The organism is Streptomyces chrestomyceticus JCM 4735 (assembly GCF_003865135.1).
Lineage (GTDB): Bacteria > Actinomycetota > Actinomycetes > Streptomycetales > Streptomycetaceae > Streptomyces > Streptomyces chrestomyceticus.
In genome coordinates this window covers 4,235,027-4,291,255 of the sequence record NZ_BHZC01000001.1, presented here as the reverse complement: position 1 = coordinate 4,291,255, position 56,229 = coordinate 4,235,027, and the positions used below count along the sequence as shown (strand labels likewise).

General features: G+C 72.1%; 50 protein-coding genes and 4 pseudogenes (2 of these 54 only partly in view). 38 read left to right on the top strand and 16 right to left on the bottom strand.

All coding sequences use genetic code 11. The features are described from left to right. The 4 genes from tilS to folE form a co-directional block, all read left to right on the top strand. On the top strand, nt 1-922 hold the 3' portion of the coding sequence (tilS, locus tag EJG53_RS18180) for a tRNA lysidine(34) synthetase TilS (protein WP_125045734.1). Its footprint begins 167 nt before the window's first position; only the last 922 of its 1,089 coding nucleotides appear in the window; its start codon lies off the left edge, out of view; its stop codon occupies nt 920-922. An 88-nt stretch (nt 923-1,010) separates the two neighbouring features. Continuing rightward, the gene (gene hpt, locus EJG53_RS18175) at nt 1,011-1,550 is read left to right on the top strand and encodes a hypoxanthine phosphoribosyltransferase (protein ID WP_031005582.1); all 540 of its coding nucleotides are present in this window, start codon (nt 1,011-1,013) and stop codon (nt 1,548-1,550) included. A 283-nt stretch (nt 1,551-1,833) separates the two neighbouring features. After that, complete coding sequence (gene ftsH, locus EJG53_RS18170) at nt 1,834-3,852, top strand: ATP-dependent zinc metalloprotease FtsH (protein ID WP_030019222.1); 2,019 nt, start codon at nt 1,834-1,836, stop codon at nt 3,850-3,852. Nucleotides 3,853-4,087: 235 nt separating this feature from the next. Next, on the top strand, nt 4,088-4,693 hold the full coding sequence (gene folE / locus EJG53_RS18165) for a GTP cyclohydrolase I FolE (RefSeq protein WP_031005586.1): 606 nt from the start codon (nt 4,088-4,090) through the stop codon (nt 4,691-4,693). A gap of 149 nt (nt 4,694-4,842) precedes the next feature. On the opposite strand, the gene EJG53_RS18160 is transcribed toward folE, so the two are convergent. After that, nucleotides 4,843-5,958, bottom strand: coding sequence for an alpha/beta hydrolase-fold protein (locus tag EJG53_RS18160; protein ID WP_125045733.1), 1,116 nt, complete (start codon nt 5,956-5,958; stop codon nt 4,843-4,845). 138 nt (nt 5,959-6,096) lie between these two features. On the opposite strand from EJG53_RS18160, the gene EJG53_RS18155 reads away from it, so the two are divergent. The 6 genes and pseudogenes from EJG53_RS18155 to EJG53_RS18130 all read left to right on the top strand — a co-directional run bounded on the left by EJG53_RS18155 (nt 6,097) and on the right by EJG53_RS18130 (nt 11,429). After that, nucleotides 6,097-7,941, top strand: coding sequence for a phosphatidylglycerol lysyltransferase domain-containing protein (locus EJG53_RS18155; RefSeq protein WP_167515132.1), 1,845 nt, complete (start codon nt 6,097-6,099; stop codon nt 7,939-7,941). 79 nt (nt 7,942-8,020) lie between these two features. Then, nucleotides 8,021-8,941 (top strand): dihydropteroate synthase, encoded by a 921-nt coding sequence (gene folP / locus EJG53_RS18150; RefSeq protein ID WP_167515131.1) that lies wholly within the window; start codon nt 8,021-8,023, stop codon nt 8,939-8,941. Further along, nucleotides 8,938-9,432, top strand: a complete 495-nt coding sequence (locus EJG53_RS18145) for a nuclear transport factor 2 family protein (RefSeq protein ID WP_031005594.1) — start codon at nt 8,938-8,940, stop codon at nt 9,430-9,432. The genes folP and EJG53_RS18145 overlap by 4 nt, the downstream gene beginning before the upstream one ends. A 416-nt stretch (nt 9,433-9,848) precedes the next feature. Continuing rightward, nucleotides 9,849-10,207, top strand: a pseudogene (gene folB / locus EJG53_RS18140) (dihydroneopterin aldolase). Continuing rightward, nucleotides 10,204-10,797, top strand: a complete 594-nt coding sequence (folK, locus tag EJG53_RS18135; protein WP_125045731.1) for a 2-amino-4-hydroxy-6-hydroxymethyldihydropteridine diphosphokinase — start codon at nt 10,204-10,206, stop codon at nt 10,795-10,797. Before folB ends, folK begins: the two are co-directional and overlap by 4 nt. Nucleotides 10,798-10,946: 149 nt before the next feature. Continuing rightward, nucleotides 10,947-11,429 carry a DUF3180 domain-containing protein gene (locus EJG53_RS18130; RefSeq protein WP_031005598.1) on the top strand — a complete coding sequence of 161 codons (483 nt, stop codon included), beginning with the start codon at nt 10,947-10,949 and terminating at the stop codon, nt 11,427-11,429. A gap of 32 nt (nt 11,430-11,461) precedes the next feature. On the opposite strand, the gene EJG53_RS18125 is transcribed toward EJG53_RS18130, so the two are convergent. Beyond that, nucleotides 11,462-12,664, bottom strand: a complete 1,203-nt coding sequence (locus EJG53_RS18125; protein ID WP_125045730.1) for an ABC transporter ATP-binding protein — start codon at nt 12,662-12,664, stop codon at nt 11,462-11,464. Between the two features lie 196 nt (nt 12,665-12,860). Here EJG53_RS18125 and EJG53_RS18120 point away from each other — a divergent pair, with 196 nt between their 5' ends. From EJG53_RS18120 to EJG53_RS18105, 4 genes are all read left to right on the top strand, one after another. Next, a complete protein-coding gene (locus EJG53_RS18120) occupies nt 12,861-13,598 on the top strand; it encodes an ABC transporter permease (protein WP_125045729.1) in 738 nt (245 codons plus the stop codon). Between the two features lie 4 nt (nt 13,599-13,602). Then, the gene (locus EJG53_RS18115) at nt 13,603-14,331 is read left to right on the top strand and encodes an ABC transporter permease (protein ID WP_125045728.1); all 729 of its coding nucleotides are present in this window, start codon (nt 13,603-13,605) and stop codon (nt 14,329-14,331) included. 83 nt (nt 14,332-14,414) lie between these two features. Next, on the top strand, nt 14,415-15,428 hold the full coding sequence (locus tag EJG53_RS18110; protein ID WP_244955195.1) for an ABC transporter substrate-binding protein: 1,014 nt from the start codon (nt 14,415-14,417) through the stop codon (nt 15,426-15,428). A 118-nt stretch (nt 15,429-15,546) separates the two neighbouring features. Next, the gene (locus EJG53_RS18105; protein ID WP_244955194.1) at nt 15,547-17,004 is read left to right on the top strand and encodes a hypothetical protein; all 1,458 of its coding nucleotides are present in this window, start codon (nt 15,547-15,549) and stop codon (nt 17,002-17,004) included. A gap of 285 nt (nt 17,005-17,289) precedes the next feature. Here EJG53_RS18105 and EJG53_RS18095 read toward each other — a convergent pair whose 3' ends face one another. Then, the gene (locus EJG53_RS18095; RefSeq protein WP_125045727.1) at nt 17,290-17,796 is read right to left on the bottom strand and encodes a DUF1453 domain-containing protein; all 507 of its coding nucleotides are present in this window, start codon (nt 17,794-17,796) and stop codon (nt 17,290-17,292) included. Nucleotides 17,797-17,887: 91 nt separating this feature from the next. On the opposite strand from EJG53_RS18095, the gene EJG53_RS18090 reads away from it, so the two are divergent. From EJG53_RS18090 to EJG53_RS18080, 3 genes are all read left to right on the top strand, one after another. Beyond that, the gene (locus EJG53_RS18090; protein ID WP_125045726.1) at nt 17,888-18,502 is read left to right on the top strand and encodes a TetR/AcrR family transcriptional regulator; all 615 of its coding nucleotides are present in this window, start codon (nt 17,888-17,890) and stop codon (nt 18,500-18,502) included. Between the two features lie 52 nt (nt 18,503-18,554). Continuing rightward, the gene (locus tag EJG53_RS18085) at nt 18,555-19,211 is read left to right on the top strand and encodes a GNAT family N-acetyltransferase (protein WP_125045725.1); all 657 of its coding nucleotides are present in this window, start codon (nt 18,555-18,557) and stop codon (nt 19,209-19,211) included. 122 nt (nt 19,212-19,333) lie between these two features. After that, nucleotides 19,334-19,924 carry a DUF4232 domain-containing protein gene (locus EJG53_RS18080; protein WP_125045724.1) on the top strand — a complete coding sequence of 197 codons (591 nt, stop codon included), beginning with the start codon at nt 19,334-19,336 and terminating at the stop codon, nt 19,922-19,924. Between the two features lie 64 nt (nt 19,925-19,988). Here EJG53_RS18080 and EJG53_RS18075 read toward each other — a convergent pair whose 3' ends face one another. Together EJG53_RS18075 and EJG53_RS18070 are read right to left on the bottom strand one after the other, a co-directional pair. After that, nucleotides 19,989-21,131, bottom strand: a complete 1,143-nt coding sequence (locus EJG53_RS18075) for an NADH-quinone oxidoreductase subunit D (RefSeq protein WP_125045723.1) — start codon at nt 21,129-21,131, stop codon at nt 19,989-19,991. An 82-nt stretch (nt 21,132-21,213) separates the two neighbouring features. Beyond that, on the bottom strand, nt 21,214-22,215 hold the full coding sequence (locus EJG53_RS18070) for an SAM-dependent methyltransferase (protein WP_125045722.1): 1,002 nt from the start codon (nt 22,213-22,215) through the stop codon (nt 21,214-21,216). 149 nt (nt 22,216-22,364) lie between these two features. Here EJG53_RS18070 and EJG53_RS18065 point away from each other — a divergent pair, with 149 nt between their 5' ends. The 3 genes from EJG53_RS18065 to EJG53_RS18055 all read left to right on the top strand — a co-directional run bounded on the left by EJG53_RS18065 (nt 22,365) and on the right by EJG53_RS18055 (nt 25,331). Further along, nucleotides 22,365-23,576 (top strand): sensor histidine kinase, encoded by a 1,212-nt coding sequence (locus tag EJG53_RS18065; RefSeq protein WP_125045721.1) that lies wholly within the window; start codon nt 22,365-22,367, stop codon nt 23,574-23,576. Between the two features lie 213 nt (nt 23,577-23,789). Continuing rightward, nucleotides 23,790-24,476, top strand: coding sequence for a response regulator (locus EJG53_RS18060; protein ID WP_125045720.1), 687 nt, complete (start codon nt 23,790-23,792; stop codon nt 24,474-24,476). 132 nt (nt 24,477-24,608) lie between these two features. Continuing rightward, nucleotides 24,609-25,331: a glycoside hydrolase family 75 protein gene (locus EJG53_RS18055; RefSeq protein WP_125045719.1), complete on the top strand. Its 723-nt coding sequence runs from the start codon at nt 24,609-24,611 to the stop codon at nt 25,329-25,331. A gap of 33 nt (nt 25,332-25,364) precedes the next feature. Here the strand turns inward: EJG53_RS18055 and EJG53_RS18050 are convergent, their stop codons facing one another. Beyond that, nucleotides 25,365-26,477 carry a DUF5937 family protein gene (locus EJG53_RS18050; protein ID WP_125049429.1) on the bottom strand — a complete coding sequence of 371 codons (1,113 nt, stop codon included), beginning with the start codon at nt 26,475-26,477 and terminating at the stop codon, nt 25,365-25,367. Nucleotides 26,478-26,656: 179 nt separating this feature from the next. Here EJG53_RS18050 and EJG53_RS41525 point away from each other — a divergent pair, with 179 nt between their 5' ends. The 10 genes and pseudogenes from EJG53_RS41525 to EJG53_RS18000 all read left to right on the top strand — a co-directional run bounded on the left by EJG53_RS41525 (nt 26,657) and on the right by EJG53_RS18000 (nt 35,630). Continuing rightward, nucleotides 26,657-27,004 (top strand): hypothetical protein, encoded by a 348-nt coding sequence (locus tag EJG53_RS41525; protein WP_174856422.1) that lies wholly within the window; start codon nt 26,657-26,659, stop codon nt 27,002-27,004. 226 nt (nt 27,005-27,230) lie between these two features. Continuing rightward, entirely contained in the window at nt 27,231-28,211 is a 981-nt protein-coding gene (locus tag EJG53_RS18040) for a Rossmann-like and DUF2520 domain-containing protein (RefSeq protein ID WP_125045718.1), read from the top strand. Next, the gene (panC, locus tag EJG53_RS18035) at nt 28,208-29,233 is read left to right on the top strand and encodes a pantoate--beta-alanine ligase (RefSeq protein ID WP_125045717.1); all 1,026 of its coding nucleotides are present in this window, start codon (nt 28,208-28,210) and stop codon (nt 29,231-29,233) included. The genes EJG53_RS18040 and panC overlap by 4 nt, the downstream gene beginning before the upstream one ends. Continuing rightward, complete coding sequence (locus EJG53_RS18030) at nt 29,230-31,050, top strand: L-aspartate oxidase (RefSeq protein WP_125045716.1); 1,821 nt, start codon at nt 29,230-29,232, stop codon at nt 31,048-31,050. Before panC ends, EJG53_RS18030 begins: the two co-directional genes overlap by 4 nt. Then, entirely contained in the window at nt 31,047-32,069 is a 1,023-nt protein-coding gene (gene nadC / locus EJG53_RS18025) for a carboxylating nicotinate-nucleotide diphosphorylase (protein WP_125045715.1), read from the top strand. The genes EJG53_RS18030 and nadC overlap by 4 nt, the downstream gene beginning before the upstream one ends. 5 nt (nt 32,070-32,074) lie before the next feature. Next, nucleotides 32,075-32,872: a type III pantothenate kinase gene (locus EJG53_RS18020; protein ID WP_125045714.1), complete on the top strand. Its 798-nt coding sequence runs from the start codon at nt 32,075-32,077 to the stop codon at nt 32,870-32,872. A 257-nt stretch (nt 32,873-33,129) separates the two neighbouring features. Further along, nucleotides 33,130-33,726 (top strand): annotated as a pseudogene (locus tag EJG53_RS18015) (hypothetical protein); the annotation flags it as partial. Nucleotides 33,727-34,148: 422 nt separating this feature from the next. Next, nucleotides 34,149-34,613, top strand: a complete 465-nt coding sequence (locus EJG53_RS18010; RefSeq protein WP_241268600.1) for a BlaI/MecI/CopY family transcriptional regulator — start codon at nt 34,149-34,151, stop codon at nt 34,611-34,613. A 9-nt stretch (nt 34,614-34,622) separates the two neighbouring features. Then, nucleotides 34,623-35,141 carry an amino-acid N-acetyltransferase gene (locus tag EJG53_RS18005; RefSeq protein ID WP_031005651.1) on the top strand — a complete coding sequence of 173 codons (519 nt, stop codon included), beginning with the start codon at nt 34,623-34,625 and terminating at the stop codon, nt 35,139-35,141. Nucleotides 35,142-35,297: 156 nt separating this feature from the next. After that, the gene (locus EJG53_RS18000; protein ID WP_030025331.1) at nt 35,298-35,630 is read left to right on the top strand and encodes a histone-like nucleoid-structuring protein Lsr2; all 333 of its coding nucleotides are present in this window, start codon (nt 35,298-35,300) and stop codon (nt 35,628-35,630) included. On the opposite strand, the gene EJG53_RS17995 is transcribed toward EJG53_RS18000, so the two are convergent. After that, nucleotides 35,561-36,262 carry an SCO3374 family protein gene (locus tag EJG53_RS17995; protein WP_125045712.1) on the bottom strand — a complete coding sequence of 234 codons (702 nt, stop codon included), beginning with the start codon at nt 36,260-36,262 and terminating at the stop codon, nt 35,561-35,563. The genes EJG53_RS18000 and EJG53_RS17995 overlap by 70 nt on opposite strands. 509 nt (nt 36,263-36,771) lie before the next feature. On the opposite strand from EJG53_RS17995, the gene EJG53_RS17985 reads away from it, so the two are divergent. Beyond that, nucleotides 36,772-39,291: an ATP-dependent Clp protease ATP-binding subunit gene (locus EJG53_RS17985; RefSeq protein ID WP_125045711.1), complete on the top strand. Its 2,520-nt coding sequence runs from the start codon at nt 36,772-36,774 to the stop codon at nt 39,289-39,291. A 425-nt stretch (nt 39,292-39,716) separates the two neighbouring features. On the opposite strand, the gene EJG53_RS17980 is transcribed toward EJG53_RS17985, so the two are convergent. Then, nucleotides 39,717-42,386, bottom strand: a complete 2,670-nt coding sequence (locus tag EJG53_RS17980) for an NACHT domain-containing protein (RefSeq protein ID WP_244955193.1) — start codon at nt 42,384-42,386, stop codon at nt 39,717-39,719. 525 nt (nt 42,387-42,911) lie between these two features. Here EJG53_RS17980 and EJG53_RS17975 point away from each other — a divergent pair. Next, a complete protein-coding gene (locus EJG53_RS17975) occupies nt 42,912-43,601 on the top strand; it encodes a M23 family metallopeptidase (RefSeq protein WP_125045710.1) in 690 nt (229 codons plus the stop codon). A 27-nt stretch (nt 43,602-43,628) separates the two neighbouring features. Here EJG53_RS17975 and EJG53_RS17970 read toward each other — a convergent pair whose 3' ends face one another. Further along, on the bottom strand, nt 43,629-44,207 hold the full coding sequence (locus tag EJG53_RS17970) for a TetR/AcrR family transcriptional regulator (protein WP_125045709.1): 579 nt from the start codon (nt 44,205-44,207) through the stop codon (nt 43,629-43,631). Nucleotides 44,208-44,351: 144 nt separating this feature from the next. Here EJG53_RS17970 and EJG53_RS17965 point away from each other — a divergent pair, with 144 nt between their 5' ends. From EJG53_RS17965 to EJG53_RS17955, 3 genes and pseudogenes are all read left to right on the top strand, one after another. Beyond that, nucleotides 44,352-45,965: an MDR family MFS transporter gene (locus EJG53_RS17965; RefSeq protein ID WP_125045708.1), complete on the top strand. Its 1,614-nt coding sequence runs from the start codon at nt 44,352-44,354 to the stop codon at nt 45,963-45,965. Between the two features lie 308 nt (nt 45,966-46,273). Continuing rightward, nucleotides 46,274-46,678 (top strand): helix-turn-helix transcriptional regulator, encoded by a 405-nt coding sequence (locus EJG53_RS17960; RefSeq protein ID WP_125049426.1) that lies wholly within the window; start codon nt 46,274-46,276, stop codon nt 46,676-46,678. Nucleotides 46,679-46,733: 55 nt separating this feature from the next. Further along, nucleotides 46,734-47,174 (top strand): annotated as a pseudogene (locus EJG53_RS17955) (VOC family protein); the annotation flags it as partial. 95 nt (nt 47,175-47,269) lie between these two features. Here EJG53_RS17955 and cseC read toward each other — a convergent pair. The 5 genes and pseudogenes from cseC to EJG53_RS17930 all read right to left on the bottom strand — a co-directional run bounded on the left by cseC (nt 47,270) and on the right by EJG53_RS17930 (nt 51,828). Next, nucleotides 47,270-48,570: pseudogene (gene cseC, locus EJG53_RS17950) on the bottom strand (two-component system sensor histidine kinase CseC). 8 nt (nt 48,571-48,578) lie between these two features. Continuing rightward, on the bottom strand, nt 48,579-49,286 hold the full coding sequence (gene cseB, locus EJG53_RS17945; protein ID WP_125045707.1) for a two-component system response regulator CseB: 708 nt from the start codon (nt 49,284-49,286) through the stop codon (nt 48,579-48,581). A 9-nt stretch (nt 49,287-49,295) separates the two neighbouring features. Continuing rightward, complete coding sequence (locus EJG53_RS17940; protein WP_307721687.1) at nt 49,296-49,769, bottom strand: hypothetical protein; 474 nt, start codon at nt 49,767-49,769, stop codon at nt 49,296-49,298. 250 nt (nt 49,770-50,019) lie between these two features. Continuing rightward, nucleotides 50,020-50,625, bottom strand: a complete 606-nt coding sequence (locus tag EJG53_RS17935) for a SigE family RNA polymerase sigma factor (protein WP_371858801.1) — start codon at nt 50,623-50,625, stop codon at nt 50,020-50,022. Between the two features lie 255 nt (nt 50,626-50,880). After that, the gene (locus EJG53_RS17930; RefSeq protein ID WP_125045706.1) at nt 50,881-51,828 is read right to left on the bottom strand and encodes an HhH-GPD family protein; all 948 of its coding nucleotides are present in this window, start codon (nt 51,826-51,828) and stop codon (nt 50,881-50,883) included. A 180-nt stretch (nt 51,829-52,008) separates the two neighbouring features. Here EJG53_RS17930 and EJG53_RS17925 point away from each other — a divergent pair, with 180 nt between their 5' ends. Then, nucleotides 52,009-52,503, top strand: coding sequence for a pyridoxamine 5'-phosphate oxidase (locus tag EJG53_RS17925; protein WP_125045705.1), 495 nt, complete (start codon nt 52,009-52,011; stop codon nt 52,501-52,503). 74 nt (nt 52,504-52,577) lie between these two features. Here the strand turns inward: EJG53_RS17925 and EJG53_RS17920 are convergent, their stop codons facing one another. After that, a complete protein-coding gene (locus tag EJG53_RS17920; protein ID WP_031005680.1) occupies nt 52,578-53,162 on the bottom strand; it encodes a phosphatase PAP2 family protein in 585 nt (194 codons plus the stop codon). A gap of 229 nt (nt 53,163-53,391) precedes the next feature. Between EJG53_RS17920 and EJG53_RS40650 the strand changes: the two genes are divergently transcribed. Both EJG53_RS40650 and EJG53_RS17905 read left to right on the top strand, forming a co-directional pair. Continuing rightward, nucleotides 53,392-54,207, top strand: a complete 816-nt coding sequence (locus EJG53_RS40650; RefSeq protein ID WP_154806381.1) for a hypothetical protein — start codon at nt 53,392-53,394, stop codon at nt 54,205-54,207. Nucleotides 54,208-54,318: 111 nt separating this feature from the next. Next, complete coding sequence (locus tag EJG53_RS17905; protein WP_167515129.1) at nt 54,319-55,305, top strand: NAD-dependent epimerase/dehydratase family protein; 987 nt, start codon at nt 54,319-54,321, stop codon at nt 55,303-55,305. Nucleotides 55,306-55,426: 121 nt separating this feature from the next. On the opposite strand, the gene disA is transcribed toward EJG53_RS17905, so the two are convergent. Next, nucleotides 55,427-56,229, bottom strand: partial view of a DNA integrity scanning diadenylate cyclase DisA gene (gene disA, locus EJG53_RS17900; protein WP_031005685.1) — the 3' portion only. It continues 352 nt past the right edge of the window; 803 of the gene's 1,155 nt are visible here — the last part of the coding sequence; its start codon lies beyond the right edge, outside the window; its stop codon occupies nt 55,427-55,429.

Below are 56,229 nucleotides of genomic sequence, written 5' to 3'. Positions count from 1 at the left end.
GGCGGGCGGGCCCCCCTTGGTGCTCGTCGCGTGCTCCGGCGGCGCCGACTCCATGGCCCTCGCCTCCGCACTGGCCTTCGAAGCGCCCCGGCTGGGCGTACGGGCCGGCGGCATCACCGTCGACCACGGCCTCCAGGACGGCTCCGACGTCCGCGCCGCCGAGGTCGTCCTGCGGATGCGCTCCCTCGGACTGGACCCGGTCGACGCGGTGGCCGTCGAGGTGGGCCGCGAGGGCGGTCCCGAGGCCGCCGCCCGGGACGCCCGCTACGCCGCGCTGGACGCCGCCGCCGAGCGGCACGGCGCCGCCGCCGTCCTCCTCGGCCACACCCGCGACGACCAGGCAGAGACGGTCCTGCTGGGGCTCGCCAGGGGCTCCGGCACCCGCTCGCTGTCCGGGATGGCGGCGAAGACCGGCCGCGGCGGCCGCTACCGCCGACCGTTCCTGGAGGTCGACCGGCAGACCGCCCGCAAGGCGTGTCTGATCCAGTCGCTGCCCGTCTGGGAGGACCCGCACAACTCCGACCCGCTGTACACCCGCTCCCGGCTGCGCCACGAGGGCCTGCCCGCGCTGGAGAAGGCGCTCGGCAAGGGCGTCGTGGAGGCCCTGGCCCGTACGGCGCAGTTGTCCCGGGACGACGCCGACGCCCTGGACTCCTGGGCCGCCGACGCCGAGCGCACGGTCCTCGACGAGCGCGGCACGCTCGACGCCACCGCGCTGTACGCGCTGCCCGCGGCGGTCCGCCGCCGGGTGCTGCGCCGGGCCGCCATCGCGGCGGGCGCCCCGGCCGGCTCGCTGTTCGCCCGCCACATCGAGGAAGTGGACCGGCTGATCACCGGATGGCGGGGTCAGGGCACCGTCAACCTCCCCGGGCGGGTGGGTGTGCGACGGCAGGGTGGCAGACTGGTGATCCGGCAGGGCTGAGCCGCAGGACATCGAAAGGGCACCGCCCCGCCTCACGAGTCTCACGACACCGAACCGAGCGAGAGTGGCACGGGTGGACGACAAGGACATGGGTTCCGACCTTCAGTCGGTGCTCATCAGCAAGGAAGAGATCGACGCGAAGCTGGCGGAGCTGGCGGCGAAGATCGACGCGGAGTACGCGGGCAAGGAGCTGCTCATCGTCGGCGTCCTCAAGGGCGCCGTGATGGTCATGGCGGACCTGGCGCGCGCGCTGTCCAACCCCGTGACGATGGACTGGATGGCCGTGTCGTCGTACGGCGCGGGCACCCAGTCCTCCGGAGTGGTGCGCATCCTCAAGGACCTCGACACCGACATCAAGGGCAAGCACGTCCTGATCGTCGAGGACATCATCGACTCCGGCCTGACGCTGTCCTGGCTGCTGTCGAACCTGGGCTCGCGCGAGCCGGCCAGCCTGGAGGTCTGCACGCTGCTGCGCAAGCCGGACGCGGCGAAGGTCGCCATCGACGTGAAGTGGATCGGTTTCGACATCCCCAACGAGTTCGTCGTGGGCTACGGCCTGGACTTCGCGGAGAAGTACCGCAACCTGCCGTTCGTGGGCACCCTCGCGCCGCACGTCTACGGCGGCTGAGCGGGGCACACCCGTCCGGCCGCCCCCGATGCGGCCGGGGTCCGGGACCGACCGCGCCCGGCGGCGGGAACCCCTGAAGGGCCGCCGCCGTTGGAGCAGGGAGAACGGCATCCGAAGCTGCATTGTTAACCGTGGGCGGCGTCGTCGGGTGACAATGCTGGGGTACCGTCCGAAGGTCAGTCTTTTTTCGGGCCAGTAATACACCGTACGCACGACCAGCCCTCCACAGGGCTGTTGTGCCTCACTGTGGCAGGAGGGACGGGGCTCTGACGGCTCCGTATGGATGGACGTGAAGCGATACTTCCGTGGGCCGGTCATGTGGATCGTGCTGGCCGTCCTCGCCGTGGTCGTGTTGATGCAGGTCGTCGGCTCGTCCGGCGGCTACAAGACGGTGGACACCGGTCAGGTCGTCAAGGCGATCACTGACAACAAGGTGAAATCCGCCGAGCTGACGACCGGCGACGAGAACAAGATCAAGGTCGAGCTGTCGGGCGACAACAAGGTCGACGGCTCCAACAAGCTCCAGGCGAGCTACATCGGCGACCAGGGCGTCGATCTGGCCAAGACCCTGCAGGCCAGGTACCAGACCGGCGAGATCAAGGACGGTTACACCGTCTCCCCGTCGAAGCAGAACCCGTTCCTCAGCATGCTGGTGACGCTGCTTCCCTTCATCCTCATCCCGGTCGTCTTCCTGTTCCTGCTGAACCAGACGCAGGGCGGCGGCTCCCGGGTGATGAACTTCGGGAAGTCCAAGGCCAAGCTGATCACCAAGGACACGCCGAAGACGACGTTCTCGGACGTCGCGGGGTCCGACGAGGCCGTCGAGGAGCTCCAGGAGATCAAGGAGTTCCTCCAGGAGCCGTCGAAGTTCCAGGCGGTCGGCGCCAAGATTCCCAAGGGCGTGCTGCTGTACGGCCCGCCGGGTACGGGCAAGACGCTGCTCGCGCGCGCCGTGGCCGGCGAGGCGGGCGTCCCGTTCTACTCGATCTCCGGTTCCGACTTCGTCGAGATGTTCGTCGGTGTGGGTGCCTCCCGGGTCCGTGACCTGTTCGAGCAGGCCAAGGCGAACGCCCCGGCGATCGTCTTCGTCGACGAGATCGACGCCGTCGGCCGGCACCGCGGCGCGGGCCTCGGCGGCGGTCACGACGAGCGTGAGCAGACGCTGAACCAGCTCCTGGTCGAGATGGACGGCTTTGACGTCAAGGGCGGCGTGATCCTGATCGCCGCGACGAACCGCCCGGACATCCTGGACCCGGCACTGCTGCGCCCCGGCCGCTTCGACCGGCAGATCGCCGTCGACCGCCCGGACATGCAGGGCCGTCTGGAGATCCTCAAGGTCCACCAGAAGGGCAAGCCGGTCGCGCCGGACGTCGACCTGTCGGCCGTCGCCAAGCGCACCCCCGGCTTCACCGGTGCCGACCTGTCGAACGTGCTGAACGAGGCCGCCCTGCTGACGGCCCGCAGCGACGCCAAGCTGATCGACAACAAGTTCCTGGACGAGGCGATCGACCGCGTGGTGGCCGGACCGCAGAAGCGGACCCGCATCATGTCCGAGAAGGAGAAGAAGATCACCGCGTACCACGAGGGCGGACACGCCCTGGTCGCGGCGGCTTCCCCGAACTCCGACCCGGTGCACAAGATCACGATCCTGTCCCGCGGCCGGGCCCTGGGCTACACCATGGTCCTGCCGGACGAGGACAAGTACTCGACCACGCGCAACGAGATGCTCGACCAGTTGGCGTACATGCTCGGTGGCCGGGCGGCCGAGGAGCTGGTCTTCCACGACCCGACCACGGGCGCCGCGAACGACATCGAGAAGGCGACCGCGACGGCCCGTGCCATGGTCACCCAGTACGGCATGACCGAGCGGCTCGGCGCGATCAAGTTCGGCTCCGACAACTCCGAGCCGTTCCTGGGCCGTGAGATGGGTCACCAGCGCGACTACTCCGAAGAGGTCGCCGCGCTGGTCGACGAAGAGGTCAAGAAGCTCATCGAGACCGCGCACAACGAGGCGTGGGAGATCCTGGTCGAGAACCGCGACGTGCTCGACAACCTGGTGCTGCAGCTCCTGGAGAAGGAGACGCTGAACAAGGAAGAGGTCGCCGAGGTCTTCAAGCACATCGTGAAGCGCCCGGCCCGCCCGGCGTGGACCGGTTCCTCGCGGCGTACGCCCTCGACGCGCCCGCCGGTGCTGTCGCCGAAGGAGCTGGCGCCGGCCAACGGCTCCGCCCCCTCGGCCTCCTCGTCCGCCGTCTCGACGGACAAGGCCGAAGCCCCGGAGGACCAGACCCCCGAGGCATGACCGCCGGACCGCGCACCGAGCGGTGGTGAACACGGCGACCGGGTCCGCCCGGAAGCAGACCGGGCCCGTACGGAAGATTCCGTACGGGCCCGGTTTTCGTCGTCGGGCGTCCGTTATGCCGGGTTCGGTACGGGGGCCCACAGCGGCCCCGGAATGAATGTGGCGCCTCACGGGTTCTAGCCTGGACGTGTGGTACTCCGCGTGTGGAGCGGGCGCAACAGGAACGAGGCACGAGATGACCGATCCGGTGACGCTGGACGGCGACGGCAAGATCGGCGAGTTCGACGAGAAGCGCGCCGAGAACGCCGTACGTGAGCTGCTGATCGCTGTCGGCGAGGACCCGGACCGCGAGGGACTCCTGGAGACGCCGGCCCGGGTCGCACGGGCGTACAAGGAGATCCTGGCCGGGCTGCGGCAGGAGCCCGAGGACGTCCTGACGACCACCTTCGACCTCGGCCACGACGAGATGGTGCTGGTCAAGGACATCGAGATCGTCTCGCTGTGCGAGCACCACCTGCTGCCCTTCCACGGCGTCGCGCACGTCGGCTACATCCCGGCCGACAGCGGCAAGATCACCGGGCTGTCCAAGCTGGCCCGCCTGGTCGAGGTCTTCGCCCGCCGCCCGCAGGTGCAGGAGCGCCTCACCACACAGATCGCGGACTCCCTGATGCGCATCCTGGAGGCCCGCGGCGCCATCGTGGTGATCGAGGCCGAGCACATGTGCATGTCGGTGCGCGGCATACGCAAGCCGGGCGCCAAGACGACCACCTCGGCCGTACGCGGCCAGCTTCGGGACTCCACGACCCGCTCCGAGGCGATGAGCCTGATACTGGCGCGCTGAGCCCTGGGCGGCCGCTGAGAGCCGTACGGAGCCCCGGGCGTCCGTACGGGCCGGCGCGGCCCCGGGAAGCAGTACGCAGCGGGCGGGGCCCGGTGGACATCCACCGGGCCCCGCCCGCTGCGTACGCCCGCCCCTGGGGCGATGCTCCGCTACGCCTTGAGGTGGCCGCCCATCCACTCCAAGGCGGCGGGTATCTCTCGGCGCCAGGTGTTGAAGTTGTGGCCGCCGCTGTCGAGGATGATCGACGCGATCCGGCCGGGCGACTTGGTCTGCCGGATGAACTGCAGCGTTTCCTTGTAGTTGTCCTCGCCCTGCTTGCTGGAGGTGACGAGGAGGTTCACCGGCGGCGCGGGCAGGTTCTTCTGCCGCCACAGCAGGTTGTTCTCCCGCTCCAACTGCTTGTCGCCGCCGAAGAGCGCGCCGGTCGAGGCGTCCAGCGGGGCCTTGTACGCGCCGGAGAGGGCCACGCCGGTCGAGAACGCCTTCGGGTAGCGCATCGGCATCTTCAGGGCGCAGTAGCCGCCGGTGGAGTCCCCTATGACGCCCCAGTTCTTGGCGGCGGTGCCGACCCGGTAGTGGCTGGCTATGTCGTGCCGTACGTCATGGGTGAAGAAGGTCTCGGTCTGCGGACCGTTCGGGATGTCCACGCACTCGGTGTCCCGCGGCGGCGCGACGGTCGGGCGCATCATCACCAGTATCGTCGGCTGCATCTTGTTCTTGCGGACCAGGTCGTGCTGGGTCTGCGGGAAGTGCAGCTTCTTGTAGAGGGCCTGTGCGGTGCCCGGGTAGCCGGTCAGCACCACGGAGGCGGGGAAACGCTTCTTCGCGTACTTCGGCTGGAAGTACTGCGGCGGCAGGTACACGAACGCCGGGCTGTTGATCTTGGATTTCTCGCCCTGCAGCACGACCTGGTCTATCCGGCCGCCCACGTGCGGCTTGGACCCGCCGGGTACGCCGACGTGCTCGCTGCCGAGCAGCTTCAGCTTGGTGCCGTTCGGGCCGGTCTCGTGATTCACCACCACGCCCGGCTCCTGCTCCTGGCCGAACAGGTCCGCCCACGATGCGTAGAAACCGAACGAATTGTTCGCGAAGAGACCGATGGAGGCGAAGATCGAAAGCTGGGTCGCCAGCAGCAGGCCGATCCGGCCGAGGACCGAGCGCCAGTTCTGCCGGGACAGGCGCGGCCACAGCCAGATCGTGAGAACAAAGAGTGCTACAGCGAAAAGGACGGCCAAGAGCAGCACTTTTTTGCTGGTGAGACCCATGTGGTGCTTTCTTCCGGGCGGCCGCATCCGTGCCGCGGGTGGAACCCCGGGCCCTGAAACGCCGTCATACAGGGCGCAAAAGTCCAGATGCTGCGACTTAGACTCGCACGTTCTCTCGACCGGGGCGACGGGAAAGTAATGTCTGACAAGGTAGATGGCGAAAAGTCCGGGACGGTTGCGTGGCGTCCGCCACGCTGGCTGCGCGGCCCCCGCCCGGAAAAGGTGCCGCCATTGGTGGGGACGGCGGGCGCGGTCGTCGGGCTGCTCAACCTGGTCGCCGGGCTCTTTCCCCGCTTCCGGCACAGCAGGCTGCATGCCCTGGCGGAGGTCCTGCCGGGCACGGTGAGCGCCCTGGCGGCGGCCTCCTCCATCGTCGTCGGCATCCTGCTGCTGATGCTCGCCCACGGGCTCAAACGGCGTAAGCGCCGGGCCTGGGTGGCGGCCGTATCCCTGCTGCCGGTGGGGATCGCGGCGCAGCTCGTCTACCGTCACTCGATCGTGGGCGCGGCCCTCTCGCTGGCCCTGCTGGCCTTCCTGGTGTGGCACCGGCGCTCCTTCGAGGCGCTGCCGGACCCGCGCAGCCGGGTGAAGGCCCTGCTGAACTTCGTCGCGCTGGGCGGCATCAGTTTCGGCCTCGGCCTGGTGATCGTGAACTCCCACCCGCACAAGATCATCGGTGATCCGTCGGTGTGGGAGCGGTTCAAGCACGTCATGTGGGGTCTCTTCGGCTTCGAGGGCCCGGTCCGGTACGTGAACAACGTCGACTACACCGTCGGCTACTCGCTCGGCGCGCTCGGCCTGCTGACCGTCGCCACCACCGCCTACCTGGCCTTCCGCCCCGAGCACCCGGCCGCCCGGCTCACCGAGCAGGACGAGGAGCGACTGCGCGAACTCCTCGCCAAGCACGGCGGCCGCGACTCCCTGGGCTACTTCGCGCTCCGCCGCGACAAGGGCGTGGTCTTCTCGCCGACCGGCAAGGCCGCCGTCTGCTACCGGGTGATATCCGGCGTGATGCTGGCCAGCGGCGACCCGATCGGCGACGTGGAGGCCTGGCCGGGCGCCATCGAGCGCTTCATGGAGGAGGCGCGGGCGCACTCCTGGACCCCCGCCGTCACCGGCTGCAGCGAGACCGGCGGCCAGGTCTGGACCCGCGAGACCGGCATGGACGCGCTGGAACTGGGCGACGAGGCGATCGTCGACGTGGCGGACTTCACGCTCACCGGCCGCTCGATGCGCAACGTACGGCAGATGGTCAAGCGCATCGAGCGCAACGGCTACGAGACCCGGGTACGGCGCGTGCGCGACCTGGCGCCCGAGGAGCTGGCGCGCATCCAGCGGGCCGCCGACGCCTGGCGGGACACCGACACCGAGCGCGGCTTCTCCATGGCGCTGGGCCGCATCGACGCCGAGCGGGACGGTGACGCGGTGATCGCCACCGCGCACCTGGCGCCGGCCGAGGGCGAGCAGCCCGGCCCGTTCGGTGACCTGAAGGCCATGCAGCACTACGTACCGTGGGGCAAGGACGGCATCTCGCTGGAGCTGATGCGCCGCGACCGCTCCGCCGACCCCGGCATGAACGAGCTGCTGATCGTGGCCTCCCTCCAGGCCGCCCCGGACCTGAAGATCAAGCAGGTGTCGCTGAACTTCGCGGTCTTCCGCTCCTCCCTGGAGCGCGGCGAGAAGCTGGGCGCGGGGCCGGTCATCCGGATCTGGCGCGGCATGCTGATCTTCCTGTCGCGTTGGTACCAGATCGAGTCGCTGTACAAGTTCAACGACAAGTTCCGCCCGCGCTGGGAGCCGCGCTTCGTGGTCTTCCGCAACAGCCGGGACATCCCGCGCATCGGCCTGGCCGCCCTCCAGGCCGAGGGCTACCTGGAGCTGAGCCTGCCCCGCGCGCTGCGCCGCAAGAAGGCGCCCGAGCCGCGCCCGTGCGCGCACACCAAGGCGCCGATCAGCGCGGACGAGGTCGAGCCGGCGGCGTAGCGCCGTACCGCCCGGTGACGCCGCCCGTCCCCTCCCGGGGGTGGGCGGCGTCCTCGTTCCTGGCGCCTAGGCTGGTGCCATGAGTACCTTGCGCGGCCGGGTGGCCGGACTTCCGGACTGGGACCGCTGCGCGGTGATGGGCGTGGTGAACGTGACGCCCGATTCGTTCTCCGACGGCGGGCAGTGGTTCGACACCGAGCTGGCCGTCAAGCACGGCCTGGACCTGGTGGCGCAGGGCGCCGACCTGGTGGACGTGGGCGGCGAGTCGACGCGTCCGGGCGCCGCCCGGGTGGACGAGGCGGAGGAACTGCGCCGGGTCGTGCCCGTCGTACGGGAGCTGTGCGCCGCCGGGGTCACGGTGTCGGTGGACACCATGCGCGCCTCGGTGGCCGAGCAGGCCGTGGCGGCCGGCGCGCGGCTGGTCAACGACGTGAGCGCGGGCGCGGCCGATCCGGCGATGGTGCCGGTGGTCGCCGCCGCCGGGGTGCCGTTCGTGGTCATGCACTGGCGTGGCCGGTCCATCGACATGAACAACCGGGCCGTGTACGGGGACGTCGTCACCGAGGTGCTCGACGAGCTGCGGCAGAGCCTGGACCGGGCGGTCGACGGCGGTATCGATCCCGAGCGCATCGTCATCGACCCAGGGCTGGGCTTCGCCAAGGAGGCCGGGCACGACCTCGCGCTGATCGCGCAGCTCGCGCGGCTGCGGGAGCTGGGCCGTCCCCTGCTGGTGGCCGCTTCGCGCAAACGTTTCCTGGGCAGGGTGCTGGCAGGGGACGCACAGGCCGCTCCGCCGCCCGCCCGTGAGCGGGACGCGGCGACGGCCGCGGTGTCGGCGATGGTCGCGCGGGAGGGGGCCTGGGCGGTGCGGGTGCACGAGGTGCGCGCGAGCGCGGACGCGGTACGGGTGGCCCGTGCCGTGGAAGGCGCGGCGTCGGGGACGGACGGGACGAGTGTGACGGGCGCCGCTGGTGCGGCGGACGCGACGGGAGCGGTGTGAGTCCACGTACGGACATCGAGCTGGTCGAGCAGGCGAACACCGACCTGTACGAGGCCATGGAGCGCGGTGACCACGCGGCCATGTCCGAGATGTGGATGGACGGCCAGGTGAGCGTGGTGCACCCGGGCTGGCCGGTGCTGCGCGGGCGCGGCGAGGTGCTGCGCTCGTACGCCCTGATCATGGCGAACACCGAGTACATCCAGTTCTTCCTGACGGATGTGGAGATCGACGTCCTCGGCGACACCGCGCTGGTCACCTGCACCGAGAACATCCTCAGCGGCGGGCCCGCGGAGGAGGACGGCTCGGTCGGGCCGCTGATCGGCCAGTTGGTCGTCGCGACCAATGTCTTCCGGCGTACGGAGGAGGGCTGGCGGGTCTGGTCGCACCACGGCTCGCCCGTCCTGGCGGACCAGGACGACGACGGGGACGGCGACGGGGCCGGGCCCGGTGACGACGGGCCGGGTGCCGGGGGCGTGGGCGGCGGGGTCTGAACGTGAAACTCGCGTGAAGACTTCGCGCGTTTTCGCTGGGACCGGGTGACCGTTCTGTGGCCGTGCGGTGACCGCCCTCAGGTCGGCGGCCTGCGGCGACGACGCCGTGCGCGTCAGCGGGAAGCGTCAGCGAGGTCGACTCCGGCGCACCCGTTCGAGCCAAGTGCCGCACGGGTAGGGGTGGGACCGCGGGGCCACGGGTAGTGGCCGCGCTGACGACCGTCTGTACGCCCCGGCAGAGCCGCCCAGCAGTCGTACGGGGCCTTGTCCACGGCCCCCGTGGGCAAACACTGTCGGTGCTCGCAGGTAGATTCGATGATGGGGCGGCATGCCGGACGAGTCTCTGGTTCCCGCCCGCAATTCCGACGATCAGTGGTACCAGAGGTGCCAATGGGACCAGTGGGAGTGTGATTCGCGTGGATCGTGTCGCGCTGCGTGGGCTGAAGGCCCGAGGGCACCACGGGGTCTTCCCCCGGGAACGCGAAGAGGGCCAGACCTTCATCGTGGACCTGGTGCTGGGCCTGGACACCCGCCCGGCGGCGGCGACCGACGACCTCGCGAAGACCGTGCATTACGGCGTCGTGGCGGAGGAGGTCGTGGCCGTCGTCGAGGGCGAGCCCGTCGACCTCATCGAGACGCTCGCGGAGCGCATCGCCGGCCAGTGCCTCAAGCATGAGGGGGTGCAGGAGGTGGAGGTGGTCGTCCACAAGCCGGACGCCCCGATCACCGTCCCTTTGACGACGTGACCATCACCATCACCCGGAGCCGAGTATGACCAGCAGTGACCCGACCGTACAGCCGGTGCCCACGTCCGTGGTGGAGCGGGTGGACGCCGCGGACGTGACGCTCTCCAACCCGAAACGCGCCGTGATCTCCCTCGGCAGCAACCTCGGCAACCGCCTGGAGACCATCCAGGGCGCCGTCGACGCGCTGGAGGACACCCCCGGTGTCCGCGTCAAGGCCGTCTCGCCGGTGTACGAGACCGAGCCGTGGGGCGTCGACCCGGGCACGCAGCCGTCGTACTTCAACGCGGTGGTGCTCATCAAGACGACGCTGCCGCCCAGCTCCCTCCTGGAGCGCGGGCACGCGATCGAGGAGGCGTTCGAGCGCGTCCGCGACGAGCGCTGGGGGCCGCGCACGATCGACGTCGACATCCTGGCGTACCAGGACGTCGTCTCCGAGGACCCGCTGCTGACCCTGCCCCACCCGCGGGCCCACGAGCGCGCCTTCGTGCTGGTGCCGTGGCACGACGTCGACCCGGAGGCGGAGGTTCCGGGCCGCGGCGCGGTGGCCGAGCTGCTCTCGGAGGTCGGCCGCGAGGGCGTCGTACCGCGGGTGGACCTGGAACTGCGGCTGCCCGAGTAGACGTTGGGACGGTGGGTGCGGCGCCGGCGTCGCCGGCCGCCGGCGCCGTACACCGGACCTGCCATGACGCACGCATTCCGCACGACCACGCGCACATCCGCATTCCGCACCACACGTACGAGGACGAGGGCACAAGGGGCGAACGCTCGGTGAAGCAGCTACACATCAAGGTGCTGGGCGGGCTGTTCCTGGCAGCCGGGGTGCTGGCCTGGGCCGGCGCCCGGCTGTGGGACTCCTTCGGCACCCTTCCCGGCGTACCGCTGGCCGCCCCCGTCGTGCTGGCCCTGATCGCCGCCGTCCTGGCCGCCACCGCGGTGTCCCTGCGCTCCCGGCTGAAGGCCCAGCGCGAACGCCGCCCCGACGCCCGGGGCGTCGATCCGCTGGTGGCCGCCCGCGCCGTCGTCTTCGGCCAGGCGAGCGCCCTGGTGGCCTCCGTGGTGGCCGGTGTGTACGGCGGTGTCGGCGTCTTCCTGCTCACCACCGGACTTGAGGTCGAGCCCCGCCGTGACCAGGCCATCCACGCGGGCTTCTCGGTCCTGGCCGGTGCGGCGGTGGTCTGCGCCGCGCTCTTCCTGGAGCGCGTGTGCAAGCTTCCGGAGGACGATGACGAGGCGGGGGCGAGCGCGGCGTAGGGGGCGCTGAGGCCCCCGGGCGCGCCGCGCCGCTACGCGCCGGGAACGCTCTCCACCACGACCTCGTCGCGCGTCAGGCGGCCCGCGTCGGCCGCCGTGGACCGCCGCAGCGCCGCGTGCAGCGCCGCGGGCGTCAGCACGCCGAGGAATCGTTCCTCCTCCAGGACCGCGATCCATCCGGCGTCGTGCTGGAGCATCGTGCTGAACGCCTGCTTCAGCGGCGCCCCGAGCGGCAGCCACGCGTCCATGCGGCGCGCGTGGTCGCGCACCTCGCGTCCGGTAGCCGCCGTCGCCGCTCCGGCGCCCGTCGCCGTTCCGCCGCCCGCCGCCTTCAGGCCCGCCGCCGAGACCCACCCGTGGAGGCCGCCGTCGGCGTCCAGGACCACGGCCCACGCCGCGCCCTCCTCGTTGAGCCGGGCGGCCGCGCGCGCCGCGTCGTCGTCGAGCCGGACCACCGGCGGCTGCTCCAGGTCGCCGGTCTCGATCGGCGTCACGGAGAGCCGCTTGAGCCCGCGGTCGGCGCCGACGAACTCCGCGACGTACGGGGTGGCCGGCGCCCCCAGCACCGTGGCCGGGGTGTCGAACTGCTCGACGCGGCCCGTCCCGTAGACGGCGATGCGGTCGCCGAGCCGTACCGCTTCCTCGATGTCGTGGGTGACGAAGAGCACCGTCTTGTGAAGCGTGGACTGCAGCCGCAGGAACTCCGTCTGGAGGTGCTCGCGCACGACCGGGTCGACCGCGCCGAACGGCTCGTCCATCAGCAGGACGGGCGGGTCGGCGGCGAGCGCGCGGGCGACGCCGACGCGCTGGCGCTGCCCGCCGGAGAGCTGGTCCGGGTAGCGGTCCCCGTACTGCGCGGGATCCAGGCCGACCAGGTCGAGGAGTTCGGCGGCCCGGTCCCTGGCCTTCTTGCGCGGCCAGCCGAGCAGGTGCGGGACGGTCGCGGTGTTGTCCAGCACGGTCTTGTGCGGGAAGAGGCCGACCTGCTGGATGACGTAGCCGATACGGCGGCGCAGTTCGACGGGGTCGATGGTCGATATGTCCACGCCGTCCAGGTAGATGTGGCCGGCGGTCGGCTCGATGAGCCGGTTGACCATCTTCATCGTCGTGGTCTTGCCGCAGCCCGACGGCCCGACGAGGGTGACCAGCTCGCCCTCCGCGACCTCGAACGAGAGGTCGTCGACGGCGGTGGTGCCGTCGGCGTAGCCCTTGGTGACGTGCTCGAAACGGATCATGGTGGTTTCCCCAGTGTGGACGGCCGCCGGCCGGGTAGGCGCGCTGTGCTTCTCCGGCTCCTGCCCGCGGAATCCGCCCCGTCACGTGTGTCTTGTTACGACTGGATGGCGGGCCGGTCGGATTGTCAGTGGTGGGGGATAGGGTCGCAGACAGTCACCGGAAATGTGAGCGACAGGGCGGGGGAGGTGACCGCGGGTGAGTGCGCAGAGCTGCCTGGAGGCGAACGACTGGATCTGCGGTGAGTATGTCCGGACGCGCGGTCAGGAGTTGCTGGACGCCACCGTCCAGCACGTGGGCATCACGCTGGTGTCCGTCGTCATCGGCCTGCTGATCGCCTTTCCGCTGGCGCTGACAGCCCGCCGCTGGCGTGCCGCGGCGGGCCCGGTGCTCGGGCTGACGACGATTCTGTACACGGTCCCCTCACTGGCGATGTTCGCGCTGCTGACACCGGTCTTCGGCGTCTCGGCCGCCGTGGTCGTCACGGGCCTGGTGCTGTATTCGCTGACGATCCTGGTCCGGAACATCCTCGCCGGGCTGGAGTCGGTGCCGCGGGAGGTCCGCGAGGCGGCGCGCGGGATGGGCTACGGCCCCGTGAGGCTGCTGTTCGGTGTCGAACTCCCGCTGGCGCTGCCCGCGTTGACGGCCGGGCTGCGGATCGCGACGGTCTCGACGGTGGCGATGACGACGATCGGCGCCGTGGTCGGCTACGGCGGCCTCGGCAATCTCATATCCAGCGGCATGGAGGGCTTCTTCAAGGCGGAGGTGCTGACCGCCTCGGTGCTGTGCGTGCTGCTGGCGGTGGTCGCCGACGTCCTGCTGATCGGCCTTCAGCGGCTGCTGACGCCGTGGACCCGGGCGCAGGCGCGGGCGCGGTCCCGCGCTCGGCGCGAGCGGCGGGCGGCCGGCCGGACGGCGAAGAAGGCGGTGGCCTGAGGCGATGGACGCGATAACGGGCGCTTGGGACTGGCTGGCGGCCTCGGCCAACTGGGCCGGGGAGAAAGGGGTGTGGCACCGGCTCGGCGAGCATGTCTACCTCAGCGCGATGTGCCTGGCGATCTCCTGTCTGATCGCCCTGCCGGTCGCCCTGTACCTGGGCCACATCGGCAAGGGCGGGGCGCTGGCGGTCAACATCTCCAACGTGGGGCGCGCGGTGCCGACGTTCGCGGTCCTGGTCCTGCTGACGCTCAGTCCGCTGGGCACGGCGGGGGACTGGCCGACGATCACCGCGCTGGTGCTGTTCGCGGTGCCGCCGCTGCTCACCAACGCGTACGTGGGCATGCGGGAGGCCGACCGGGACGTGGTCGAGGCGGCGCGGGGGATGGGCATGTCCGGGCCGCAACTGCTGCTGCGGGTCGAGCTACCGCTCGCCTACCCGTTGATCATGACGGGTCTGCGGTCGGCCGGTGTCCAGGTCGTGGCCACGGCGACGCTGGCCGCGCTCGCGGGCGGCGGTGGCCTCGGCCGCATCATCACCGCCGGCTTCGGCAACTACAACACGCCGCAGGTCGTCGCGGGCGCGGTGCTGGTCGCCGTACTGGCACTGCTGGTCGAAGGGCTGCTGGTGCTGACGGACCGGGCCTTCGACCCGATGCGGCGGGGCCGGGGCCGGGTGCGGAAGTCCCGTACGGCGGCCGACGACGCGGCGCCGGCCGGGAGCCCCGCGTAGGCATGGACGTTCAGGGCCCGCACACGACCCTTCAGGGCCCGCACATGGACTTTTTCTCTCTTCTCCTTGGACGGTGAATCGGTATGAACCAGGACCCGAACAGTCAGCGCCCCGGCCATCACCCCCGCTCCGGCCGTAGACCGTCCCGTACGGCGCGAGCCGCGCTCGCCGCGGGGGCCGCGCTCGCGCTGGCGGGCGGGCTGGCCGCCTGCGGCGGAAAGAGCCTGGAGGAGAAGGGCGGCGCGTCGAGCGGTGGCGGGAAGGGGGACATCGTCATCGGCTCGGCGGGATTCACCGAGTCGAAGGTGCTCGCGGAGATCTATTCCAAGATCATTAGCGATGCGGGATACCGCACCACCGTCAAGACGCTCGCCAATCGCGAGCTGTACGAACCGGCGCTGGAGAAGGGCCAGATCGACGTCGTACCGGAATACGCCTCGACCCTCGCCGAATTCCTCAACGCCAAGAAGAACGGGCCGAACCCGAAGCCCGTCGCCTCCAGCGACATCGGCAAGACGGTCGCGGCGCTGAAGACCCTCGCGGAACCCCGCGGGCTGAAGGTGCTGCCGGCCGGGGAGGCGACGGACCAGAACGCGTTCGCGGTGACCAAGGAATACGCCGCCCGCCACCACCTCAAGACGCTCTCGGACCTCGGCCGGTCCAAGGAGAAGATCAAACTGGCGGCGGGCGAGGAGTGCGAGACACGGCCGTATTGCAAGCCGGGCCTGGAGAAGGTCTACGGCATAGCCGTGACGGGCATCGATCCGAAGGGTGTCGGCACCCCGCAGGCCAAGCAGGCCGTCAAGGACGGCACGGACCAACTGGTGCTGACCACGACCACGGACGCCACGCTCGACACCTTCGGCCTGGTGCTGCTGAAGGACGACAAGAAGCTGCAGAATGCCGACAATGTGCTGCCCGTGGTGAATGCGAAGAGCGCCGGCGACAAGGAGATCGAGGCGGCTCTGGGCAAGCTCACGGACAAGCTGACGACCGCCGATCTGATCGAGCTGAACCACAAGGTCGACGCGGAACGGCAGAAGCCCGAGGATGTCGCGCGCGCATATCTGGAGTCGAAGGGACTGGCGAAGAAGTAACCACCGGGAAACGAACCGGCGGGCGGGGCCCCATAGGTCCCGCACGCACGGTAAGTTTCAGGCCATGCCACGAGGACGCCACCGCCATTCGCCATCCCTGCACCGGCTTCTTCCTCCCGTGACGGTTGCCGGTGCGTCGCTAGCCTGCGCCTCGGGCGTCTGGTTCGTCGGCGACGACCTGGCACAGCGCGTGCTCGCCACGGGCGCGGCGGCCGCCGCGGTCACCGGTTCCGTACTGCTGCGCGCGTGGGACCGTACGGCAGGCAAGAGCATCGCCGAGCTGAAGAACGCCCGGGTGCGGGACGAGTGGAAGACCGACGAACGCATAGCCGAGCTCGAAACGGACCTGGAGGAGTCCCGCGGGATACGCGGCAAGCTGGACACCAAGCTGCGGGCCAAGCGGGCCGAGCTGGCCCGGCTGCGCAGTGAGCACGCCGAGCTGCTGCGCCGCTACGCCACCGCCGAGACCGAGCGGGCCAGCGCCCTGGAGGGCCGCCGGCTGCTCGCGATCGAGACCGGCACGCCCACCGGCGAGCCGGCGGCCAGGGCCGCGGGCGGCCCGGACGGGAACGTGCCGGGCGTGCTCACCGCGGGGATGTACCACCGGGCGGCGGAAGCGCTGCGGCAGCTTCCGCGCAACGCGGCCCGCCAGGCCGGGGACGCGCAGGACCGGGACGGTGCGGGCGGCCGGGGGAAGCCCGGGGCGGTCACGGAGCGTCCGGCCCCACAGCGCCCGGACGTGCAGGGCCCGGTCCGTACGGCCGCCGTCCCGGAGCCTGGTGGCCGGAAGGCGGGCGGGGCGAATCGGAGCGGGTCGAAGCCGGGCGGGTCGAATTCGGACGGTGCGAATCCGGACGGAACGAAGACGGGTGCGTCGGGCTCGGGCGCGTCGAAGCCGGGGGCGTCGGGGCGGGGTGGTCCGAAGCCGGGCGGTCCCAACCCGGGGGCGTCGATGCCCGCCGCCTCCGGGGCCGCTGACGCGCAGGCGGGTACGGCCGAGGGCGCCGGCCGGGGCTCTGCCGAGCTGCCGGACGCCGGTACCGGTGCCGCCGCGGATGCCGGTGTCGCCGCTGACACGGGTTCGGCGTCCGGTCTGCGTCCGGTTCCGGTCGCCGCGGCCGTCGTCGCGCCCGTACGGGCCGCGCGGCTGCCCGCCTCCCGTCTGCAGGGCGGTTTCGACTTCTTCGGTACGGCGACCGGCACCGGCGCCGTACGGGACGGAGCCCCGCAGGGCGGTCCGGGCACGGGCGCGCCGTCGACCGTGACGCGGCGGCCGAAGCCGGTCCGGCAGTTGGAGGAGGACCTCGCCGACGTGGTCGGTGACGAGGCGGTCGCCGAACAGTCGGCGCTCGGCCGGGCCCATGACGGGGCCTCGGAGCCGACGGCGGAGAAGCCGGAGCCGGGAAAGCCGGAGCAGGCGAAGGCGGCGGCGACGGAAAAGACGGCGAAGGCGGCCGAGAAGGCAGCGGAGGACGAGGCCGCGGAGGCCGCCAACGGTGAGGTCATCGACCTGACCGCGCACGACGAGACCGAGCAGATCGACTTGGCGGAACTGCGCAGCGCGGTTTCTTCCTGACCCGCGCACGGGCGCGCTTCCGCGGAGTTCCGTGACGATGCGCCCGGCGGTGGCGGCCCTGCCCAACGGCGGGCGGCCCACCGTCGGGCGCATCGTCACGTTCGGGCCGCGCCCGCCGTCCCCCTCCCCGGTCCGCCCGCGCCCGTTCCGCCCTCGGCCGGTGTACGGCCGTCAGCACAGTCCTGCTGATCGACGGAGCCCAGGTCACCGCCCTCCGGGAACGCTCGGCGGCGCCCGCCCACCGGGCCAAGGCGGTGGCGACCGCCCTCCTCTCGGCCGCGTGACTCACCGGGAGCGGCGGCCGAGGAAGGCGAGGGGGGACTCCTGCTCCGGCGCGAAGGGCGTCCCCGTCTTCCGCGCGCGGTAGTAGATCAGCAGGGACTCGCCCAGGAAGCTGACACCGATGGTGAGTTGGGTGGGCCGCGCGTACGGGTGCATGCCCATGTGCTCGGCGAAGACGCCGTAACCGGCCGAGACCAGCAGCGACGCGATGACGACGAGGAAGGTGCGGCCGGTGTAGCGCTGCCACAGGACGCCCTCCTTCTCGAAGAGGTGCACCAAGGTTCCGCGTGCGGCGCCGAGGCCGAGGCCGAGGAAGGCGCCGGGGACCAGCCAGGCGATGTCGGTGCCGGTCACGCCGTCGGCCTTGGCGATGAACAGGACGCCGAGGCCGGTGAGGACGGCCGGGCCCGCGAAGAGGTCGCGGACGGTGACCGGTTCGCCCTTCAGGCGCTTGACGACGACAAGGACGAGGACCGTGGCGACGATCGCCGCGAGCAGCCAGCCGTTCATGATTCCCCCTGACGGCGCCCGGACGGGGCGCCCATTGTTTTAGCTCAGTCGTGCCAAAAACAATTTAGCCCATGCGTGCCACAATGGCGACATGCCGAAGATCGTCGACCCTGAGGCCCGCCGCCAGGCCGTCGCCGACGCCGTACTGCGCGTCATCGCACGGGAGGGGGTGGAAGGCGCCTCGCTGCGCACCGTCGCCGACGAGGCGCGGCTGGCCGTCGGCTCGGTGCGGCACTACTTCCGTGACCACGACGAGGTGCTGCTCTTCACGATGCGCGAGCTGAGCGCGCGCATCGACCGGCGTGTACGGACCCATGTGGACGGCCTGCTCGACCCGGCCGCGCGGCGAGAACGGCCGGCGCGGGTGGAGGAGCTGATCGGTGAGTTCCTGGCCCTGGACGAGGAGCGGCGGCAGGAAGCCGTCCTGTGGGCGGCGTTCTGCGGCGCGGCCCGGCTCCGTCCGGAGCTGCGGGCGTGCGCGGTGGAGATGGAGACCGGCCTGCGGGCTCTGCTGGCACGGGTGCTGCGCGGCGCGCAGGAAGCCGGCGCGCTGCCCGCCGACCTGGACGTGGACCTGGAGTGCCTGCGCCTGTCCGCCTTGCTGGACGGCCTCAACCTGCGCGCGATGCTGGAACCGGAGTACGTCACCCCGGAAGCGCAGCGGGCGGTGCTGCGACGGCACTTGCAGGGGCTGAAAGCTGGCTGAGGGCACGCGGAAAGGGGTCGACGCCGCGCGCCCCGTTCGGCAGCATTCCGTCATGGAACGACAACTCCGCCGGCACCACTGGCCCCTCTACGGCATCCGCATCCGTACACCGCGCCTCGAACTGAGCCTGCCCGGCCTCGGACTCCTCGACGACCTGGCCTCGGTCGCCGCCGACGGCGTGCACGACGCGGCGGAGATGCCGTTCACCGTGCCCTGGACGGACGCGGCCCCGGAGGAGCGCGGGCGCGCGACGTTCCTGCACGTGCTCCGCACGGTCGCGGAGTGGCGGCCGGAGAGCTGGACGCTGAGCCTCGCGGTGGCCCGGGACGGGAAGGCGGTGGGGCGCCAGGACGTGTCCGGCACCGACTTCGGGGTGACCAGGGAGGCGGAGACCGGGTCCTGGCTCGGGCTGGCCCACCAGGGGCAGGGCATCGGTACGGAGATGCGGGCGGCCGTCCTGCACTTCGTCTTCGACCGGCTCGGCGCGGACACCGTGACCTCTGCCGCGATGACGGACAACGCCAGGTCGCTGGCGGTCTCGCGCAAGCTCGGGTACGTACCGGACGGCGTGCAGGTCGCCGCGGTGCGCGGGCGGCCGCGGACGTTGCAGCGGCTGCGGCTGGACCGGGCGGGGTGGGAGGCACACCGTACGGTGCCGGTCGAGGTGGTGGGGTGGACGGAGGAGTGCCGGGTGCTCTTCGGGGTGTGAGGGGGCCGGAGGCGGCGCGGGGGCCGGGGTCCGCGCCGTGCCCGTACGGGTACGCTGGCGGCCGACTTGATCGGTGCCGGAGCGGCGCTGACTCGGTGCCGGATCAGTGAGCGGGGTGGACCGTGGCCGGAGCAGTCACCAGGAGAGCGGCCGGGCCGGTGCCGCGGGCGCTGTCGGCGGCCGTGCTCGGCGTCGTGGCGCTCGCCGCCGCCGGCTGTTCGGCCGGGTCCGAGGCGCGGCCGGAGGCGAAGCCCGACCCCCGGCCGTCCCGCACCGCCCCCGCCTGTCCCGAGGACGGCGTCGTCATCAAGGGCTCCCAGGTGGACGCCGCCATGGGCACCCGCGCGATGGGCATCACCCTGACCAACTGCGGCAACCATCCGTACAAGGTGAACGGCTACGCGGGCGTCCAGGTCCTCGACAAGGACCGCAAGCCGCTGGACGTGAAGATCGGCCACGGCTCGGACGTCGTGGACGATGTCGGCCCCGAGCCGGTCACGCTCAAGCCGGGCGAGCACGTCAAGGCCGTACTGATGTGGCGCAACCGCGTGACGGACGCGACGCGCCCCGCCGTGAACGGTGCGTTCCTGGCCCTCACCCCGGCCGCGGGCGGCAGCCGTCCGCAACTGGTCCGTGAGCTGATCGACCTCGGGTCCACCGGCAAGCTGGGCGTCACGGCGTGGCACCGGGAGGGGCCGAAGCCCCGCAAGTAGCCCTGGACTGGCTTGCCGTAGGCAGCCGTCGGCCTGACCGGCCGCCTCCCGTACCGCCCGTCGGCTACTTGTCGATGTCGCCGACCACGAAGAACAGCGAGCCGAGGATGGCGACCATGTCGGCGACGAGCGTCCCCGGCAGCAGCTCGGCCAGCGCCTGGATGTTGTTGTACGACGCCGAGCGGAGCTTGAGGCGGTACGGGGTCTTCTCGCCCTTGGAGACCAGGTAGTAGCCGTTGATGCCGAGCGGGTTCTCGGTCCAGGCGTAGGTCGTGCCCTCGGGGGCCTTCAGGACCTTCGGGAGGCGCTGGTTGATCGGCCCCGGCGGCAGCTCGGCGATTCGGTCCAGGCAGGCGTCGGCCAGGTCCAGGGAGTTGTGGGTCTGCTCCAGGAGGCACTCGAAGCGGGCCAGGCAGTCGCCCTCCTCGCGCGTGACCACCCGCAGCGTGTCCTGGAGTTCCGCGTACGCGAGGTACGGCTCGTCGCGGCGCAGGTCGAAGTCGACACCGGAGGCGCGGGCGATCGGCCCGGAGACGCCGTAGCCGTGCACCGCCTCACGGCTCAGTACGCCGATGCCGCGCGTCCGGCCCCGGAAGATCTCGTTGCCGAGGACCAGCCGGTCGAAGACGTCCATCCGGGAGCGGACCTCGGAGACGGCGTGCCGGGCGCGGCCGAGCCAGCCGGCCGGCAGGTCCTCCTTGAGGCCGCCGACCCGGTTGAACATGTAGTGCATCCGCCCGCCGGAGATCTCCTCCATCACGTTCTGCAGCTCTTCGCGCTCGCGGAAGGCGTGGAAGACGGGGGTGATGCCGCCCAGCTCCAGGGGGTAGGAGCCGAGGAACATCAGGTGGTTGAGGACCCGGTTCAGCTCGGCGAGGAGCGTACGGGTCCACACGGCGCGCTCGGGGACCTCCATGCCGAGCATCCGCTCCACGCCCAGGACGACGCCCAGCTCGTTGGAGAAGGCCGACAGCCAGTCGTGGCGGTTGGCGAGCATGATGATCTGGCGGTAGTCGCGCGCCTCGAAGAGCTTCTCGGCGCCCCGGTGCATGTAGCCGATCACGGGTTCGGCGTGCTGGATGCGCTCGCCGTCCAGGACGAGGCGCAGCCGCAGCACGCCGTGCGTGGAGGGGTGCTGCGGGCCGATGTTCAGCACCATGTCGGTGCTCTCCGCCGCGCCGCCGATGCCGACCGTGGTCTCCGTCATGGGGACAGTCTCGCAGTTCGGCCGGGCGGGGTCCGGTGGGGCCGGGCGACGGGCGGCCGGTGGTCGGGCGGCGGGCAGGCGCTCAGGGGGTGAGCAGGCCCGTACAGCCGTCGCCGACCGGTTGCAGGAGCCAGCCGAAGGAGCCCAGGCTCGCCGGGTCGGTCAGCTCCGCCGCCGCGCCCGCCGAGCCGAGGGCCCGTACGTAGGCGGCCGGGTCGCTGGACGCGAGGGAGAGCGGCGGGCGGCTGCCGTCCACGCCGAGGGCGTGCAGCGCCTGCCGCTGGGTGACGTGCTCGGCGCCGGGGCCCGCACAGGCGTCGAGGGCGACGTGGGCGGTGATGTCGCAGGTCCCGTCGGGTACGGGGTGCACCTCGCGGCCCTCGCGGAAGCCGGTGAGGGTGCCGAAGGGCGGGCGGGTGTCGCGGGTGTGCGCGTAGTCGGCGGTGGCGGCGAGGCCGGCGCGCAGGGTGCCGACCGCGCGGGTCCAGGCCGCGTCGCGCGGGTGGCCGATCTCGGCGCGCAGCCCCGGATCGGCGCCCTGCAGGGGCCACCAGCGGGCGAGCCACGCGGCGTCCGCGCCGGTGACCGGGTCGCCGAGCCGTTCGGTGCCGTCCGCGCGGACCAGGACGTACCGGGGCACACCGTCCGCGTCGGTCTCGGCGACATCGACCGGGACGTTGTCGAGCCACTCGTTGGCGAAGAGCAGACCGGTCAGGGAGCCGGGCGCGGGCAGCTCCGGGAGCCAGGTGACGCGGTCGTCCAGGCCGGCGGGCCGGGGGGCGCGCTCGACGGCGTAGGGGCGCACGCGGGCGCGCACCGGCTCCGGGAGCGCTGCCAGTACTCCGGTCAGCAGCTCGCCACGCCCGGCACCCACATCGATCAGCGCCAGTTCCGCCGGACGGCCCAGGGACACGTCGACGCGGCACAGCAGGGTGGCGAGCGCCTCGGCGTACCGGGGCGAGACGTGCACGGAGGTACGGAAGTGGCCGGCCGGGCCCGGTCCGTCGCCGCTGGTGTAGAAGCCGCCGGGGCCGTACAGGGCCCGTTCCGCGGCGTCCCGCCAGCCGCACCAGTCGTGTGTCACCGCACCACGGTACGCGGCGGCGGGCACGGGCGCGGACGGCGGCGGGCTCCGGCGGCGGGCCCGTCTCCACCTTGCGGAGTACTCCCGTCCCCCAGGATCGCCCGTCCGGTTGACCCGTACACCTATACGGCCTGCCTACGCTGGGTGACGTGCAGCGTCTCTACGACTTCTTCCGCAGGCATCCGACAGGGGTGGACACCTTCTGGGCCGTCCTCCTGTTCGGTTTCAACTGTCTGATGCTGGTCGCGTCGGCGGATGTGCAGAGTGAGACCCGGACGCTCCTGGAAGCCCTCGTCGTCGCCGCGATGTGCCTCACCGTCGCGCTGCGGCGCAAGGCGCCCGAGAAGATGCTGCTGCTGTCCATCCTGGTCGGCCTCTGCCAGATCGTGTTCGACGTAGAGCCCAATCCGTCCAACTTCGCCATGCTGGCGACCATTTACACGGTCGCCTCGGGCACCAGGCGCTGGGCCTCGCGTACCGCTCTGGGCGGGGCGCTGATCGGCCCGACGCTCTACGCCGTCCGCTACGGCAACGGTGAGAGGCCGCCCGGCGGCCTGTGGCAAGGGCTGTTCATCATGGGCCTGCTCACCGTCCCCTTCGTGCTGGCCTGGGTGCTCGGCGACTCGGTCCGCACCCGCCGCGCGTACTGGGCCCAGTTGGAGGAGAAGGCCGCCCGCCTGGAGAAGGAACGCGAGACGCAGGCGCGGATCGCGGTGGCCGCCGAGCGCGCCCGCATTGCCCGCGAACTGCACGACGTCGTCGCGCACAACGTGTCCGTGATGGTGGTCCAGGCCGACGGCGCCGCCTACGTCCTGGACGCCGCGCCCGAGCAGGCCAAGCAGGCCCTGGAGACGATCTCCGGCACCGGCCGGCAGGCGCTCGCCGAGATGCGGCGGCTGCTCGGTGTGCTGCGCACCGGCGAGCAGCCCGAGAGCGGCGAGTACGTACCGCAGCCCGGCGTCGAGCAACTGGCCGACCTGATCGACCAGGTGCGGGGGGCCGGCCTGCCGGTCGACTTCCAGGTGGCGGGCGAACCGCGCCCGCTGCCCAGCAGCGTCGAGCTGACCGCGTACCGCATCGTCCAGGAAGCGCTGACGAACACCCGCAAACACGGCGGCCCGGACGTCGGCGCCACGGTCCGCCTCGCCTACCGGGAAGCCGAGCTGGACCTGCTGGTCGAGGACGACGGGCGCGGCGCCCAGCACGAGCTGTACTCGGGCGGCGGGGCGGACGGGCTCGGCCACGGGCTCATCGGCATGCGCGAGCGCGTCGGCATGGTCGGCGGCAGCCTGGACGCGGGGCCGCGGCCGGGAGGAGGCTTCCGGATCAGCGCGGTACTGCCGCTCAAATCGGGGCAGTGAGCCGGGACGGGGCCGGTGCCGGGGGCGCCGGGACGGCGGCGCGTACGCCGCACCCGTACCCCTGCCCCTCCCCGCCCGACGCCCCCCTTCCCCGCCCGATGCCCCCTTCCCCGCCCGTACGTACCCTGTTGCCGCGCCGACGCCGGCCGGCCCTCCCGGCGCCGGGACCACCGGCTCCGCCACCCGCACCGCCGTTGAAAGGGACCTCCTGCCATGACTGTCCGCGTGATGCTCGTCGACGATCAGGTGCTCTTGCGCACCGGTTTCCGCATGGTGCTCGCCGCCCAGCCCGACATGGAGGTCGTCGCCGAGGCCGGTGACGGGGTGGAGGCCCTGGAGGTGCTCCGGTCCACCAAGGTCGACGTCATCCTGATGGACGTGCGGATGCCGCATCTGGACGGTGTGGAGACCACCCGCCGGATCTGCGCGGGCGGGCAGCAGGCGGACGCGCCGAAGGTGCTCATCCTGACCACCTTCGACCTGGACGAGTACGCCTTCTCCGCGCTCAAGGCCGGGGCCAGCGGCTTCATGCTGAAGGACGTGCCGCCGAGCGAGCTGCTGGCCGCGATCCGCGCGGTGCGCAGCGGTGACGCGGTGGTCGCGCCCTCGACCACCCGCCGGCTGCTGGACCGGTTCACGCCGATGCTGCCGGCGTCCGCCGCCGAGCCGGTCCGTCCGGAGATCGGGCGGCTCACCGAGCGCGAGCGGGAGGTGCTGCTGCTGGTGGCCCAGGGCCTCTCCAACGGCGAGATCGCGGCACAGCTCGTGCTGTCGGAGGCCACGGTCAAGACGCATGTGGGCCGCATCCTCACGAAGTTGGAGCTGCGGGACCGGGTGCAGGCGGTGGTGCTCGCGTACGAGACGGGACTCGTACGGGCCGGGGGCGGCGCGGGGGCGTGACGGCGCCCGGCCGGGCTGAACAGGGCTGCGGCGGGCGCGAGTTGCGGGTGGTGCGGTGTTGACGGGAGCGGGGGAGCGGAGGAGATTGTTGCGCGCTCGGTAAGGAAACTTTCCTAACAGAGGGGCCCTCCTGTGCGCAGACGAACCTTCGCCCTGGCCACCGCCGCCGGAACCGCGCTGCTCGCCGCCGCCGCGCTGCCCGCCACCGCCCAGCCGGCCGCCACCTCCGCCCCCGCCGCGGGCGCCGTGAGCCGGCCGGGCGTGACCGAGGGCTCGGTCAGCGCCGCCGACCTGCTCGCCAAGGTCACCGGCTGTTCGCAGATCTCCAACGGCAAGTACCGCTCCGACGAGGAGACATCGGCGACCGTCCCGGTCTGCGGCAAGAAGAACGCGGTGTTCTGGAAGGCGGACATGGACATCGACTGCGACGGCCAGGTCACGGCCAAGTGCAACAAGGACACCGACCCCTGGTTCCAGCCGGAGACCCGCTGGAACCAGTCCGACGGCAAGCCGCTGAACGCCGAGAAGCTGCCGTACGTCGTCGTCCCCTCCGTCAGCGGCATCTGGAACTTCGAGTCCGCGGGCATCAAGGGCGGCGGCATCGTCGCCATCATCTACAAGGACAAGGTCGAGTACGCGGTCGTCGGCGACAGCGGGCCCGAGAAGATCATCGGGGAGGCGTCCTACGCGGCCGCCAAGGGCCTCGGCATCGACCCCGACCCGGCCACCGGCGGCGCCGAGTCCGGCGTCACCTACATCCTGTTCAAGAACTCCAAGGCGTCTCCCATCGAGAGCCACAGTGACGCCGTCTCCCGCGGCGACGCCCTCGCGAAGAAGTTCCTCCAGGAGAACTGAGCGCCCGGGGCACGGTCCCGGCCGCCCGCCGGGTCAGCGCAGTACCCCCTCCAGGAAGTCGCTGCCCAGGCGCGCCACCACCCGGACGTCCAATTGGTTCAGGACGTACCGGCCGCGGCGGCGGGTCTGGAGCAGCCCGGCCTTCTTGAGGACGGCGAGGTGCCGGGAGACCTCCGGCGCGGATATGCCGAGCGCGGCGGCCAGTTCACCGGTGGTGTAGGCGGTACGGGCGAGGTAGCGGCACATCCGTATCCGCATCGGGTGGGCGAGCGCTTCGAGCCGGGACTCGACCAGCGCGACCGAGGCGGGGCCGGACGGTTCCGGTGCGGCGACCGGGTAGTGGATCACCGGGCGCCAGCCCGCCGCGTGCAGCACGCTCAGGTGCGGCCAGCCGAACGAGGTCGGGAGCAGGGTGATCCCGACGCCGACGGCCGGGTCCACGGCCGTGCCGTGGCCGTGGGACAGCTTGTCGACGACGATGCGGGACCGCGACTCGTCGAGGGTCACCGCGGGAGACACCTCGGCCAGCGCCTCGGCCAGGCCCTTGTGGCGCAGCACCTCCGCCTTGTGCCGCGCGTCCGCGGCGAGGTGGACGCGCACCCGCTGCCAGACGTCCGCGAAGAACGCCTGCTCGCAGTCCTCCAGCAGGCGGCGTATCCAGGCCCGTACGGCGGGCGGGTCGGCGAGCAGCCGCTGCGCGAAGTCGGCCTGCCGGGGGCCGCGGGCGGTGGCCCGCTCCAGTGCCAGCCGGCGCGCCTCGGCGTCCACCAGCGGTGACGGCCCGCCGCGGCAGTACCCGCTGGTGCAGTTGATCTCCAGTGCGGCGTTCACGAACAGCTCGTCGTCGAGCCGGTCGAGCAGGTCCAGGTCCTCGGTGAGCGTGGCGCCGGGCTGCCCGCCGGTGTCCGCGAGCGCGGCGAACGGCATCGTCACGTCGGAGAACGTCGGACCCCACAGGAAGTCCGCGTCGCACAGCCGGTCGGCCAGACCGGGTTCGAGCGCACCGGCCGTCGCGGTCGTCCAGCCGTGCAGGCCGGGATGGTGGCCGGGCTCGGCGAGCGCGTGCAGGGCGGCGCCCAGCTCGGCGAGCGGCGACGGGCTGAACACCGTCCGCTCGGCGGGCAGCCCCGCCACATCGATCCACACACTCATGTGCCGCTCCCCGTTTCCCCGTGCGCCGTTCCTTGCGGCCGCGACCTGTACCGGCCGTCCGACGTCCGGCTTCCGTTCCATCATGCGTGAGCCGGTGACCTGCGCCCGGCTCGTTTGACTGCTCCCGTCAATCGACGCGCCACCCGCCGCGGGGCGGCCCCAGGGTGGTGTCCATGAACGCATCCCAGCAGCACATGCTCGACGCCTACCGCGCCGCCCAGCGCGGCGAGAGCGCGCCCGTCCTCCCCGGTGCCGGGGACGTCCAGGCCGTCCGCGAGATCCGCCGGTGGCTGCGCTTCCAGGCCGTGGTCACCGCACCCGCCGACCGCCCCCTGGCCCGCTTCCGCCGCGCCGTACGCCGCGCCCTCACCCGGCGCCCGGTACGCCCCGTCCACCTCCGCCGGACCGCCCGCCCCGCCCAGGCCGAGCCGCTGCCGCACCCCCCTCTCGGTCCGTCCTCCGCTTCCGTCTCCACCCCCACCATGACGGGTCCCGCCCGCCTCTGCGACCCCTGTGGATAACCTCCGCGAGCGCCTCCGTCACCCCTGTGGAAAACCGGCCGGGGCGCGGCGCTCGGAGCAGCCGGGAGCGCGCCCGGAAACGCCGCCGGGAGCGCGCCCGGCGACGCGGTACGAGACACCCGTCTCAGCCTGCGTACGGCTCTGAAGAGCGCCGTGAACACTCGCGTAGCATGGCGAACGAATCGTCCGGTACCCCCCGCGGACTGGAACGGAAGGCCGTCGCCGCGTGAACACAACCCCACCCACCGAGGCCCAGGACCGCCCCGCCCGACTGACCGTCGGAGTCGTCGGCGCAGGTCGCGTCGGGCCCGCCCTCGCCGCGTCCCTGCAGCTCGCCGGGCACCGGCCGGTCGCCGTGTCCGGTGTCTCCGACGCCTCGGTACGCCGCGCCGCGGCGCTCCTCCCCGACGTGCCGGTCGTCTCCCCGGCCGAGGTGCTGCGACGCGCCGAACTGGTGCTGCTCACGGTGCCCGACGACGCCCTGCCCGGGCTCGTCGCGGGCCTCGCCGAGACCGGCTCCGTGCGGCCGGGCCAACTGCTCGTCCACACGTCGGGACGGTTCGGCACGGCCGTCCTCGACCCGGCCACCCGCGCCGGCGCCCTGCCGCTCGCCCTGCACCCCGCCATGACCTTCACCGGTACGCGCGTCGACGTGCAGCGGCTGGCCGGCTGCTCCTTCGGGGTCACGGCGCCCGAACCGCTGCGGATGGCCGCCGAGGCGCTGGTCATCGAGATGGGCGGGGAACCGGAGTGGATCGAGGAGGCGGCCCGCCCGCTCTACCACGCGGCGCTCGCCATCGGGGCGAACCACCTGGTCACCCTGGTGGCACAGGCCATGGAGCTGCTGCGGGAGGCCGGTGTCGGCGCGCCCGACCGGATGCTCGGCCCGCTGCTGGGCGCGGCCCTGGACAACGCGCTGCGCTCCGGTGACGCCGCCCTGACCGGTCCGGTCGCCCGCGGGGACGCGGGCACCGTCGCCGCGCACGTCGCGGAGCTGCGCAAGCACGCGCCGCAGAGCGTCGCAAGCTACCTCGCCATGGCCCGTACGACGGCCGACCGCGCCCTGGCGCACGGCCTGCTGAAGCCGGAGCTGGCCGAGGACCTGCTGGACGTCCTGGCGAACGTCGGCAACGGCACCGGAGGTGCGCCGCCGTCACCCGGCGGCCACCCCGAAGACGGAGACCACCCCGAAGAAGGCGACCGATGAACGCCCCGCGCACGCGTCTGGTGCACACCGCGGCCGAGCTGCGTGCCCTGCCGGACTTCTCCGGGCAGCGGGCCGTCGTCATGACCATGGGGGCCCTGCACGAGGGGCACGCGACGCTGATCCGCGCCGCCCGCGACCGGGTCGGCCCGGCGGGACAGGTCGTCGTCACCGTCTTCGTCAATCCGCTCCAGTTCGGCGCCGGGGAGGACCTGGACCGCTACCCGCGCACCCTGGAGGCGGACGTCGCGCTGGCCGGCGCGGCCGGAGCGGACGCCGTCTTCGCGCCCGCCGCCGGGGAGGTCTACCCGGGCGGCGCACCGCAGGTCCGAATAACCGCCGGTCCCATGGGTGACTTCCTGGAGGGGGCCAGCCGGCCCGGCCACTTCGACGGCGTACTGACCGTCGTCGGCAAACTGCTGCACCTCACCCGTCCCGACGTGGCCCTCTTCGGCCAGAAGGACGCGCAGCAACTGGCCGTGATCGAGCGCATGGTGGCCGACCTGAACTTCGACGTACGGATCGTCGGCGTCCCCACCGTCCGTGAGGACGACGGGCTGGCCCTGTCCAGCCGCAACCGCTATCTCTCCGCGGCGGACCGCCGGACCGCCCTGGCGCTGTCCCGGGCCCTGTTCGCGGCCCGTGACCGGCTCGCCGCCGAGGAGGCCCTGCGGGACCGCGCCTCACACGCGGCGCACACGGCCCACCGGGCGCACGACCGCTCCGCGGCGCTCGCCGCCCTGGGGGAGGACCGCGCGGCGGCCGACGCGCACGCCCTCGCGCACGCCGCCGCGACCCCGCTGCGCGGCCCTTCGGTGGCGCGGGCGGCGGCCCGTATCGTCCTGGAGGAAGCGGCCCGCCTGGACCCGCCGCTGGCGCTCGACTACGTGGCGCTCGTCGACCCGTCCGACTTCACGGAGGTTACGGACGCGTACGAAGGGGAGGCCGTTCTCGCGGTCGCCGCCAAGGTCGGCACCACTCGCCTCATCGACAACATCCGCCTCACGTTCGGAGCGCCCCGATGAACGGCACCGTCCCCACCGGCCCCGGCACCCCCTCCCGCCCCGGAAGCACCAGCTCCGGAACCACCGGCCCCGGAACCCCCACCCTCCGCCTCCAGGCCCCCGCCCCCGGCTGGTCCATCGAGGCCGACGTCGTCGTGGTCGGCTCCGGCGTCGCGGGCCTGACCGCCGCGCTGCGCTGCGCCGCCGCCGGCCGCCGTACCGTCGTGGTGACCAAGGCCCGCCTGGACGACGGCTCCACCCGCTGGGCCCAGGGCGGCATCGCGGCCGCGCTCGGCGAGGGCGACACCCCCGAGCAGCACCTGGCGGACACCCTCGTCGCGGGCGCCGGACTGTGCGACGAGGCCGCCGTACGGACCCTGGTCACCGAGGGCCCGGACGCCGTCCGCCGCCTCATCGCCACCGGGGCCCGCTTCGACACCGAACCCGGCAGCGACACGATGGCGCTCACCCGGGAAGGCGGCCACCACCGCCGCCGGATAGCGCACGCGGGCGGCGACGCGACCGGCGCCGAGATCTCCCGCGCCCTGGTGGCCGCCGTCCGTACGCAGGGGCTGCGCACCGTCGAGAACGCGCTCGTCCTGGACCTGCTCACGGACGCCGACGGCCGCACGGCCGGTGTCACCCTGCACGTGATGGGGGAGGGCCAGCACGACGGCGTGGGCGCCGTGCACGCCCCCGCGGTGGTCCTGGCCACCGGCGGCATGGGCCAGGTCTTCGCCGCGACCACCAACCCCGCGGTCTCCACCGGCGACGGCGTCGCCCTCGCGCTGCGGGCCGGCGCCGAGGTCTCCGACCTCGAATTCGTCCAGTTCCACCCGACGGTGCTCTACCTCGGCCCGGACGCGGAGGGCCAGCAGCCGCTGATCTCGGAGGCGGTACGCGGCGAGGGCGCCCACCTGGTGGACGCCGACGGCACCCGCTTCATGCTCGGGCAGCACGAACTCGCCGAACTGGCCCCGCGCGACATCGTCGCCAAGGCGATCATGCGCCGCGCCCACGAGCAGGGCACCGAGCACATGTACCTGGACGCCCGGCACTTCGGCGCCGCCATGTGGGAGCAGCGCTTCCCGACCATCCTCGCCGCCTGCCGCGCGCACGGCATCGACCCGGTCACCGAGCCCATCCCGGTCGCGCCCGCCGCGCACTACGCCTCCGGCGGCGTACGGACCGACCTGTACGGCCGGACGACCGTGCCGGGCCTGTACGCGTGCGGCGAGGTCGCGTGCACCGGCGTGCACGGCGCCAACCGGCTGGCCTCCAACTCCCTCCTTGAGGGGTTGGTCTTCGCCGAGCGCATCGCGGACGACATCACGGCCGCCCCCGCCCGCCGGCCCGGCCCGGCCGTCGCGCCCACCGCCGCCCCCGTACCGCTGCTCGCCCCCGAGGCGCGGCCCGTGATCCAGCGGACCATGTCCGCCGGGGCAGGGGTGCTGCGCTCCGCCGCGAGCCTCTCCGAGGCCGCCACCGCGCTGGCCCGGCTGCTGCGCGACGCCGCCGGCCCGGCCCCGGCCGACGACGCCGGACCCGCTCCGGTCCCGGCCGACGGCCCCAAGCCCGCCGAGCCCGGCGTCGAGGCGTGGGAGGCCACCAACCTCCTGATGGTCGCCCGGGTCCTGGTCAGCAGCGCGATGCGCCGCGAGGAGACCCGCGGCTGCCACTGGCGCGAGGACCACGCCGACCGGGACGACACCGCCTGGCAGCGGCACTTCCTGGTCACCCACCGTCCGCCGCACACCCTGCACAGCCGTACGACCGACACCGCGGCCTTCCCCGCGACGACCGCCGCACCCGCGCCCGAAACGGAGCCGAACCAGTGAGCACCCCCGACGACCTCTCCCTGCACCAGATCGGCCGTCCGGGCCAGGACACCGAGGCTCCGCAAGGCGGCTGCGGCGACTCCTGCGGCTGCGGCGCCGGTGACGGCGCGTACGAACTCGACCCGCTCGCCTGCGGGCTGGACGCCGGCCTCGCGGCCCTCCTGGCCGAGGCCGGGCTGGACCCCGTGCAGGTCGAGGACATCGCCCACATGGCCGTCGAGGAGGACCTCGACCAGGGGGTGGACGTCACCACCGTCGCGACCGTCCCCGAAGACGCCGTCGCCACCGGCGACTTCACGGCCCGTCAGGCGGGCACCGTGGCCGGGCTGCGGATCGCCGAGGCGGTGCTGTCGATCGTGTGCACCGCGGAGTTCGAGGTCGAGCGGCACGTCGAGGACGGCGACCGCGTCGAGGCCGGACAGAAGCTGCTCAGCGTCACCACCCGCACCCGCGACCTGCTGACCGGCGAGCGCAGCGCCCTGAACCTGCTCTGCCGCCTGTCCGGCATCGCCACCGCCACCCGCGCCTGGGCCGACGCCCTGGAGGGCACCGGCGCCAAGGTCCGCGACACCCGTAAGACGACGCCCGGCCTGCGGTCCCTGGAGAAGTTCGCGGTGCGCTGCGGCGGCGGCGTCAACCACCGGATGTCGCTGTCGGACGCGGCCCTGATCAAGGACAACCACGTGGTCGCGGCGGGCGGTGTGGCCGAGGCGTTCAAGGCCGTACGGAACGCGTTCCCGGACGTGCCGATCGAGGTGGAGGTCGACCGGCTGGACCAGATCCCGCCGATCCTCGCCGAGGGCGCCGACCTGATCCTGCTGGACAACTTCACCCCCGAGCAGACCCGCGAGGCGGTGACGCTGGTGGCCGGTAAGGCGGTCCTGGAGTCCTCCGGACGGCTCACCCTCGACAACGCCCGCGACTACGCGGAGACCGGGGTGGACTACCTGGCCGTGGGCGCGCTCACCCACTCCTCCCCGGTCCTCGACATCGGTCTCGACCTGCGTGAGGAGCGCTGACGCTGATGCTGCTCACCATCGACGTAGGCAACACCCACACCGTCCTCGGCCTGTTCGACGGCGAGGAGATCGTCGAGCACTGGCGCATCTCCACCGACGCCCGCCGCACCGCCGACGAACTCGCGGTCCTCCTCCAGGGCCTGATGGGCATGCACCCGCTGCTGGGCGAGGAACTGGGCGACGGCATCGAGGGCATCGCCATCTGCTCCACCGTCCCCTCGGTCCTGCACGAGCTGCGCGAGGTCACCCGGCGCTACTACGGGGACGTGCCGGCCATCCTGGTCGAGCCCGGCGTCAAGACCGGTGTGCCGATCCTGATGGACAACCCCAAGGAGGTCGGCGCCGACCGGATCATCAACGCGCTGGCGGCCGTGGAGCTGTACGGCGGGCCGGCCGTGGTGGTCGACTTCGGTACGGCCACCACGTTCGACGCGGTCAGCGCGCGTGGCGAGTACGTCGGCGGGGTGATCGCGCCCGGTATCGAGATCTCGGTGGACGCGCTCGGCGTGAAGGGCGCCCAGCTCCGCAAGATCGAACTGGCCCGGCCGCGCAGCGTGATCGGCAAGAACACCGTCGAGGCCATGCAGTCCGGCATCCTGTACGGCTTCGCCGGCCAGGTCGACGGCGTCGTCCAGCGGATGGCGCGGGAGCTGGCGGACGACCCGGACGACGTGACGGTGATCGCCACCGGCGGGCTGGCGCCCATGGTGCTCGGCGAGTCCTCGGTCATCGACGAGCACGAGCCGTGGCTGACACTGATCGGTCTGCGGCTGGTGTACGAGCGCAACGTGACCCGGGGCTGAGGGGCGTACGCGGAGGCCGGACCGGCCACCGGGCCCTGCCATCGGCCCTGGCGGGCGGCCGTCGGGCCCGGTGGCCGGAACGCGTAGCCCGGGGCCGTCCGGCCCTACCGGTCTCCACGGCGAATTGCCCGCTTAGGCCCTATACATACTCGCTTCTCACCGAAGAGGCTTTTCCTATCCGTCGCGCGTTCCGCGACACTTGCACCGTTCTAATGGTGTTAAGCGGATTTTGTCCGGCTACGGCGTAAGGTCAACCCATGCCTATGCCATACGGATCCCGCGGCGGTATGGCCTTCAGCGCCGACGAGTTGCGCGTCCTGCGGCGCGCGCTCGCCGCCGCCCTCCAGCCGACGCACCGCACGACCGCTGCCGAGCCGGGCTACGACGCCGACGGCGCCCAGGAGGTCCAGGAGTACCTGCGGCTCGCCGAGGCGGTGGACGAGGCGGCACGCGAGGGCGGGCGGCTGCGCGCCTTTCTCCTCGCCGACCTCGCCCGCTACCGGGACGCCCTCCCCGGCTCCGCACACGGCTACCTGGCGCAGCTCCAGGAGGCCCTGGCGGCCGGCTACGACCCGGTCCCCGCCGACCTCGCCGCCCTGCGCCTCCTGTGCGCGCGACAGCGAGGTCCGGAGGAACACGCGCGCCGTACCGCCCTGCTGCGCCACTGCGAACGCCTGGCCGAGCGCTCCGTACGGGCCAGGCTGCGCGCCCTCCCCGGTGGCCGGGTGGCGGACGAGCCCACGCCCGTTCCCGCGCCCGCGCCGGAACCGCGCCCGAAGGCGCCGCGCCCCGGCCGCCCCGTGCCCACGCCGGGCGAGGTCTTCCCGCCGCGCCGCAAGCCCGTGCGGCCCCCGCGGCCCGGTCCGCGTGAGCCCTGCGTACTCTGGAAACCTCACTCCCGAAGGAGGCCCCTGGTCATGGATTACGTCGCAGCGCTGGTACCGCCCGTGGTGATGGCCGTGGCGTTCGTCGCACTCATCGTGACGATCGTGAAGAGCCAGGGTGGCGAGAACAAGTCCAAGGAGGACGCGGCGGTCGACGCCGCGCTGGCCCGCGCCGAGGGCGCCCGCCAGGAGCCCAAGGCCCACGGCGCCTGACCGGCGCCGGCCGGGCCCGCCCCGGCCGCCCGCACCCCTCCGTACGGCCCGAGATTGCGCATCTCGGGCCGTACTGTCTTTTTCCGGCCTGAATCCACCGGGTAAGAACCGGCATTCGCGACATCTCCCACTATTGTGCTGGTGTGCCACGACGCTTGGGTGATCTGGAAGACGCGGTCATGACGCGGGTGTGGGAGTGGAACCGCCCGGTCACCGTTCGGGAAGTCCTGGAAGATCTGCAGAAGGAACGGTCGATCGCCTACACAACGGTGATGACCGTATTGGACAACCTCCACCAGAAGGGCTGGGTGCGCCGGGAAGCCGAAGGACGCGCCTATCGATATGAGGCGGTCTCCACTCGTGCCGCCTACTCGGCCGCACTGATGAACGAAGCGTGGTCCGCGAGTGACAACCCCGCGGCGGCCCTGGTGGCCTTCTTCGGGATGATGTCGCCGGAACAGCGGCACGCCCTCAGGGATGCCGTACGCATGGTGCAGGGCGACGAACCGGCGGAACCCGCGCCGGCCCCGCCGCCGGACGGCCGCGCCGAACGCGAACCGCCCGTACCCCCGGAACAGGCCGAAGCGGGGGAAGCGGATGCGGGAGAAGTACCCGCGGCGGGATCCGGTGACCCGGGGCGATAGCGTCGCGCCATGCCGCCCCTGACTAATGGACTCACCGTCCGCCGCGCCCGGACCAGCGATGTACCGGCCGTACGCCGGCTCATCGACGCCTACTCCGCGGACGGCATCCTCCTCGACAAAGCCACCGTGACGCTTTACGAGTCCATCCAGGAGTTCTGGGTCGCCGAGCGGGACCAGGACGCCGAGGTCGTCGGCTGCGGAGCGCTGCACGTCATGTGGGAAGACCTGGCCGAGGTGCGCACATTGGCGGTGGACCCGCGGCACAAGGGCACCGGTGTCGGCCACCAAGTCCTCGACAAGCTGCTGCGCACCGCGGGCTGGCTCGGAGTGCGGCGCATTTTCTGCCTCACCTTCGAAGTGGACTTCTTCGCCAAGCACGGCTTCGTGGAGATCGGGGAGACGCCCGTCGACGGCGATGTCTACAGCGAGCTGCTGCGTTCCTATGACGAGGGCGTTGCCGAGTTCCTCGGTCTCGAACGAGTGAAGCCCAACACCCTGGGCAACAGCCGGATGCTTCTGCACCTGTGATCAGCGTTCTATGTCCGAATCGCGCCCCTATCTCATAGCTGTGGAAGCAAGCGTTCCCCGGCCGTGGCGCAACTGAACCCTACCCAGGGGTTTGTGTTTTTCCCGGAAAAGCGGTTTGCTTTCCGTCGTAATCCGCATTCGATGAAAGGGAAACCGGTGGCACAGAAGGTTCAGGTTCTTCTTGTCGACGACCTCAACGGCGGCGAGGCCCATGAGACCGTGACGTTCGCCCTCGACGGCAAGTCCTACGAGATCGACCTGTCCGACGACAACGCGCACAAGCTGCGCGAGTCGCTGGCCGAGTTCGTGAAGGCGGGCCGCAAGACCGGTGGCCGTTCCGGTGGCCGCGGCAAGGCGCGCGCGTCTTCCGGCGGCAGCCCGGACACCGCGAAGATCCGCGCGTGGGCGAAGGAGAACGGCTACAACGTCAATGACCGCGGCCGTGTGCCCGCGGAGATCCGTGAGGCGTTCGAGAAGGCGAACGGCTGACCGCCGTACCCGCAATCCGTTTGTCTTCGAGCTTGACGGCCGCGCAGCAAACGGGCCCGGTGGCATTCCGTAGCCGCCGCGCTCACGAGTCGTACGAGGTCGGGGGCGCGCCCCTGGCGATCCGCGAGGGGAACACCGCGGCCCCCGCGCCCTGCCCCTGTCCCCGTGGTGGGCAGAGCCGCCTCGATCTCGCGTCCCGGCTCGGGAGGCCGCACCCACCCGGCGGCCTCCCGTGGGCCCGATCCGTACGGCCACCACGCCTGCGGTGACGGCGGCGGCGGGGACGGCGCGGGCATCCGGTCCCCGGTGCCGCGTGCGGTCAGATCCAGCCCCAGCGAGCCCCATTCCAGCCATTCCAGAAGCTCCGGCAATTCCTCCGCGGCACCCGCGGTCACGAGGACGAGCATCCTGGGACCGGCGGAGCCGCTGCGGTCGATCAGTACGGGCCCCGTGGGGCCCACCCGTCCCAGTACGGCCCGGCCCGCGTCGGCCGGCAGGTCGAGGGCGTCGAAGCGCACCCCGGTCAGCAGCTCCACCGGCTCCGTGCCGGTGGTCGGCCAGCGCAGCTCGTCCTCGTACCACTGCCGTACGGCGGCGAGGGCGGAGCGGGAGCGCGGGAGCGCGACGGGCATACCGGGAGCAACTCGCGAAACCCCGAGAAGTTACGCTGGGTTGACATGCGGGTACGTACTGTCGCCACGGAAGGGGGCGTGCGGGGGTGTGACGGCGCATCGGGCGGCGCTCGGGTGTTCGCCCATAGCGGATGGAACGGGCCCGCGCCGCATGGACCGTCCGGGGCGGCGGGTAAGACATCCCCAGTGGGGAGAGACGGTGCAGCGGCGTGCGCAGCGCTTTTTCCGGAGTTGCGGCGGACTCCGGGCGGGCGTGTCGGCGAGGGGCGCGTTCGCCACGGGCGTACTGGCCCGGGGCGTATATGCCTGGCCTGCGGGAACATCGTCTCGCACCATCGGGTTGGAGCAGATGTCGGCTGTTCGGCAGCAGATTTCCCCGCCGTCGCGGGGGTGATCCGGACGGATGTCGGCAGTTGGAATGAGCTGTCCCGTCCCACGGGACTAGCATGCGGAAGGACAGGGAGGGGACCGACCCCTAACTGCCTGACCGCTCTGAGGAGCGATTAACGATGTTCGAGAGGTTCACCGACCGTGCGCGGCGGGTTGTCGTCCTGGCTCAGGAAGAAGCCCGGATGCTCAACCACAACTACATCGGCACCGAGCACATCCTCCTGGGCCTGATCCACGAGGGTGAGGGTGTCGCCGCTAAGGCCCTGGAGAGCCTCGGGATTTCGCTCGAGGCGGTCCGCCAGCAGGTGGAGGAGATCATCGGCCAGGGGCAGCAGGCCCCGTCCGGTCACATCCCCTTCACCCCCCGTGCGAAGAAGGTCCTGGAGCTGTCGCTCCGCGAGGCCCTTCAGCTCGGCCACAATTACATCGGTACGGAGCACATCCTGCTCGGCCTGATCCGCGAGGGCGAGGGCGTCGCCGCCCAGGTCCTGGTGAAGCTGGGCGCCGATCTGAACCGGGTGCGGCAGCAGGTCATCCAGTTGCTCTCCGGCTACCAGGGCAAGGAGGCCGCCACCGCCGGCGGCCCGGCCGAGGGCACCCCCTCGACCTCGCTCGTCCTGGACCAGTTCGGCCGCAACCTGACGCAGGCCGCCCGCGAGACCAAGCTCGACCCGGTGATCGGGCGCGAGAAGGAGATCGAGCGGGTCATGCAGGTGCTGTCCCGCCGTACCAAGAACAACCCGGTCCTCATCGGCGAGCCCGGCGTCGGCAAGACGGCGGTCGTCGAGGGCCTGGCCCAGGCCATCGTCAAGGGCGAGGTGCCCGAGACCCTCAAGGACAAGCACCTCTACACCCTGGACCTGGGCGCCCTGGTCGCCGGCTCCCGCTACCGCGGTGACTTCGAGGAGCGCCTGAAGAAGGTGCTCAAGGAGATCCGCACCCGCGGCGACATCATCCTGTTCATCGACGAGCTCCACACCCTGGTGGGTGCGGGCGCCGCCGAGGGCGCGATCGACGCCGCGAGCATCCTCAAGCCCATGCTGGCGCGAGGCGAGCTGCAGACCATCGGTGCGACCACGCTCGACGAGTACCGCAAGTACCTGGAGAAGGACGCGGCCCTGGAGCGCCGCTTCCAGCCCATCCAGGTCGCGGAGCCGTCGCTGCCGCACACCATCGAGATCCTCAAGGGCCTGCGCGACCGTTACGAGGCGCACCACCGCGTCTCCATCACGGACGAGGCCCTGGTCCAGGCCGCCCAGCTTGCCGACCGCTACATCTCCGACCGCTTCCTGCCGGACAAGGCGATCGACCTGATCGACGAGGCCGGCTCCCGGATGCGCATCCGCCGGATGACCGCGCCGCCGGACCTCCGCGAGTTCGACGAGAAGATCGCCGACGTGCGCCGGGAGAAGGAGTCCGCGATCGACTCGCAGGACTTCGAGATGGCCGCGGGCCTGCGCGACAAGGAGAAGCAGCTCCTGGCCGCGAAGGCGAAGCGGGAGAAGGAGTGGAAGGCCGGCGACATGGACGTCGTCGCCGAGGTCGACGGCGAGCTGATCGCCGAGGTCCTGGCCACGGCGACCGGCATCCCGGTCTTCAAGCTCACCGAGGAGGAGTCCTCGCGGCTGCTGCGGATGGAGGACGAGCTCCACAAGCGCGTCATCGGCCAGAAGGACGCCATCAAGGCGCTCTCGCAGGCCATCCGCCGTACCCGGGCCGGTCTGAAGGACCCCAAGCGCCCCGGTGGCTCGTTCATCTTCGCCGGTCCGTCCGGTGTCGGTAAGACCGAGCTGTCCAAGACGCTCGCCGAATTCCTGTTCGGCGACGAGGACGCGATGATCTCCCTCGACATGTCGGAGTTCAGCGAGAAGCACACGGTCTCCCGGCTCTTCGGCTCGCCTCCCGGCTACGTCGGCTACGAAGAGGGCGGCCAGCTCACCGAGAAGGTGCGCCGCAAGCCGTTCTCGGTCGTGCTGTTCGACGAGGTGGAGAAGGCCCACCCCGACATCTTCAACTCCCTGCTGCAGATCCTGGAGGACGGTCGCCTGACCGACTCCCAGGGCCGGGTGGTGGACTTCAAGAACACGGTCATCATCATGACGACCAACCTCGGGACCCGGGACATCTCCAAGGGCTTCAACCTGGGCTTCGCCGCCCAGGGCGACACCAAGAGCAGCTACGAGCGGATGAAGAACAAGGTCAACGAAGAGCTCAAGCAGCACTTCCGGCCCGAGTTCCTCAACCGTGTCGACGACACGGTGGTCTTCCACCAGCTCACCGAGGAAGACATCATCCAGATCGTCGACCTCATGATCGCCAAGGTGGACGAGCGCCTGAAGGACCGCGACATGGGCATCGAGCTCAGCGGTGAGGCCAAGAAGCTGCTCGCCAAGCGCGGCTACGACCCGGTGCTGGGCGCCCGCCCGCTGCGCCGGACCATCCAGCGCGAGATCGAGGACGCTCTCTCGGAGAAGATCCTCTTCAGCGAGCTGCGCTCCGGCCACATCGTGGTCGTCGACATCGAGGGCGAGGGCGAGAACGCCAAGTTCACCTTCCGCGGCGAGGAGAAGGCGGCCCTGCCGGACGCCCCGCCCGTCGAGTCCACGGCCGGCGGCCCGGACCTGTCGAAGGACGCGTGACGGCCGGCAGCACGGACCGGGCGCCCGGCGCCTGACCGGCACGGCACATGACGCCGCGGCCCGGGACCTCTTCCAGGTCCCGGGCCGCGGCGTTGTCGTGTGCGGGCGGCCGTACGGGGGTGCGGAGTACGGGGTACGAGACGTCCGGTGCCGTGCGCGGAAGTGTTTTTCCGTGGCGGGTGCGGACGGATATCCGTAACCGCCGGGATGCGAAGCCTTCCGCTCCGGTACGGCAGCGGCGCCGGCTATTGCCCGGCCCTCCCGGACGTAAAGGGAAAACGTCATTCCGGATTGCCCCGGAGGCATTGCGCGGGCGGCACCCGGCCCGAATGCGCACCGGCCAATTCCGGGGGTCCGGGAACCCGAAGGCCGGACGCCGGGCACGGCCCCGGTAAGACAGGCCCGCAGTCCACAGGGCCGCGATTTCACAGCTCGACGACGCGGATTCCGTCCGGAACACCGGTGAGCCGCGGCAGCCGGTGGCTGATCCGCAGCTCCTCCAGCCGGGGGAACGCGGCCAGCCATTCCATCGAGTGGCCGAGGTCGTACGCCAGCCAGAGCCGGCGCAGTCCGTCCGCCGGGACGATGCCGTCGAGCAGCTCGGCCACCGTGAACTCCCCGGCCACCTGGAGCCACGGCCGGCCGCCGAGCTCGCGCAGCGCGGCCAGCTCCTCCACGTCCACGGCGGGGAAGAACAACTGGTCCGGGTCCAGGTGGGCGATGATCTCCCGGGCGTAGCGGGCGGTGTCGTACCGCCGCCAGGCACCGGCCAACTGCGCCCGCACCGCGTGGTCCGTCCGCTTGCGCAGCCCGGTCAGGTAGTCGATCGCCATGTCGTCGGCGATGGAGGTGGCCGTGACGGCGAGCAGGTACGCCTCGCCGTCCGAGACCTCGGCCGGCTCCGGCAGCATCTCCAGGACGATCGGGCCGATCCAGCCCAGCGCGCGGGCCCCGGAGACGGTACTGGGGCGGACCATGTCCCGGGTGAAGCGCCGCACCCGGTGGCGGACCTCGGGGTCGAGTTCGGCGGCGTGCTCCACACAGGCCGCGGCGAGCAGCTTGCGGTGCCGGGCCTCGGCGGCCCGGATGCCCGGGAGCGGGGCCAGCAGGCCGTTCAGCAGCGCCGCGCACTCGTCGGGGCGGGCCAGGGCCACGGCCATCCTGATGACGTCCTCCCACTCGGCGAGGTGGGCGTGGTTCAGCAGCAGCCCGAAGTCGTGGCGCTGGACGGTGGCGCGGGCGGCCAGGAAGTCCTGGAAGGTGCGGTGCACGAAGTCGACGGTGTTCGGGGTCGGTTCGCGCAGCAGCCCGGTGCGGTTGAGCAGGTGGCGGTAGATCTCCTCGGGGCCGCCCTGGCGCGCGGCGTCGGGGATGGCCGGCAGGTGCTGCGCGAGGGTGTCGACGGCGATCTCGCGGTCCATCTCCGAGCGCCCGTTGACCAGCATCCAGTGCGCCAGCTTCTGGAGGAGCTGGATCTTGGGCTGGCGCGGCAGGTCGATGCCGTCCGTGGTGCCCATCGCCCGCTCCCGGTCGCGCCGCTCCAGCAGCATCGACAGGGCGGCCTCGTACAGCTCCTTGCGGCCGTTGGGCAGGTAGCCGCGGCGGTCGCGGTGCAGCGCGCAGAGCATCCCGCACATCAGCGGGTTGGTGGCGAGCCGCCCCAAGTCGCGGGTGATGCGTACGGCGTTGAGGAGGGTGCGTTCGTAGTGGCCGAGGCGGTCCAGGTCGTCCGGCTCCTGCTGGGCCGCGGCGCGGTGCCAGCGCTGGATGAACGCGGCGATGTCCTCGCGGCTCATCGGGGCCAGCGACAGTTCGGCGAAGCCGTCGGCCGTCAGCCAGTCGGCGCGTACGGCGGAGGGGCGGGAGGTGACGATCCAGATGTTGCCCGGGTACAGGGCGGTCCAGTCCCGGAGCTTGCGCCGCAGCCGCTCGCGCTCGTCCTCGGGGGCCTCGTCCACGCCGTCGATCAGCAGCAGCCCCCGGCCGGCCCGCAGGACGCGGTCGGCCCAGCCCGGCGGCTGGGCCTCGGCGCCCGGATAGCCGACCGCCGCGAGGAAGTCGCCGGGGGAGGGCAGGCCGCGCCGGGCGAAGCGGCGCACCGGCAGGAGGAAGGGCACCCGGCCGTACAGGGCGCGGTGCAGCGGGGCGGGCAGCTCGCCGCGGGCGGTGGCGACGGCCAGCCACTGGAGCAGGGTGGTCTTGCCGGAGCCGGCCACGCCCCGTACGAGGATGCGGCGCCGGCCGGACAGGGCGTGCTCGGCGGGGACGGCGGGCTCCGGGGGGCCGCCGCCGTCCACGGCGGGCGGCTCGGCCTCGCAGCGCAGGCCCAGGTAGGCGGCGTCCAGCGGCCAACTGTCGGGGGAGTGGGCGAGGTCGATGCCGAAGATGGTCAGGTGGTTGTGGAGGACGGCGGTGTCGTGGGCGTACCGCGTCTCGAAGCCGGCGTCCTCGGCGGAGCGGGACGGCAGCCGGGCGGCCAGCGCGCCGACGGTGTCGTCGAGCCTGCCGAGGGCGCGCCGGTTCTCGACGAGGGCGCGGGCGCCGAAGCCGGACAGCCGGGTGAAGAACTCCAGGACCTGCAGGGCCGCGGTGTGCAGCAGGATGCCGTGCAGCTCGGCGCCGTCGCCGGTCAGGCCGCGGGTGGCGTCGGGGGCGGCGCGGCACAACTGCCGGACGAGCGCGTCCGGCTCCAGCCGGGCGTCCTGCACGATCTCCAGGTCGATGTCGCCGAGGGCGCAGAGCGTACGGGCGAGGGCGTCCGCCACGGCCCGGTCCTCGTCGGGGGCGACGGGCCGCTCCCGTGCCGCGCCGGTGGCGCCGGGCAGCGGGGTCACGGCCCGGTCGACGAGCTTGGCGGCGATGCGCCGTACGTCGCGCTCCCCGAGGGTGCGTTTCTCGCCGCGGAAGGAGACCAGGCCGCTGATCCGTAACGGGCGGTCCACCAGGAAGGCGCCGGGGCCGGGGCGGACGAGGAGCTTCTTGACGAGCGGGGCGACGGCTTTCGGCAGGAGCCGGGCCGTGACGATCATCGGGTCCATGCGGTGATCCCCCATCACCTGGTCGACGCCGGCCGGGCCGGGCGCCGTGGACTTCACAGCGTAGGGGAGACGGGGGCTGCGGGGGATTGCTCGGCCGAGTGATGCCGTACGGAGGGAGCGCATTCTTCCTACGGGGGCTTTGGTCCCGATACGGACAGGCGAAAGACCCGGCGGAAGGCGGGGAAAAGCCGCGGCCCGGTGACATGACGCACAGGCCCTCGGGCGCCTACTACGCGGAATAGCGGGCGCTTCACGAGGTGCGGCGGGCGGATGCGGACGTGGGGACCGCCGGGGCGTGGCGAGGGGGTGCCCGGGGTGTTCGGCAACGTCGTACGCCGTGGTGAAGCCCCAGGTCAGAGGGGTGGTGCCGGGAGCGGTCGGCGGCCGGAAGAGAGCGGCGGCCGCAGGGTTTGAGGCCGGACGGTGAGGGTAGTCGCGGGGGTACATTTCCCCGGCTTTTGCTACGGGATGGGGTAGTAGAAAGGGGTATTGGCAGCATGTCGGATTCGGGTTACCAAGGTGGGGCGTTCCCGGTCGACTGCCGGGGCGCGGCCCTTTCCCTTTCCCGGAGGTAACCCCCGCATGTCGAAGCACCACCCCCTGTACCGCCTGACGAAGAAGTCCACTCTCCGTACCCGCGCCTCCGTGCTCGCGGCGGGCCTGGGCGTCTCCGCGGCCATGGGCGCCGGGGTGGCCATGGCGGCCGGGAACGACGCGCCGTCGATCGCGCTGGACGGCCTGGCGTCCGACGTCCGCTCCTCGGTGGCCGCGCAGGCCGACGCCCAGAAGAAGGCGGCCGAGGCGGAGAAGCAGGAGGCCGAGAAGGCCAAGAAGGCAGCCGAGGAGAAGGCCCGCTCCTGGGTGAAGCCGGTGGACGACTACCAGCTCGGCATGACCTTCGGGCTGGCGGGCAAGCACTGGTCGCACAACCACAGCGGTCAGGACTTCGTGGTGCCCAGCGGTACGGCCGTGCACGCCGTGCACGGCGGCACCGTCGTCAAGGCCGGCCCGAACGGCGGCGGTGACGGTCCCGCGTACGGCAACGCGATCGTGATCAAGCACGACAGCGGTACGTACACCCAGTACGCGCACCTCACCAGCACCGAGGTGAAGCCGGGCCAGAAGGTGGAGACCGGCCAGGAGATCGCCAAGTCCGGCAGCACCGGCAACTCGACCGGCCCGCACCTGCACTTCGAGGTCCGTACCGGCCCGAACTACGGCTCCGGCGTCGAGCCGACCGCCTTCCTGAAGGCGCGCGGCGACGGCGTGTGATCCCCGCCCGCGGCACCGCCGGTGCCGTCAGCCGAGGCTGGGCGGCTGGGCGGCGGTGACCAGTTCGGTGGCGACCTCCAGGACGGCCTTGCGCTTGTCCTCGGGGTCGCCTTCGATGTTCTGCATGGCGAACAGCCCCGCGTGCATCGAGAAGATCGCGGTGATGCAGCGCACCTGGTCCGTCAGCTCCGCCTCCGGCTCCCTGAGCAGCCCGGTGAGCCGGAGCATCCGCTGCTTGAAGGTCTCCCCGATGCTCAGGTCCCGTACGGTCGCCTGGTTCTCCTGCATGAAGCGGAAGAGGGGCTCGGCGGAGCGCAGCGCCTCGCTGTAGCGGCGCAGCACCTCGTGCTTGGTCTCCAGGGTGCGCGGCTGCGCGGCGGCCCAGTCGATCAGCTCGTCGATGGGCCGCGCCAGGTCCTGGAAGAGGCTGATGACGATGTCTTCCTTGGTCTTGAAGTGGTAGTAGAGCGCCGCCTTCGTGACGTCCAGCCGCTCGGCGATCTCGCGCAGCGAGGTCTTCTCGTAACCCTGCTCGGCGAACAGCTCCAAGGCGACGTCCTGAATGCGCTGGCGGGTGTTGCCCTTGCGCGCGTGCGGTGTGCCCATGCTGCTGTTCTCCTGCGTCGGTCGTCCGGGCCGTGGCCGAGGGGCCGTACAAAACTTACTTGACGCCCGGCTAGTTGCTGGCTACCTTACTGCACTGTACTGAACTAGCCGGGCGGCAAGTAAGTGGGAGAAGCGAAAATGGGGATGTCGCAGACGAAAGCGACCCCGACGGGGGAGATACCGAAACCGGCGGAATCCGGGGGGAAGCAGCCGGCCAGCGTCCGTGTGGTGCTGTTCGCGCTGATGATCGCGATGCTGCTCGCGATGCTGGACAACATGATCGTGGGCACCGCGATGCCGACGATCGTGGGCGAACTGGGCGGGCTGAGCCACCTGTCCTGGGTGGTGACCGCGTACACGCTCGCGACCGCCGCCTCCACCCCGATCTGGGGCAAACTCGGCGACCTGTACGGCCGTAAGGGCGTCTTCCTGACGTCCATCGTGATCTTCCTGATCGGCTCCGCGCTCTCCGGCATGGCCCAGGACATGGGCCAGTTGATCGGCTTCCGGGCCGTACAGGGCCTGGGCGCGGGCGGTCTGATGGTCGGCGTCATGGCGATCATCGGCGACCTGATCCCGCCGCGGGAGCGCGGCAAGTACCAGGGCATGATGGCCGGCGTCATGGCCGTCGCGATGATCGGCGGACCGCTGGTCGGCGGCACCATCACCGACCACCTCGGCTGGCGCTGGAGCTTCTACATCAACCTGCCGCTGGGCGCGATCGCCCTGGTCATGGTGACCGCGGTCCTGCACCTGCCGAAGAAGCGGTCGCAGGCGCGGATCGACTACGTGGGCGCCGCACTGCTCACCGTCGGCATCACCTCGCTGGTCCTGATCACCACCTGGGGCGGTACGGAGTACGACTGGCTGTCGGCCCAGATCGTCGGGCTCGGCGCGGTCGGTGTGGTGGCCCTGCTGGCCTTCGTCTTCACCGAGACCAAGGTCCGCGAGCCGGTGCTGCCGCTGCACATCTTCCGCAACGGCAACTTCAGCCTCGTCACGGTCATCGGCTTCCTGGTCGGCTTCGTGATGTTCGGGTCGATGACCTTCCTGCCGCTGTTCCAGCAGACCGTGCAGGGCGCCTCGGCCACCAACTCCGGGCTGCTGCTCCTGCCGATGCTGCTCGCGATGATGGCGGTCTCGCTGGTCGCGGGCCGGGTCACCACCAACACCGGCAAGTACAAGATGTTCGTGGTGGGCGGCGGCGCGCTGATCACCGCGGGGCTGGCGCTGCTGTCCCTGATGGACACCGGCACCACCCGCTTCACCTCGGGTGTGTACATGGCGGTGCTCGGCGCCGGCATGGGCTTCCTGATGCAGACCACGATGCTGATCGCGCAGAACAGCGTCGAGATGAAGGACATGGGCGTCGGCTCCTCGTCCGCCACCCTGTTCCGTACGATCGGCGGCTCCTTCGGTGTCGCGATCTTCGGAGCGATCTTCAACAACCGGGTGACGGACGTGATGACCGAGCGGCTCGGCGCCGCGGGCGCGGGTGCGACCGCGGGCGGTGGCCAGATGGACCCGAAGAAGCTGGCGCAGCTTCCGGCCGCGGTCAAGGACGCCTACATGCACGCGGTCTCCGGCGGTACCCACCAGGTCTTCGTGTGGGGCGCGCTGATCAGCGTGATCGGCTTCGCCGCGGCCTGGTTCCTCAAGGAGGTGCCGCTGCGCGGCGGCCCCGCCAAGCCTGCCGAGGGGCCGCAGGACGGCGGCGCGGCCCCGGCGAGCAAGGCTCCCCTGGTGGATGCCGTCTGATCCGGCGCTGAAATCCCTGGTCAGTGGCCCCCGGCGTGCGCGCCGGGGGCCACCGGCGTATGCGGGGGGCAGGTCGCCGCCGGGCCGTTGTCAGTGGTGCGTGTCAGCATCGGAACATGAACGGCGACGGGGTGCGGGACGGGCGGGGGGACGGGCGCGCGGGCGGCGGTGGCGCGGTCCCGGTGCCGTCGGTGTCCCCGGCGCCCCCGGCTTCTTCTGCGCCCTCGGTGCCCCCTGCGCCCCCGGTGTCCCCTGCGCCTCCGGTGCCGCCCGCGCGGCTGCGGCAGCTACGGCTGGCGAAGGACGCCATGGACCGCGACTGGGCCTCGCCGCTGGGCCTGGGCGCGGTGGCGGCCCACGCCGGGTATTCCCGCTTCCACTTCATCCGGGCCTTCAAGCAGGTGTACGGCCTGACCCCCGGCCAGTACCTGAGCCGCCGCCGGATCGAGCGGGCCGAGGAGCTGCTGCGTACGGCCGATCTCTCCGTCACGGAAATCTGCTGGCTGGTCGGCTTCGGCAGTCTGGGCACCTTCTCCGCCCGCTTCAAGGAGCAGACGGGGCTGACGCCGAGCGCGTACCGCCGACGGCATGTGGGACAGGGCGCCGGGCTGATACCGGGCTGCTACGCCCTGCTGTGGTCCGGCGGCTTCAAGTCGTTCGAGAACCGGGACGGGACGGCCCCGGCGGACCGCAATTTCCGAGAAGGCGGGTAGCGGACGCGCTGCCTACGGTGAAGAGGACCGCGCGGAAAGGCAACGGAGGCACGTCATGATCAAGGGACTCGCCATCACCACCGTCTGGGTCCTCGACCAGGACCGGGCGAAGGAGTTCTACACCGACAAGCTCGGGCTGGAGGTCCGCACGGACATGCGGATGGGCGGCGAGGGCGGGATGCGCTGGCTGACCGTCGGCGCCAAGGACCAGCCCGGGGTGGAGCTGACCCTGATGGTCCCCGGCCCGCCCGGCATGGACCCGGAGTCCGGCGAGCACCTCAAGCAACTGGTGAGCAAGGGGCTGATGGGCGCCGGGGTGCTGGCCACGGACGACGTCAAGGCCGACTACGCGGCCCTGAAGGCGAAGGGCGTGGAGTTCCTCCAGGAGCCGCAGGAGCGCCCGTACGGCACCGAGGCGATATTCCGCGACGACTCCGGCAACTGGTTCTCGCTGACCCAGCGCAGCGAGCAGCTCGACCTGGGCAAGGACTGGGGGAGTACGTGGAGTAGCCGCCGCACCGGGGGCGGCGGGCGAGCCGGGGCAGCTTGGCCGGCCGGGGCAGCCGCCCCGCACCGGCCCGGCGGTCGCCCCTACCGGTCCGGCAACTGGATGACCGGGAAGCTGCCGGTGTTCGTCGGGGCGTTCTCCGGCAGCCACAGTACGGAGACCGCGCCGGTGGACCCGTCCGTCAGCTCGTCCGCGTTGCGGAAGGTCAGCCGGGCGCCCAGGACGCGGGCCTGGCCCGCCGCGATGGTCAGGCCGAGACCGTGGCCGCGCCCGGCCCGGTCGCTGCTGCCCGTACGGAAGCGGCTGGGGCCCTCGCGCAGCAGGGCCTCGGGGAAGCCCGTGCCGTGGTCGCGTACGCGCACGACCCGGCCCTCGACGGTCACCTCGATCGGCGGTTTGCCGTGCCGGGCCGCGTTCGCGATGAGGTTGCCCAGGATGCGCTCCAGGCGCCGCGGGTCGGTGGAGACCTCGGCGTCCCGCAGGATCTCGATCTTGATGTCGGCGTTCAGGGCCCGCACCCGCCGGGTGACGAACTCGCCGAGCGGCACGTCCTGCAGTTCGGCCCGCTCCGCGTAGCCGTCCAGCCGGGCCACCTCCAGCACGTCCTCGACGAGGGTGCGCATCGCCTGGGCCCGGTCCCGTACCAGCTCCGAGGGGCGGCCGGGCGGCAGCAGCTCGGCCGCGGTGAGCAGCCCGGTGACCGGGGTGCGCAGCTCGTGGGCGATGTCGGCGGTCACCCGGCGCTCCGCCTCGATGCGCTTCTGGAGCGCGTCGGACATCGCGTCCACCGCCCAGGCCAGGTCGTCCGTCTCGTCCCGGATGCGGCCGCCGACCTCGTCCCGGATGCGGACGGAGGTGTCGCCGTCGGCCAGCTTGCCGGCCGCCGCCGCGGCCTTGCGCAGCCGCTGGGACAGCCGTCCGCCGATCAGCACGCCGAGCGCGCAGCCGCCGACCACGACCGCGGTCGAGCCGATCAGCAGCGCCTGGTCGAGGTCGTCGAGGACGGCGAACCGGTCGGGAAGTAGCCCTGGATGGACAGCACCCGGCCGCCCGCGACCGGCGCCGCGGCCCACACCTTGGGCGTGGTCTGGCCGGTGTCCTCCAGGTAGGTCGCCCGCTTGCCCTTGGTGACCTCGTCCCGCAGCTCCTTGGGCAGCGCCGGGTCGTCCAGCTTGGCGCCGAAGCGGAGCTGGTGCGTGGATTCGTAGATCTTCTGCGTGAAGTTGAGGCGCTCGGTCTGCACGTCGCGGCTGTTGTCCAGCATCGAGCCGCGGGCCGCGTTGTGCACGACCAGGCTCAGCGCGATCGCGACCAGCGCTCCGACGAGCGCGATCGCGGCGCTGAGCTTCCACCTCAGACCGGTACGCAGGGCGAGCCTGACCACCGCAGGAGTCAGCCTCTCAGCTTGTAACCGAAGCCGCGGACCGTCTCGATGCGGTCCTGGCCGATCTTGCCGCGCAGCCGCTGCACGTGGACGTCCACGACCCGGGTGTCACCACCCCAGCCGTAGTCCCAGACCCGCTCCAGCAGCCGGTCGCGGGAGAGGACCGTACCGGGCGAGTTGGAGAACTCCAGCAGCAGCCGCATCTCGGTGGGCGTCAGCGCGACCGGCTGACCGCCTTTGCGCACCTCCATGCCCTCCGTGTCGACCTCCAGGTCGCCGAAGCGCAGCACGGCCTCGGCGGGCGCGGCCGCCTCCGTGGCGGCGCCCGAACCGTCCGGCCCCGAGGCGTGCCCGAAGCGGCGCAGCACCGCGCGGATCCGGGCGACCAGCACGGCGCCGTCGAACGGCTTGGTCACATAGTCGTCGGCGCCGGCCTCCAGGCCCAGCACCACGTCGATGGAGTCGGCCCGCGCGGACAGCATGATCACCGGCACGGTGGACTCGTCCCGGATGCGCCGGCACAGGCTGACGCCGTCCAGGCCCGGCACCATCACGTCCAGCAGGGCGATGTCGGGCCGGTCGGCGCGGAACGCCTCCAGTCCCGCCAGGCCGTCGGGCATGGCGGTGACCACGAAGCCGTCCCGCTCCAGCGCGAGCTGGGTCGCCTCGCGGATGACGTCGTCGTCCTCGACGAAGAGCACATGGGTATCGGCCATGCGGTGTTCTCAATCCTCCGGTGCGGGTTCCGGGGTCGCGGTCTCCGTGCCCCCGTTGTTGCTGTAGTCGGTGTGGTACCGGGCGTACTCGACGAAGCGGCCGCCCGTCCAGCGGTAGGTCATCACATCCTCGCCGGAAGCGCAGCACACCTTGTCGCCGGTGTTGTAGGTCTGCTTGGAGACCTCCAGTTCACCCTTGTTGACGCCCGCGTACACCGAAGGCTGCTCGTCGGCGAAGACATTCTCGTACGTCCCGCCCTTCTTACGGTAGACGTACGAGCCGATGCCGACCGAGTCCGCACAGGTCATCACGTTCACCACGACGTCGGGGTCCTCGGCGTGGGTGAGCGCGGCGTAGGTGACCTCGACCGGGTACTCCTCGGCGGCGCACGGCTTGCCGAGCGACTTCTTGACGTCGTCGCCGACCTTCGGGTCCTTCTTGACCAGCTCCACCGCGTCGACCTTCTCGTACGGGGCCGACACCGAGGGGACGGGGACGGCGCGTGGACCGACCGGCCGGTGCTCGCCGGCGGGCTGCTGGCCGTGCCCTCGGTCCGCACCCCCTCGCCACCGGGATTGCACCCGGCCAGCAACAGCGAAAGGGCGGCCACTCCCGCGAGGGCCGCTCCGCCGCTGGTCCGCCGGACGGTGCTCCGTCCTCCGGCCGGCCTGTTCCTGGTCAAACCGCTCCCGCTCACAGTCCCTCTGGCTAAGCCACCGGTACCGCAGCCGGTCAGGCCGCGCACCGCTCCCGCTCCTGCTCGCCGCGCTCCAGCATCCGCGCGTCGATGTCGCGATTCTCCAGCTCCTGGCGCAGCCGGGCCAGGGCCCGGTGCAGCGTGCTCTTGACCGTACCGGTGGACATGCCCAGCGCCGCCGCGGTCTCCTCCGTGCTCATCTGCTCCCAGTGTCGCAGCACGACCACGCTGCGCTGCTTGGGCGCGAGCACCCCGAGGATGTCCATCAGCAGCGCCCGGTCGGCGCGCTGTTCGGTGCCGTCGTCGACGCTCGCGTCCGGGAGCTGCTCGGTGGGCACCTCCTCCAGCTTGCGGGCCCGCCACCACTCCGTCCGCGTGTTGATCATGACGCGGCGGAGGTAGGCGTCGGCCAGCGACTTGTCGGCGATGCCGTCCCAGCGCCCGTACGTGCGCACCAGGGCCGTCTGGAGCAGGTCCTGGGCGTCGACCGGGTCGGGTACCAGGCGCCGGGCGCTGCGCAGCAGGGCCTCCTGCCGCGTCCGCACGTACTCTTCGAAGTCCAGTACCTTGCCGCCGCTGGTCGCCATCCCGACGCCTCCGATCCGCTTGCGATTCCCCACGTTGACCGTGCTGGTGGTCATCTCCAGCACGAGGAAGACGCTACGGAGGGGGTGTTGCGGCGTAATGTGCGAGGGCCCCACAGGGAGTGCACGGAAAACCGTCGGTTGTGTAACAGCCCCCCGGGGGTCATACCTCCGGCTGACGGGGGCCCGGACCGGGTCATCCTCCTGGGGGACAGCGGGGGCGGCCGGAAGAGCTAGGGACGGGCCGGGGAAGCGGTGACGCGGGCCGCGTCATCACTCGGCTGTCACAGTGCGGTCAGCACGGCCCGTACGTCACGACGTGCTCCGGCCGAGAGGCAGGCGGTACATGCCGCCCGGCAGCGGCTCCACCAGACCGTCCGAGACAAGGCCGTCGAGCGCCCGCGCGCGCTGCACCGGCTCGTCCCACACCGTGTCCAGCACCGCCTGCGGGACGGACCCGACGGCTTCCCGCAGTACGGCGAGGAGCTTGCCGCGCACCTGGCGGTCCGTACCGGCGTACGTCTGGCCGCGCCGCGGCGGGCCGTCGTGCGCGGGCGAACCCGCCAGCCGCCAGGCGCACTGCGCGGAGATCGGGCAGCGCACACACTCCGGGCCGCGGGCGGTGCACACCAGCGCGCCCAGCTCCATCGTGGCGGCAGCCCACTTGGCGGCGGTCTCCTCGTCCTGCGGCAGCAGCGCGCGGGCCAGCTTCCGCTCGGCGGCCGTGGTGGCGTTCGGCGGGTACTGCTGACCGGAGACGGCGCGCGCGAACACCCGGCGGACGTTGGTGTCCAGTACGGCGTGCCGCTGTCCGTACGCGAAGGACGCCACGGCCGCGGCCGTGTACTCGCCGACGCCCGGCAGCGCGAGGAGCTGCGCGTGGTCGCGCGGTACGTCGCCGCCGTGACGTTCCTGTATGGCGGAGGCGGCGGCGTGCAGGCGCAGCGCGCGCCGCGGATAGCCGAGGCGGCCCCAGGCGCGCACCGCCTCACCGGGCGGCTCGGCGGCCAGGTCGGCGGGGCGCGGCCAGCGCGCCAGCCACTGCTCGTACACCGGCAGCACTCTGCTGACCGGCGTCTGCTGCAGCATGAACTCGCTCACCATCACGCCCCAGGCGCCCGCCTCGGGGCGGCGCCAGGGCAGATCGCGGGCGTGCTCGTCGAACCAGTCGGTGACGGGGCCGTGCAGCCGGGCCCCTTCGGCGGCTTCGTTGGCGGCGGTGGCAGCGGCGGCGCGGGTGGCGGCAGGAGTGGAAGTCATGGCACTGCCGATCCTGGCACGACGGCGCTCCACCGTGAAACGCACCGGGCGCGCGCCACGTTGCGCCCACCCGCTCGCGGGAACGCCGGGGCGGTCCGGCAGGGCCGACAGAGGCACGCGGGGCGGAAGGGACGAGGATGTCCCCATGATGTGGACGACGGGACCGGCGGGAGAACGGCGATGACCACCACGACGACCACCGAGGGCGATTGCCCGGACACGATCCGCCGGGCGCTGGCCGCCCATACGACGCTGACCCTCGCGTACACCGACGACGAGGGGCCGCAGGCGTGCGCCGTGCTCTACGCCACCGCGGACGGGCCGACGCCCTCTCTCGTCCTGGTCACCGCCGAGTCGACGCGGCACGGCCGGGCCTTCGCGCGGGCCGCCGACGCCGGTGCCGGGGCCCGCGTCGCCTTCACGGCCCAGCGCGACGGCCAGGAGTGGACCGCGCTGACCGGGGTGCAGGGCCGGGGCTCCTGCCACCGGCTGGCGGGCGCGGACCGGGCGGCCGGGTGGCGTACGTACCTGGAGCGTTTCCCGTTCGTCGCGGCCGACGAACGGCTCGGTGCGGCACTGGAACGGACCGCACTCTGGGAAGTCCGCCCGGACTGGCTCCGGTTGATCGACAACGGCCGCGGCTTCGGGCACAAGGAGGAATGGCACGCGCCGTGAGGCCGGGCGCGGCGGTCCGGGCGCGCCGCCCGCCGAGGGGCACCCCGAGGGGCGCCCCTGCCCAAGGGGACCGGTCAGGCCCGTACCAGGATCTTCCAGCGCCCCGCTCCCAGGCGCACGACCAGAGAGGTCAGCGGCCCGGCGAGCAGTGTCACGCACAGCGTGGCGGTCAGGGTGCCCAGCGCCAGGCCGGCCACCACGTCGTGCGGGTAGTGCGCACCGACGAACACCCGCGAGAAGCCGGTCAGCAGCGCGATCGGCAGCACCAGCCAGGCCAGCGCGCGCCAGGCGAACACGATGCCGACGGCCAGCGCCGCCGCGATCGTGGAGTGGTTGCTGGGGAAGGACCAGTCGCCCTGCGGCGGGCACGGGACGATGGAGGCGGCGGCGCCCGCCACGGCCCGGCAGGGCCGTTCCTCGTTCACGAAGCTCTTGACGACCTCACTCACCAGATACGCGACGGCCGTGGCTATCGGCACCAGGATCGCCAGCGCGACCAGCCGCTCCTCCCCCTTCCGGGACCGCCACCAGCCCACTACGGCCAGGGCCATGAGCAGCAGGATGCCGCCTTCGGTGCCTCCCGCGGCCAGTGAGTGGACCCAGCCGGGAGTGTCGTGCGCGAAGTCGGTGACGTCGCGATAGAGATCGGTGCTGTACATGAACGCATACGGTACGGACTGTTACGGGAAAGCCGCACCTGACCACCGTCGGGGGAAACCCCTGACGAAAGTGGGTGGCCGGGGCCGGGCGGCGGCCCCCCCGTGGAGCACGTCGGGGCCGCCGCGCGAGAGCCGCCGCGCCCCGCTCCGGAAAGATGATGTGAAAAGTTGCTGCTTCCTGCGGCGGGTACTGGCCGGTGTGACACCTGATCTCTCGTAGAGTTTCCGCGTGGGATCTCTGCGCAATCCGATCGGGCCGCTTCCCTCCTCCATCTACTGGCGGCGGAGGGCCGTTGCGCTGGCCGTCCTCGTCGTGCTCGTCCTGTTGGTGGTGTGGGCCGTCAACTGGACCGGCAACGACGGGAAGACCGGCGACGAGGGCAAGGGGCGGGGCGGGCCGGGGCCCGCGACGTCCATCACACCGGGCCCGAACGCGACGGATTCCGGGATCAGTCAAAAACCGGGCGGCCGCGACGAGTCGGGCAGCGGCGGCTCCGCCACCGGCTCCGGAGGCGCGGCCGGCAGCGGCGGCGGCACGGGCGGCTCCGGCGGCGGTACGGGCGGGGGCGGCGCCTCGGGAGCCGGCGGTGGCGGCCCCATAGGGAAGGGCGACGGCGCCGTGGCGGCCGGCTCGGCGCTCGCGAACTGCGCGCCGGACACCACCGAGTTGACGCTGCGCAGCCTGAAGGAGACCTACGCGCCCGGCGAGACGCCCACGTTCGAGGTCACGATCGAGAACTCGGCCGACAGCGCCTGCAAGGTGGACCTGGGGCGCGGCTACGCGGCCCTCACCATCAGCGGGCCCACCGACGACGAACGGGTGTGGTCCTCCGGCGACTGCCCGCCGGGCGGCGGTGGCACCGCACCCGTACAGGTACCGTCGGGCGGCTCGGTCAAGCGGACCGTGGAATGGGATCGCAAGCCCAGCAACTCGGAGTGCGCGACGGCCGCCGCCAAGCCCGTCGGGCCCGGTACGTACCAGGCCGAGGCCAAGGTCGGCGGACTGGACGCGGTCCGTGCGGAGTTCACCTTGGCCAAGGACTGACCCGCCGCCAAGAAGGGCGTCCTGAGCCCGGGATCGGCCCGCGACCTGGGTGATTGCGCTGTGAGCGTGCAGCGGTTCCGTGGCCGCTCAAGGTCGGGCACAGTCGGGTCCATGAGGCTACTGATGCTGGGCGGAACGGAGTTCGTGGGGCGCGCGGTCACCGAAGCGGCGCTGGCCCGAGGCTGGCAGGTGACGGTCTTCCACCGCGGACGGCACGACCCGCCGCCGGGGGCGGCCGCCGTGCACGGTGACCGCACCGACGCGGCCACCCTCGGCGCGCTCGCCGACGGCAACTGGGACGTCGTCGTGGACACCTGGGCCGGGGCGCCCACCGCAGTGCGCGATGCCGCCCGGCTGCTGGCCGACCGGGCCGGACGGTACGTGTACGTGTCCACCGGCTCGGTGTACCGGCACCCGGCCGGGCCCGGGCACACCGAGGCCAGCCCGCTGGTGGAGGGCTCCCCGGACGCGGACGCGGTGGCGTACGCGGAGGACAAGCGCGGCGGGGAACTGGCCGCGCTGGACGCCTTCGGCGCGGACCGTACGGTGCTGGCCCGCGCCGGACTGATCCTCGGGCCGGGCGAGAACCTCGGCCGCCTCCCGTGGTGGCTGAACCGCGTCGCCCGCGGCGGCCCGGTGCTCGCGCCGGGCCCGCGGGACCTGGGCCTGCAGTACATCGACGTCCGCGACCTCGCGGAATGGATTCTGCACGCCGCGGAGACCGGCCTGTCCGGCCCCTACAACCTCATCAGCGAGCCCGGCCACACCACGATGGGCGAGCTGCTGGAGAGCTGTGTGCAGGTCACCGGCTCGGACGCCGAACTGCGCTGGACCGGGCCGGAGGACATTCTCGCGGCCGGCCTGGCGCCCTGGACGGAGCTGCCCATCTGGCTGCCGCCGGGCGAGCTGTACGACGCCATCCACCGCGGCGTGCCGGCCAAGGCGCACGCGGCGGGACTGCGCTGCCGCCCGGCCGTCCGGACGGTGGCCGACACCTGGGCCTGGCTCAGGGAACGCGGCGGTCAGGCACCGCTGCGGCCGGACCGGCCGCAGGTCGGGCTGGCACCGGAGAAGGAGGAGGCGTTTCTGCGGGGGTGACGGGGGCGGTGGCGGGCGTGCGGGCCGCCACGGCTGCTGTACGGGTACGGGCGCGCCGACGTACGCGCGCCCGTGACCGTACGGGCGCGCGTACGCCCGTTCGGCAGCCGCGCCCGTACGCCTACACGTACCGTTCGAGGATCGACGACTCCGCCAGCCGGGACAGGCCCTCGCGCACGGACCGGGCGCGGGCCTCGCCGACCCCGTCCACCGCCTGGAGGTCGTCCACGCTCGCCGCGAGCAGCTTCTGCAGCCCGCCGAAGTGGTCGACCAGCCGGTCGATGACGGCGCCCGGCAGCCGAGGCACCTTCGCCAGCAGCCGGAAGCCGCGCGGCGAGACCGCCGAGTCCAGCGTCTCGGGCGAGCCGCTGTAGCCGAGCGCGCGGGCCACGATGGGCAGTTCCAGCAGCTCGGCGTGGCTGAGCGCGTCCAGCTCGGACAGCGCCTCCGGCACCGTACGGGAGCGCTTGGCCGTCGGCTCGGGCACGTAGTCGCGGGCGACCAGCTCGCGCTCCGGCTCGACGCCCGCGATCAGCTCGTCGAGCTGGAGGGAGAGCAGCCGGCCGTCCGTGCCCAGCTCGACCACGTACTCGGCGATCTCGGTCGCGATCCGGCGCACCATCTCCAGCCGCTGGGCGACCGCGGTGACGTCCCGGACCGTGACCAGGTCCTCGATCTCCAGCGCGGACAGCGTGCCGGCCACCTCGTCCAGCCGGAGCTTGTAGCGCTCCAGCGTCGCCAGGGCCTGGTTGGCGCGGGACAGGATCGCCGCCGACTCCTCCAGGACGCGGCGCTCACCGTCCACGTACAGCGCGATCAGCCGCATCGACTGGCTCACCGAGACGACCGGGAAGCCGGCCTGTATCGAGACGCGCTGCGCGGTGCGGTGCCGGGTGCCGGTCTCCTCGGTGGGGATGGAGGCGT

What these genes read in the sequence shown, in the direction of transcription:
- folE (WP_031005586.1), top strand. Translation starts at nt 4,088, where the DNA reads ATGACCGATCCGGTGACGCTGGACGGCGACGGCAAGATCGGCGAGTTC.
- EJG53_RS18020 (WP_125045714.1), top strand. Translation starts at nt 32,075, where the DNA reads ATGCTGCTCACCATCGACGTAGGCAACACCCACACCGTCCTCGGCCTG.
- EJG53_RS18110 (WP_244955195.1), top strand. Translation starts at nt 14,415, where the DNA reads ATGAACCAGGACCCGAACAGTCAGCGCCCCGGCCATCACCCCCGCTCC.
- EJG53_RS17960 (WP_125049426.1), top strand. Translation starts at nt 46,274, where the DNA reads ATGGACCGCGACTGGGCCTCGCCGCTGGGCCTGGGCGCGGTGGCGGCC.
- EJG53_RS17925 (WP_125045705.1), top strand. Translation starts at nt 52,009, where the DNA reads ATGACCACCACGACGACCACCGAGGGCGATTGCCCGGACACGATCCGC.
- cseB (WP_125045707.1), bottom strand. Translation starts at nt 49,286, where the DNA reads ATGGCCGATACCCATGTGCTCTTCGTCGAGGACGACGACGTCATCCGC.
- EJG53_RS18010 (WP_241268600.1), top strand. Translation starts at nt 34,149, where the DNA reads ATGACGCGGGTGTGGGAGTGGAACCGCCCGGTCACCGTTCGGGAAGTC.
- EJG53_RS18060 (WP_125045720.1), top strand. Translation starts at nt 23,790, where the DNA reads ATGACTGTCCGCGTGATGCTCGTCGACGATCAGGTGCTCTTGCGCACC.
- EJG53_RS18075 (WP_125045723.1), bottom strand. Translation starts at nt 21,131, where the DNA reads ATGACGGAGACCACGGTCGGCATCGGCGGCGCGGCGGAGAGCACCGAC.
- EJG53_RS18090 (WP_125045726.1), top strand. Translation starts at nt 17,888, where the DNA reads ATGCCGAAGATCGTCGACCCTGAGGCCCGCCGCCAGGCCGTCGCCGAC.
- EJG53_RS18125 (WP_125045730.1), bottom strand. Translation starts at nt 12,664, where the DNA reads ATGATCCGTTTCGAGCACGTCACCAAGGGCTACGCCGACGGCACCACC.
- EJG53_RS18030 (WP_125045716.1), top strand. Translation starts at nt 29,230, where the DNA reads ATGAACGGCACCGTCCCCACCGGCCCCGGCACCCCCTCCCGCCCCGGA.
- EJG53_RS17970 (WP_125045709.1), bottom strand. Translation starts at nt 44,207, where the DNA reads ATGGGCACACCGCACGCGCGCAAGGGCAACACCCGCCAGCGCATTCAG.
- EJG53_RS18115 (WP_125045728.1), top strand. Translation starts at nt 13,603, where the DNA reads ATGGACGCGATAACGGGCGCTTGGGACTGGCTGGCGGCCTCGGCCAAC.
- EJG53_RS41525 (WP_174856422.1), top strand. Translation starts at nt 26,657, where the DNA reads ATGAACGCATCCCAGCAGCACATGCTCGACGCCTACCGCGCCGCCCAG.
- panC (WP_125045717.1), top strand. Translation starts at nt 28,208, where the DNA reads ATGAACGCCCCGCGCACGCGTCTGGTGCACACCGCGGCCGAGCTGCGT.
- EJG53_RS17935 (WP_371858801.1), bottom strand. Translation starts at nt 50,625, where the DNA reads ATGACCACCAGCACGGTCAACGTGGGGAATCGCAAGCGGATCGGAGGC.
- ftsH (WP_030019222.1), top strand. Translation starts at nt 1,834, where the DNA reads ATGGACGTGAAGCGATACTTCCGTGGGCCGGTCATGTGGATCGTGCTG.
- EJG53_RS18005 (WP_031005651.1), top strand. Translation starts at nt 34,623, where the DNA reads ATGCCGCCCCTGACTAATGGACTCACCGTCCGCCGCGCCCGGACCAGC.
- folP (WP_167515131.1), top strand. Translation starts at nt 8,021, where the DNA reads ATGAGTACCTTGCGCGGCCGGGTGGCCGGACTTCCGGACTGGGACCGC.
- EJG53_RS17985 (WP_125045711.1), top strand. Translation starts at nt 36,772, where the DNA reads ATGTTCGAGAGGTTCACCGACCGTGCGCGGCGGGTTGTCGTCCTGGCT.
- EJG53_RS18155 (WP_167515132.1), top strand. Translation starts at nt 6,097, where the DNA reads ATGTCTGACAAGGTAGATGGCGAAAAGTCCGGGACGGTTGCGTGGCGT.
- EJG53_RS17995 (WP_125045712.1), bottom strand. Translation starts at nt 36,262, where the DNA reads ATGCCCGTCGCGCTCCCGCGCTCCCGCTCCGCCCTCGCCGCCGTACGG.
- EJG53_RS17965 (WP_125045708.1), top strand. Translation starts at nt 44,352, where the DNA reads ATGTCGCAGACGAAAGCGACCCCGACGGGGGAGATACCGAAACCGGCG.
- EJG53_RS17905 (WP_167515129.1), top strand. Translation starts at nt 54,319, where the DNA reads ATGAGGCTACTGATGCTGGGCGGAACGGAGTTCGTGGGGCGCGCGGTC.
- folK (WP_125045731.1), top strand. Translation starts at nt 10,204, where the DNA reads ATGACCAGCAGTGACCCGACCGTACAGCCGGTGCCCACGTCCGTGGTG.
- EJG53_RS17975 (WP_125045710.1), top strand. Translation starts at nt 42,912, where the DNA reads ATGTCGAAGCACCACCCCCTGTACCGCCTGACGAAGAAGTCCACTCTC.
- EJG53_RS17920 (WP_031005680.1), bottom strand. Translation starts at nt 53,162, where the DNA reads ATGTACAGCACCGATCTCTATCGCGACGTCACCGACTTCGCGCACGAC.
- EJG53_RS18085 (WP_125045725.1), top strand. Translation starts at nt 18,555, where the DNA reads ATGGAACGACAACTCCGCCGGCACCACTGGCCCCTCTACGGCATCCGC.
- EJG53_RS18095 (WP_125045727.1), bottom strand. Translation starts at nt 17,796, where the DNA reads ATGAACGGCTGGCTGCTCGCGGCGATCGTCGCCACGGTCCTCGTCCTT.
- hpt (WP_031005582.1), top strand. Translation starts at nt 1,011, where the DNA reads ATGGGTTCCGACCTTCAGTCGGTGCTCATCAGCAAGGAAGAGATCGAC.
- EJG53_RS18160 (WP_125045733.1), bottom strand. Translation starts at nt 5,958, where the DNA reads ATGGGTCTCACCAGCAAAAAAGTGCTGCTCTTGGCCGTCCTTTTCGCT.
- EJG53_RS17930 (WP_125045706.1), bottom strand. Translation starts at nt 51,828, where the DNA reads ATGACTTCCACTCCTGCCGCCACCCGCGCCGCCGCTGCCACCGCCGCC.